Annotated in this window: 40 protein-coding genes and 4 tRNA genes (1 of these 44 running past the window's edge); 35 read left to right on the forward strand and 9 right to left on the reverse strand. The window is 62.2% G+C overall.

The annotated features are described in order from the left end of the window. Positions 1 to 1,110, reverse strand: the 5' end (the start) of a protein-coding gene (locus tag F6X62_RS10960; protein ID WP_153773495.1) for an acyl-CoA dehydrogenase. The gene continues 1,338 nt to the left of window position 1, outside the view; only the first 1,110 of its 2,448 coding nucleotides appear in the window; it begins with the start codon at positions 1,108 to 1,110; its stop codon lies off the left edge, out of view. Between the two features lie 184 nt (positions 1,111 to 1,294). Here F6X62_RS10960 and F6X62_RS10965 point away from each other — a divergent pair, with 184 nt between their 5' ends. The 3 genes from F6X62_RS10965 (at position 1,295) to F6X62_RS10975 (ending at position 3,774) form a co-directional block, all read left to right on the forward strand. Beyond that, positions 1,295 to 1,918, forward strand: coding sequence for a glutathione S-transferase (locus tag F6X62_RS10965; protein ID WP_112897747.1), 624 nt, complete (start codon positions 1,295 to 1,297; stop codon positions 1,916 to 1,918). 147 nt (positions 1,919 to 2,065) lie between these two features. Continuing rightward, positions 2,066 to 2,998: an ABC transporter ATP-binding protein gene (locus tag F6X62_RS10970; RefSeq protein ID WP_153773496.1), complete on the forward strand. Its 933-nt coding sequence runs from the start codon at positions 2,066 to 2,068 to the stop codon at positions 2,996 to 2,998. After that, complete coding sequence (locus F6X62_RS10975) at positions 2,995 to 3,774, forward strand: ABC transporter permease (RefSeq protein ID WP_054893055.1); 780 nt, start codon at positions 2,995 to 2,997, stop codon at positions 3,772 to 3,774. The genes F6X62_RS10970 and F6X62_RS10975 overlap by 4 nt, the downstream gene beginning before the upstream one ends. Here F6X62_RS10975 and F6X62_RS10980 read toward each other — a convergent pair. After that, positions 3,658 to 4,284: a DUF2062 domain-containing protein gene (locus F6X62_RS10980; protein WP_151924181.1), complete on the reverse strand. Its 627-nt coding sequence runs from the start codon at positions 4,282 to 4,284 to the stop codon at positions 3,658 to 3,660. The two genes, F6X62_RS10975 and F6X62_RS10980, sit on opposite strands and share 117 nt — an antisense overlap. A 142-nt stretch (positions 4,285 to 4,426) precedes the next feature. Between F6X62_RS10980 and F6X62_RS10985 the strand changes: the two genes are divergently transcribed. The 8 genes from F6X62_RS10985 (at position 4,427) to murB (ending at position 11,289) form a co-directional block, all read left to right on the forward strand. Next, positions 4,427 to 6,649, forward strand: a complete 2,223-nt coding sequence (locus F6X62_RS10985; RefSeq protein WP_153773497.1) for a DNA internalization-related competence protein ComEC/Rec2 — start codon at positions 4,427 to 4,429, stop codon at positions 6,647 to 6,649. A 110-nt stretch (positions 6,650 to 6,759) separates the two neighbouring features. Next, positions 6,760 to 7,395, forward strand: a complete 636-nt coding sequence (locus F6X62_RS10990; RefSeq protein WP_054893125.1) for a MotA/TolQ/ExbB proton channel family protein — start codon at positions 6,760 to 6,762, stop codon at positions 7,393 to 7,395. After that, positions 7,392 to 7,826, forward strand: coding sequence for a biopolymer transporter ExbD (locus F6X62_RS10995; RefSeq protein WP_054893058.1), 435 nt, complete (start codon positions 7,392 to 7,394; stop codon positions 7,824 to 7,826). Before F6X62_RS10990 ends, F6X62_RS10995 begins: the two co-directional genes overlap by 4 nt. Next, on the forward strand, positions 7,826 to 8,821 hold the full coding sequence (lpxK, locus tag F6X62_RS11000; RefSeq protein ID WP_153773498.1) for a tetraacyldisaccharide 4'-kinase: 996 nt from the start codon (positions 7,826 to 7,828) through the stop codon (positions 8,819 to 8,821). The genes F6X62_RS10995 and lpxK overlap by 1 nt, the downstream gene beginning before the upstream one ends. Positions 8,822 to 8,862: 41 nt before the next feature. Beyond that, entirely contained in the window at positions 8,863 to 9,048 is a 186-nt protein-coding gene (locus F6X62_RS11005; protein ID WP_054893060.1) for a Trm112 family protein, read from the forward strand. Next, entirely contained in the window at positions 9,045 to 9,809 is a 765-nt protein-coding gene (gene kdsB, locus F6X62_RS11010; RefSeq protein ID WP_153773499.1) for a 3-deoxy-manno-octulosonate cytidylyltransferase, read from the forward strand. Before F6X62_RS11005 ends, kdsB begins: the two co-directional genes overlap by 4 nt. Further along, the gene (locus tag F6X62_RS11015) at positions 9,809 to 10,273 is read left to right on the forward strand and encodes a low molecular weight protein-tyrosine-phosphatase (RefSeq protein WP_153773500.1); all 465 of its coding nucleotides are present in this window, start codon (positions 9,809 to 9,811) and stop codon (positions 10,271 to 10,273) included. Before kdsB ends, F6X62_RS11015 begins: the two co-directional genes overlap by 1 nt. Then, positions 10,270 to 11,289 (forward strand): UDP-N-acetylmuramate dehydrogenase, encoded by a 1,020-nt coding sequence (gene murB, locus F6X62_RS11020; protein ID WP_153773501.1) that lies wholly within the window; start codon positions 10,270 to 10,272, stop codon positions 11,287 to 11,289. Before F6X62_RS11015 ends, murB begins: the two co-directional genes overlap by 4 nt. 100 nt (positions 11,290 to 11,389) lie before the next feature. On the opposite strand, the gene rne is transcribed toward murB, so the two are convergent. Beyond that, positions 11,390 to 14,620 (reverse strand): ribonuclease E, encoded by a 3,231-nt coding sequence (gene rne, locus F6X62_RS11025; protein ID WP_153773502.1) that lies wholly within the window; start codon positions 14,618 to 14,620, stop codon positions 11,390 to 11,392. Positions 14,621 to 15,361: 741 nt separating this feature from the next. Between rne and rluC the strand changes: the two genes are divergently transcribed. From rluC to F6X62_RS11040, 3 genes are read left to right on the forward strand one after another with little or no spacing between them, the layout of a single operon-like run. Continuing rightward, complete coding sequence (gene rluC, locus F6X62_RS11030) at positions 15,362 to 16,318, forward strand: 23S rRNA pseudouridine(955/2504/2580) synthase RluC (RefSeq protein ID WP_063543827.1); 957 nt, start codon at positions 15,362 to 15,364, stop codon at positions 16,316 to 16,318. Positions 16,319 to 16,324: 6 nt separating this feature from the next. Beyond that, on the forward strand, positions 16,325 to 17,005 hold the full coding sequence (locus F6X62_RS11035) for an HAD family hydrolase (protein WP_153773503.1): 681 nt from the start codon (positions 16,325 to 16,327) through the stop codon (positions 17,003 to 17,005). A gap of 2 nt (positions 17,006 to 17,007) precedes the next feature. Continuing rightward, positions 17,008 to 18,003: a S49 family peptidase gene (locus F6X62_RS11040; RefSeq protein ID WP_054893067.1), complete on the forward strand. Its 996-nt coding sequence runs from the start codon at positions 17,008 to 17,010 to the stop codon at positions 18,001 to 18,003. Positions 18,004 to 18,036: 33 nt separating this feature from the next. Here the strand turns inward: F6X62_RS11040 and F6X62_RS11045 are convergent, their stop codons facing one another. Further along, entirely contained in the window at positions 18,037 to 18,615 is a 579-nt protein-coding gene (locus tag F6X62_RS11045) for a nucleoside triphosphate pyrophosphatase (RefSeq protein ID WP_153773504.1), read from the reverse strand. 95 nt (positions 18,616 to 18,710) lie between these two features. On the opposite strand from F6X62_RS11045, the gene F6X62_RS11050 reads away from it, so the two are divergent. The 16 genes from F6X62_RS11050 (at position 18,711) to F6X62_RS11125 (ending at position 32,128) form a co-directional block, all read left to right on the forward strand. Continuing rightward, positions 18,711 to 19,238, forward strand: a complete 528-nt coding sequence (locus F6X62_RS11050; RefSeq protein WP_081255215.1) for a YceD family protein — start codon at positions 18,711 to 18,713, stop codon at positions 19,236 to 19,238. A gap of 13 nt (positions 19,239 to 19,251) precedes the next feature. Further along, positions 19,252 to 19,434, forward strand: coding sequence for a 50S ribosomal protein L32 (rpmF, locus tag F6X62_RS11055; protein ID WP_008096416.1), 183 nt, complete (start codon positions 19,252 to 19,254; stop codon positions 19,432 to 19,434). 3 nt (positions 19,435 to 19,437) lie between these two features. Further along, positions 19,438 to 20,448 carry a phosphate acyltransferase PlsX gene (plsX, locus tag F6X62_RS11060; RefSeq protein WP_081255216.1) on the forward strand — a complete coding sequence of 337 codons (1,011 nt, stop codon included), beginning with the start codon at positions 19,438 to 19,440 and terminating at the stop codon, positions 20,446 to 20,448. A 127-nt stretch (positions 20,449 to 20,575) separates the two neighbouring features. Further along, positions 20,576 to 21,514 carry an ACP S-malonyltransferase gene (fabD, locus tag F6X62_RS11065; RefSeq protein WP_112897752.1) on the forward strand — a complete coding sequence of 313 codons (939 nt, stop codon included), beginning with the start codon at positions 20,576 to 20,578 and terminating at the stop codon, positions 21,512 to 21,514. 17 nt (positions 21,515 to 21,531) lie between these two features. Beyond that, positions 21,532 to 22,272, forward strand: a complete 741-nt coding sequence (gene fabG, locus F6X62_RS11070; protein WP_054925392.1) for a 3-oxoacyl-ACP reductase FabG — start codon at positions 21,532 to 21,534, stop codon at positions 22,270 to 22,272. A 204-nt stretch (positions 22,273 to 22,476) separates the two neighbouring features. Continuing rightward, positions 22,477 to 22,713 (forward strand): acyl carrier protein, encoded by a 237-nt coding sequence (gene acpP, locus F6X62_RS11075; RefSeq protein WP_054893073.1) that lies wholly within the window; start codon positions 22,477 to 22,479, stop codon positions 22,711 to 22,713. A 175-nt stretch (positions 22,714 to 22,888) separates the two neighbouring features. Continuing rightward, positions 22,889 to 24,133, forward strand: a complete 1,245-nt coding sequence (gene fabF / locus F6X62_RS11080; RefSeq protein WP_054893074.1) for a beta-ketoacyl-ACP synthase II — start codon at positions 22,889 to 22,891, stop codon at positions 24,131 to 24,133. Beyond that, positions 24,133 to 24,954 (forward strand): aminodeoxychorismate lyase, encoded by an 822-nt coding sequence (gene pabC, locus F6X62_RS11085; RefSeq protein WP_153773505.1) that lies wholly within the window; start codon positions 24,133 to 24,135, stop codon positions 24,952 to 24,954. Before fabF ends, pabC begins: the two co-directional genes overlap by 1 nt. 3 nt (positions 24,955 to 24,957) lie before the next feature. Continuing rightward, positions 24,958 to 26,142: an endolytic transglycosylase MltG gene (gene mltG / locus F6X62_RS11090; protein ID WP_065861194.1), complete on the forward strand. Its 1,185-nt coding sequence runs from the start codon at positions 24,958 to 24,960 to the stop codon at positions 26,140 to 26,142. Between the two features lie 9 nt (positions 26,143 to 26,151). Continuing rightward, entirely contained in the window at positions 26,152 to 26,784 is a 633-nt protein-coding gene (gene tmk / locus F6X62_RS11095; protein ID WP_153773506.1) for a dTMP kinase, read from the forward strand. Next, positions 26,777 to 27,763 (forward strand): DNA polymerase III subunit delta', encoded by a 987-nt coding sequence (locus tag F6X62_RS11100; RefSeq protein WP_065861192.1) that lies wholly within the window; start codon positions 26,777 to 26,779, stop codon positions 27,761 to 27,763. The genes tmk and F6X62_RS11100 overlap by 8 nt, the downstream gene beginning before the upstream one ends. Before the next feature lie 36 nt (positions 27,764 to 27,799). Then, the gene (locus F6X62_RS11105) at positions 27,800 to 28,582 is read left to right on the forward strand and encodes a TatD family hydrolase (RefSeq protein WP_063543837.1); all 783 of its coding nucleotides are present in this window, start codon (positions 27,800 to 27,802) and stop codon (positions 28,580 to 28,582) included. A 568-nt stretch (positions 28,583 to 29,150) separates the two neighbouring features. Beyond that, positions 29,151 to 29,786: a TetR/AcrR family transcriptional regulator gene (locus F6X62_RS11110; protein ID WP_065861191.1), complete on the forward strand. Its 636-nt coding sequence runs from the start codon at positions 29,151 to 29,153 to the stop codon at positions 29,784 to 29,786. Positions 29,787 to 29,917: 131 nt separating this feature from the next. Continuing rightward, positions 29,918 to 30,886, forward strand: a complete 969-nt coding sequence (locus F6X62_RS11115; protein ID WP_153773507.1) for a GTP 3',8-cyclase MoaA — start codon at positions 29,918 to 29,920, stop codon at positions 30,884 to 30,886. Positions 30,887 to 30,951: 65 nt separating this feature from the next. Then, positions 30,952 to 31,557 carry a DUF4823 domain-containing protein gene (locus tag F6X62_RS11120; protein ID WP_054893082.1) on the forward strand — a complete coding sequence of 202 codons (606 nt, stop codon included), beginning with the start codon at positions 30,952 to 30,954 and terminating at the stop codon, positions 31,555 to 31,557. A 10-nt stretch (positions 31,558 to 31,567) separates the two neighbouring features. Continuing rightward, positions 31,568 to 32,128: a DUF1285 domain-containing protein gene (locus F6X62_RS11125; RefSeq protein WP_063543841.1), complete on the forward strand. Its 561-nt coding sequence runs from the start codon at positions 31,568 to 31,570 to the stop codon at positions 32,126 to 32,128. Positions 32,129 to 32,208: 80 nt separating this feature from the next. Here the strand turns inward: F6X62_RS11125 and F6X62_RS11130 are convergent. The 3 genes from F6X62_RS11130 to F6X62_RS11140 all read right to left on the reverse strand — a co-directional run bounded on the left by F6X62_RS11130 (position 32,209) and on the right by F6X62_RS11140 (position 33,832). Continuing rightward, positions 32,209 to 32,284 (reverse strand) — tRNA-Asn (locus F6X62_RS11130). Between the two features lie 62 nt (positions 32,285 to 32,346). Next, positions 32,347 to 33,543 (reverse strand): amino acid aminotransferase, encoded by a 1,197-nt coding sequence (locus tag F6X62_RS11135; protein WP_153773508.1) that lies wholly within the window; start codon positions 33,541 to 33,543, stop codon positions 32,347 to 32,349. A 127-nt stretch (positions 33,544 to 33,670) separates the two neighbouring features. Beyond that, the gene (locus F6X62_RS11140) at positions 33,671 to 33,832 is read right to left on the reverse strand and encodes a hypothetical protein (RefSeq protein WP_153773509.1); all 162 of its coding nucleotides are present in this window, start codon (positions 33,830 to 33,832) and stop codon (positions 33,671 to 33,673) included. On the opposite strand from F6X62_RS11140, the gene uvrB reads away from it, so the two are divergent. Next, a complete protein-coding gene (gene uvrB, locus F6X62_RS11145) occupies positions 33,831 to 35,846 on the forward strand; it encodes an excinuclease ABC subunit UvrB (protein ID WP_054893085.1) in 2,016 nt (671 codons plus the stop codon). The genes F6X62_RS11140 and uvrB overlap by 2 nt on opposite strands. A 37-nt stretch (positions 35,847 to 35,883) precedes the next feature. Here the strand turns inward: uvrB and F6X62_RS11150 are convergent, their stop codons facing one another. Next, positions 35,884 to 37,374, reverse strand: coding sequence for an MDR family MFS transporter (locus F6X62_RS11150; RefSeq protein ID WP_176717847.1), 1,491 nt, complete (start codon positions 37,372 to 37,374; stop codon positions 35,884 to 35,886). A gap of 49 nt (positions 37,375 to 37,423) precedes the next feature. After that, positions 37,424 to 38,497 carry an HlyD family secretion protein gene (locus F6X62_RS11155; RefSeq protein WP_153773510.1) on the reverse strand — a complete coding sequence of 358 codons (1,074 nt, stop codon included), beginning with the start codon at positions 38,495 to 38,497 and terminating at the stop codon, positions 37,424 to 37,426. Between the two features lie 143 nt (positions 38,498 to 38,640). On the opposite strand from F6X62_RS11155, the gene gltX reads away from it, so the two are divergent. The 4 genes from gltX to F6X62_RS11175 all read left to right on the forward strand — a co-directional run bounded on the left by gltX (position 38,641) and on the right by F6X62_RS11175 (position 40,709). Further along, positions 38,641 to 40,122, forward strand: coding sequence for a glutamate--tRNA ligase (gltX, locus tag F6X62_RS11160; protein ID WP_054893088.1), 1,482 nt, complete (start codon positions 38,641 to 38,643; stop codon positions 40,120 to 40,122). 235 nt (positions 40,123 to 40,357) lie between these two features. Further along, a tRNA-Ala gene (locus F6X62_RS11165) sits at positions 40,358 to 40,433 on the forward strand. A gap of 71 nt (positions 40,434 to 40,504) precedes the next feature. Then, positions 40,505 to 40,580, forward strand: a tRNA-Glu gene (locus F6X62_RS11170). Between the two features lie 53 nt (positions 40,581 to 40,633). Further along, positions 40,634 to 40,709: transfer RNA gene (locus F6X62_RS11175), tRNA-Ala, on the forward strand. Positions 40,710 to 40,711: the final 2 nt, after the last annotated feature.

Here is a 40,711-nt window from a genome sequence, read left to right on the forward strand (position 1 = left end):
CATCAGCATCATCCAGCCCTTGCCGAGCATGTCCTTGCCGCCGATGAGGAAGTCCAGGGGCACGAACACGTCCTTGCCGCTGTTCGGGCCATTCATGAAGGCTGCACCCAGCGGCAGGTGGCGCTTGCCGATCTCCACGCCCGGGGTGTCGGTGGGGATGAGTGCCAGGCTGATGCCCAGGGATTCCTGTTCGCCCAGCAGGTGATCGGGGTCGTAGGCCTTGAAGGCCAGGCCCAGCAGGGTAGCCACCGGGCCGAGGGTGATGTAGCGCTTCTCCCAGTTCAGGCGAAGGCCGATGACTTCCTCGCCGTTCCATTCCCCCTTGCAGACGATGCCGGTGTCAGGCATGGCGCCAGCGTCGGAGCCGGCCAATGGGCCGGTGAGGGCGAAGCAGGGGATTTCGTCGCCACGAGCCAGGCGCGGCAGGTAGTGGTTACGCTGTTCATCGGTGCCGTAATGCAGCAGCAGCTCGGCCGGGCCGAGCGAGTTGGGTACCATCACGGTCGAAGCCAGGTCGCCGCTGCGAGTGGCGAGTTTCATCGCCACCTGGGAGTGAGCGTAGGCGGAGAAGCCCTTGCCGCCGTATTCCTTGGGGATGATCAGGGCGAAGAAGCCGTGCTGCTTGATGTGTTCCCAGGCTGCGGGTGGCAGGTCGAGGTCCTGGCCGATCTGCCAGTCGCTGACCAGGGCGCAGAGTTCCTCGGTGGGGCCATCGATGAACGCCTGTTCTTCTGCGGTGAGCGTGGGGGCAGGGTAGTCGAGCAGGGTATTCCAGTCGGGCTGGCCGCTGAACAGCTGGCCGTCCCACCATACAGTGCCCGCGTCGATCGCTTCGCGCTCGGTCTGCGACATGGGTGGCAGGGTGCGCTGGAACCATTTGAACACGGGGCCGGTGAACACCTGGCGCCGCCACTGCGGCAATATCAGCAGGGCGGCCTTGGCGGCCAGCACCAGCCAGATCACGGTCAGCAGCCAGCCAGGTGCGTCGGCGAAGATGCCCATCAACAGCACATAGGCGGCGATCACCCCGAGGATCTGCAGCGGTGCCAGACGTCGATGGGTGAGATATGCGGCGCCGATCACCAGCACCACCAACCACAACAGCAGCATAGTTCTTCCTCCTTGGAAGCTTGGGCTCGAGCCATCCCGGATAGCTTAGACGCGATGCGCCGGATGGCTCGCTAAGAACAGTGACAGGGTGTGGCCACAGGAGTTTCAGAGCATTGTCCCCTGGTACAGGTGGCGTCACTGTGGAGTAGACTGTCCACCCTCTGCACTCACTAAGGACGTTGTCATGCTGAAGATCTGGGGTCGCAAGAACTCGAGCAATGTGCGCAAGGCGTTGTGGATTGCCCACGAGTTGGGGCTGGAGTTCGAGTCGATCGACGCCGGTGGGGCGTTCGGTGTGGTCAACGAGCCTCAGTACCGTGAGCGCAACCCCAATGGCCTGGTGCCGATGCTCGAGGATGGCGACTTCGTCCTCTGGGAGTCCAACACCATCGTGCGCTACCTGAGCGCTGAATATGGTGCCGAGCAGGGCTGGTACCTGGACGATCCGCGCCAGCGTGCCCTGGCGGACAAGTGGATGGACTGGACCACCTCTTCCTTTGCCGCGCCGTTCCGCCCGCTGTTCTGGGGCATGCTGCGTACCCCGGAGAATGAGCGTGACTGGACGGCGATCAACGCTGCGCGGGAAAAGTGCGGTGAGTTGCTGGCGATCGTCGACAAGACGCTGGCCACCCAACCCTACCTTTCCGGTGAGCAGATCGGCATGGGCGACATTCCGCTGGGCTGCTTTGCCTACGCCTGGTTCGAGATGCCCATCGAGCGTCCCGATCTCCCCAACCTGCAGGCCTGGTACGAGCGCCTGAAGGCGCGTCCGGCCTATCAGGCCGCAGTAATGACGGCGCTGACCTGAGCGGATACCCCGCCCGTTTCGATAGTCACTATCGATATACATGACTGTACTTGTGCGGTCAGGCCTTGCACCATGGCCGCACTACTCACTGCGCCAGTGACTTGACCTGGCGTGTCCTGAACCTTTTTCTTCGGTACGTGACCCGCTATGAGTTCTGCCCTGTCCATAAGACAGCTGACCAAGACCTACGGCAACGGCTTTCAGGCCCTCAAGGGCATCGACCTGGAGGTCGCCGAAGGTGACTTCTTTGCCTTGCTCGGCCCCAATGGCGCCGGTAAATCCACCACCATCGGCATTCTCTCGACCCTGGTGAACAAGACCAGCGGCACGGTGAATGTCTTCGGCCATGACCTGGACCGCCAGCCAGCCGCGCTAAAGCGCAGCATCGGCGTGGTGCCCCAGGAGTTCAACTTCAACCAGTTCGAGAAGACCTTCGACATCGTCGTCACCCAGGCCGGCTACTACGGCATCCCGCCGAAGCTGGCCAAGGAGCGTGCCGAGCAGTACCTCACCCAACTGGGGCTGTGGGACAAGCGCGACGTGCAGTCGCGGTCGCTGTCCGGCGGCATGAAGCGTCGTCTGATGATCGCCCGTGCGCTGATCCATGAGCCGCGCTTGCTGATCCTCGACGAGCCGACGGCTGGCGTGGACATCGAACTGCGTCGCTCGATGTGGAGTTTCCTCACCGAGCTGAACCAGAAAGGCATCACCATCATCCTCACCACCCACTATCTCGAGGAAGCCGAGCAGCTGTGCCGCAACATCGGCATCATCGACCACGGCACCATCGTCGAGAACACCAGCATGCGCCAGTTGCTGGGCAAGCTGCACGTCGAGACCTTCGTCCTCGACCTCAAGCAGGACCTGCCCGCGGCGCCGACGCTGCAAGGTTACCCGTGCCGGCTGATCACGCCGCACACGCTGGAAGTGCAGGTGGAAAAGGATATCGGCATCACTGCGTTGTTCGGCCAATTGGCGTTGCAGAACATCGAGGTGCAGAGCCTGCGTAACAAGACCAACCGACTCGAGGAGTTGTTCGTGGCCCTGGTGGAAAAGAATCTGTCGAAGGTGGCGGTATGAGTGTGGAACTGCGCACCAACTGGGTCGCCCTGAATACGATCGTCTATCGCGAGGTTCGACGCTTTCTGCGTATCTGGCCGCAGACCCTGCTGCCGCCGGCGATCACCATGGTGCTGTACTTCGTCATCTTCGGTAACCTGATCGGCCGTCAGATCGGCGACATGGGTGGCTTCACCTACATGGAGTACATCGTGCCGGGGCTGATCATGATGTCGGTGATCACCAACTCCTACGGCAACGTGGTGTCGAGCTTCTTCGGCAGCAAGTTCCAGCGTTCGATCGAAGAGTTGATGGTCTCGCCGGTCTCGCCGCACACCATTCTCGTCGGCTACGCCCTCGGTGGTGTGTTACGCGGCCTGGCGGTAGGCGTGATCGTGACCATCCTGTCGATGTTCTTCACCCACCTGCAGGTGCATCACTTGGGTGTGACCATCGTTGTGGTGCTGCTGACGGCGACGATCTTCTCGCTGCTGGGGTTCGTCAATGCCGTGTTCGCACGTAATTTCGACGATATCTCGATCATTCCGACCTTTGTTCTGACACCGCTGACCTACCTGGGTGGCGTGTTCTACTCCATCAACCTGCTGCCGCCGTTCTGGCAGACCGTGTCGCTGGCGAACCCGGTGCTGCACATGGTCAACTCGTTCCGCTACGGCATTCTAGGGGTGTCGGATATCAGCATTGGTACGGCGATCACCTTCATGCTGGTGGCTACCGCGGTGCTCTATACCCTGTGCGTCCGCCTGCTGGTCAGTGGTCGCGGCATGCGTGCATGACACCCTGCACTTGCGCCGGCGCCACTGCCGGCCGACCCACCAGCGCCAGTAGAGCAAGGTGGTGAAGTAGGCGGCAACGCCCAGTATCACGCCGCACACCACCGAGCCGAGCAGGAAAGGCTGCCAGACGGTGGACAGTTGGTCGGTGATCCATTCGAAGGTCAGTTCTTCCGGGAGCGTTCGCGGAGGAATCTGCATCAGCCACGCGCCGGTCATGTAGGTGACGAAGAACACCGGTGGCATGGTCAGCGGGTTGGTCAGCCAGACCAGGCTGACCGCGATGGGCAGGTTGCCGCGTACCGGTATCGCCAGGCTGGCGGCCAGCAGCATCTGCATGGGGATGGGGATGAGCGCTGCGAACAACCCTACGCCCATGGCCCGAGCGACCGAATGGCGATTCAGGTGCCAGAGGTTGGGGTCGTGCAGCAATCGGCCGAAAAAGCGTAAGGACTTGTGTTCCCGAATGCTGGTCGGATCCGGCATGTAGCGTTTGAAGAGGCGGCGCGGCATGTAGGCTCCCGGTGCTCGAATAGGGCGAGTATGCCTTGATTCCACGTCAGCCTCGTTCAGAGTTTGTGACAATTGTTGAGTGAGCTCGGCGGCCAAACAGGCCTAGCCTGACGGGGCGATTACGCTTGCGGAGCTTTACTTCATGCGCACAGGGATGTCTGCGCTGGCGCTCGGGTTGTTGAGCCTGGGTCTCTTGCCTGCCTTGCCGTCGGTCGGATGGCTGTTCCTTCTGTTCTTGTCGGCACTGATGTGCCTGTTCACTCGCGTCTGGCCGATAGGGTGGTTCCTGCTGGGGCTGAGCTGGGCCTGCTGGTCGGCGCAGCAGGCCCTTGATGATCGCCTGATCGCCGAGCTCGATGGGCGCACATTGTGGCTGGAGGGCAGGGTGACGGGGCTGGCGACGCAGTCCGGGCGCAGCGTGCGTTTCGAGCTGGACGAGGCACAGTCCCGGCGTGCGAGGTTACCCCGCCGGATGCAACTGAGCTGGTTCGACGGTCCCATGGTCCGGACTGGCGAGCGCTGGCGGCTCGCGGTCAACCTCAGACGCCCTCATGGGCTGCTCAATCCCCATGGTCCCGACCGTGAGGCAATGCTGCTGGCACGGCGCATTGGTGCCACAGGAACGGTCAAGGCCGGGGAGATGCTGGCCCCGGCGAGTGGGGGCTGGCGCGACAGGCTGCGCCAGCGCTTGCTGGCGGTGGACGCGCAGGGGCGGGAGGTGGTGCTGGCGGCGTTGGTGCTCGGTGACGGTTCTGGGCTGGCGCGGGAGGACTGGCAGGCCTTGCAGGCGACCGGCACCGTGCACCTGATGGTGATTTCGGGGCAGCACATTGGCTTGCTGGCGGGGCTGATCTACGGGCTGGTTGCCGGACTGGCCCGTCTGGGTGCCTGGCCAGGGAGGCTACCGTGGTTGCCCTGGGCGTGCGGCCTGGCGATGGCAGCAGCCTTGGCCTATGGCGCCCTGGCTGGCTTTCAGGTGCCGGTGCAGCGTGCATGCCTGATGCTGGCCACTGTCTTGGTCTGGCGTCTGCGCTTTCGTCATCTGGGGGCGTTCTTCCCCTTGTTGCTGGCTTTGGTCGGTGTATTGCTGTTCGAGCCCCTGGCCAGCCTGATGCCGGGCTTCTGGCTGTCTTTCGCGGCGGTGGCGGTGCTGATCTACTGCTTCAGCGCGCGTCTGGGTGGCTGGCGGCCCTGGCAGGCCTGGAGTCGTGCTCAATGGGTGATCGCCATCGGTTTGCTGCCCGCGATGCTGGCGCTGGGTCTGCCTGTCAGCCTCAGCGCGCCCTTGGTCAATCTCCTGGCAGTACCCTGGATCAGCCTGGCGGTGTTGCCATTGGCCCTGCTCGGAACGGCGACACTGCCGTTGGCAGGGCTGGGAGAATCGTTGCTGTGGCTGGCAGGTGGGTTGATCGACCTGATGTTTCGCGCGCTCGGCCTGCTGGCCGAATGGCATCCACCCTGGACGCCCCCGCCGCTTTCGCTGTGGGCGTGGACGCTGGTGTGTGCGGGCGCGTTGCTGCTCTTGCTGCCACGCGGCGTGCCGCTGCGAGGACTGGGGGCGGTGATGCTGCTGGCGCTGTGGGCGCCTCGCGAGCAGGTGCCGCACGCAGAGGTGGAAGTCTGGCAACTGGACGTTGGCCAAGGCTTGGCGGTGCTGTTGCGCACGCGGCATCACAGCCTGCTTTACGATGCCGGGCCGGCGATGGGCACCAGTGACCTTGGGCAGACCGTGGTGCTGCCGACCTTGCGCAGGCTGGGTGTCAACCAGCTCGATCTGATGCTGATCAGCCATGCACATGCCGACCACGCCGGCGGCGCTCTCGCCGTGCAGCGCGGCCTGCCGGTGGCGCGGGTGCTGGCTGGCGAGGCTCGGGAGTTGCCCGCAGTCTTGGGCGCACAGGTGTGCAGCAGTGGTGAGCGCTGGGAGTGGGATGGCGTGATGTTCTCGCTGTGGCACTGGCCCAGTGGCAAGAACAGCAACGACCGCTCCTGTGTGCTGCTGGTCGAGGCCCAAGGGGAGCGCTTGCTGCTGGCTGGTGACATGGAGGCCGGTGCCGAGCGTGCCTGGCTGGAGTCCGCCGATGCGGCGCGTATCGACTGGCTGCAGTCCCCGCATCATGGTAGCCGTAGTTCCTCCACCGAGCCTTTCATCCGCGCCATCGCGCCGCGTGGCGTGATGATTTCCCGTGGGCGACACAATGGTTTCGGTCACCCGCACCCGCAGGTGATCGAGCGCTATCGGCGGCATGGGCTGGCAGTGCATGACACGGCACTGCAAGGGGCGCTGCGCCTGCGACTGGGCAGGCACGGAGAGGTCGAGGGATTGCGTGCGCAGCGGCGCTTCTGGCGTGAGCCGCCTTCCTAGGCCGTGCACACCTGAAATATGCTGGTCATCCGCCAGCCCCTGACCTTCGGCAGATGAGCCCCATGTCTGCCTATGGTAGAGTGGCGGCCTTTTTCAGGGGGATGCTTACTGTGTGGGAATTGGTCAAGTCCGGCGGCTGGATGATGCTGCCGATCATTCTGAGCTCCGTCGCAGCCATGGCAATTGTCGTCGAGCGCCTGTGGACCCTGCGTGCCAGTCGCGTCACCCCGCCGCACCTGCTGGGCCAGGTATGGATGTGGATCAAGGACAAGCAACTGACCAGTGACAAGCTCAAGGCCTTGCGCGCCGACTCCCCCTTGGGCGAGATTCTCGCCGCGGGCCTGGCAAACTCTCGCCATGGCCGCGAGATCATGAAGGAATGCATCGAGGAGGCCGCCTCCCGGGTCATCCACGAGCTCGAGCGCTACATCAGCACGCTGGGCACCATCGCTGCAATGGCGCCGTTGCTCGGTCTGCTTGGCACCGTACTTGGCATGATCGACATCTTCAGTGCGTTCATGGGCTCGCAGATGACTGCCAACGCCGCGGTGCTCGCCGGGGGTATTTCCAAGGCGCTGGTGACCACCGCAGCGGGCCTGATGGTTGGTATCCCCGCCGTATTCTTCCACCGTTTCCTGCTGCGCCGCATCGATGAGCTGGTGGTTGGCATGGAGCAGGAGGCGATCAAGCTGGTCGAGGTGCTGCAGGGCGATCGCGAGGTCGAGGTGGCCGGAGGCAAGGCGTGAAGTTCCGGCGCAATCGACAACGCGAGAACGTCGACATCAACCTTGCATCGTTGATCGATGTGGTGTTCGTGCTCTTGCTGTTCTTTGTGGTCACCACCACGTTCACCCGCGAGACCCAACTGCGTGTCGAGTTGCCCGAGGCCGCCAGCGGCGCACCGGCCGCGCCGCAGGATGGCAAGCTGGTGGAGGTGACGATCAGCGCCGATGGCGTGTATTCGGTGAACAACCACCTGCTGCCCAAGAGCGACCTGGCCACCCTGACCGAGGCCCTTGAGCGGGAGTCCGGAGGGGACAACACATTGCCTTTGGCGATCAGCGCCGATGGCAAGACCCCGCACCAGGCGGTGATCACGGCGATGGATGCTGCCGGCAAGCTCGGCTTCAGCCACCTGCGCATGACCACCGTCGAGGCGGCTCCGGGGACGCCCTGATGGCTTTCACCGATCGTCTGCTCGCGGCCTGGTACCAGGGCCATCCCGCCCTGGGGCTGTTGCGCCCGTTCGAGGCCCTTTACCGGCGGGTGGTGACGCGCAAGCGTGCGCGCTTCCTCAGTGGCGAAAGCGCCAGCTATCGGGCTCCGGTGCCGGTCATCGTGGTGGGTAATATCACCGTCGGGGGCACCGGCAAGACGCCGATGATCCTCTGGCTGATCGAGCATTGCCGAAGCCTGGGGCTGAAGGTCGGCGTGGTCAGTCGTGGATATGGCGCCAAGCCGCCTCATTTCCCCTGGCGGGTCCAGGCCAGCCAGAGCGCTGTGCAGGCCGGAGACGAACCGTTGCTGATCGTGCAGCGCACCGACGTGCCGCTGATGATCGACCCTGACCGATCCCGTGCCGTGCAAGCGCTGTTGGCCAGCGAGCCCTTGGACCTGATTCTCTGTGATGACGGCATGCAGCATTACCGGCTGGCGCGCGACCTGGAGCTGGTGCTGATCGACGCGGCCCGTGGTCTCGGCAACGGCCGATGCCTGCCGGCCGGCCCGTTGCGTGAGCCGGTCGAGCGCCTGGATGACGTCGGTGCAGTGCTGCACAACGGTGCGACCGTCGATCCGCCGCGTGGATTTGCGTTCGGTCTGCGCCCGAGTGCGTTGGTCAATCTGCGGACCGGTGAGCGTCGTCCGCTCGAGCATTTTCCTGCCGGTCAGGCCCTTCATGCCGTGGCTGGCATTGGCAACCCGCAACGTTTCTTCAACACCTTGCAAGGGCTAAACTGGCAGCCCGTGCCGCATCCTTTCGCCGACCATGCGCAGTTCGATGCCCAGAGCCTGGCATTCGAGCCACCACTGCCATTGGTCATGACTGAAAAGGACGCGGTGAAATGCCGTGACTTTGCAGGTGACGACTGGTGGTACCTGGCCGTTGATGCCGAACCGTCTCCATCCTTCGTCGCCTGGTTCGATGCGCAGCTCGCTCGTCTGCTGCCTTGAATCACTTCCACTTTCCGGCCTCCGGCCTCAAGGACACCTCCATGGACACCAAACTGCTCGATATCCTGGCCTGCCCGATCACCAAAAGCCCACTCAAGCTCAGCGCCGACAAGACCGAGCTGATCAGCAAGGGCGCCGGCCTGGCCTATCCGATCCGCGACGGCATCCCGGTCATGCTGGAGAGCGAGGCGCGCACCCTGAGCGACGACGAGCGCCTGGACAAATGAGCCTGAATTTCACTGTGGTGATTCCTGCCAGGCTGCGCTCCACGCGCCTGCCAGGCAAGCCGTTGCTACCGATCGCCGGCAAGCCAATGATCCAGCATGTCTGGGAACAGGCCCTCAAGAGCGGTGCCTCACGTGTAGTCATTGCGACCGACGATGCCAGTATTCTCGAAGCATGCCAGGCCTTTGGCGCCGAAGTGCTGATGACGCGTGCCGACCATGAGTCGGGTACCGACCGTTTGGCCGAGGTGGTCGCGCATCTGGGGCTGCCGCCAGACGCCATCGTAGTCAACGTGCAGGGCGACGAACCGTTGATTCCGCCGGTGATCATCGACCAAGTGGCCGCCAATCTGGCGGCTCACCCCGAGGCGGGTATCGCAACCCTGGCCGAGCCGATCCATGAGCCGCAAAGCGTGTTCAACCCCAACGCGGTCAAGGTGGTCAGCGACAAGAATGGCCTTGCCCTGACCTTCAGTCGTGCGCCGCTGCCATGGGCGCGCGATGCCTTCGCCAAAGGCCGCGACCTGTTGCCGGAAGGGGTGCCGTATCGTCGTCATATCGGCATGTATGCCTACCGTGTCGGCTTCCTGCAGGATTTCGTCGGTTGGGGCCCGTGCTGGCTCGAGCAGACCGAGGCGCTGGAGCAGTTGCGGGCGCTTTGGCATGGCGTGCGTATCCATGTCGAGGATGCCATCGAAGCGCCGGCAGTGGGTGTCGATACCCCTGAAGACCTGGAGCGCGTACGGCGCTTGCTGGAGGCCTGATGCGCGTATTGTTCGTCTGCCTGGGCAATATCTGCCGTTCACCCACCGCCGAGGGTGTTCTGCGCCACCAATTGCAGGCTGCAGGGCTTGCAGAGCGCGTGCACGTGGCCTCAGCAGGGACCGGAAACTGGCACGTGGGCAAGGCGCCCGACAGCCGTACCTGCAAGGCTGCACTGGTACGGGGTTATGACTTGTCGCGCCAGCGCGCACAGCAGGTCAAGGCCGCTCACTTCGGTGAGTACGACCTGATCCTGGCCATGGACAAGAGCAATCTGGGTAACCTGCAGGCGCTACGCCCGCAGGATGCTCGCGGCGAGCTCGACCTGTTCCTGCGCAGGTATGGCGCGATGCTGGATGAGGTGCCGGACCCTTACTATGGCGGTGCCGAAGGTTTCGAGCAGGTGCTGGACCTGATCGAAGCGGCCTGTCGCGAGCTGGTCGTGGAAATCAAGGGGCGGTTATGACAGCGCAGTGGCAGGAGCGTGTATCGCTCAAGCCGTTCAACACCTTCGGTATCGACGTCAAGGCGCGCTACCTCGCTTTGGCCCATGACGACGATGAAATCCGCCAGGCTCTGGCAGTGGCTGCGCAACGGCAGTTGCCGGTGCTGGTGGTCGGCGGCGGCAGCAACCTGCTGCTGACCCGCGACGTCGATGCCTTGGTACTGCACATGGCCAGTCGTGGCCGACGCATCCTCAGTGACGATGGCGAGCGTGTCGTGATCGAGGCCGAGGCAGGCGAGCCGTGGCATCCGTTCGTGCAATGGAGCCTGGCGCAGGGCCTGTGCGGGCTGGAGAACCTCAGCCTGATCCCCGGCACGGTCGGGGCGGCACCGATGCAGAACGTCGGGGCGTACGGGGTCGAGATCAAGGATGTGTTCGCAGGCTTGACCGCTCTGGACCGTGAGACCGGCCAGTTGCGTGACTTCACGTTGAACGAGTGTGCGTTCGCCTATCGCGACAGTGTGTTCAAGCGCAACCCGGGCCGTTGGTTGATCCTGCGTGTGCGTTTTGTGCTGAGCCGTACATTGCGTGCGCACCTGGACTACGGGCCGGTTCGACAGCGCTTGCAAGAGCAGGGCGTGCAGGAGGTGACTGCACAGGCCATCAGCGATGCCATCTGCAGCATCCGTCGCGAAAAGCTTCCGGATCCGGCCGAGCTGGGCAATGCTGGCAGCTTCTTCAAGAACCCGGTGGTCTCGGTGCAGTTGGCTGAGGGTATTCGCGCACGTTATCCGAGTCTGGTCGCCTATCCTCAGTCTGAGGGGCAGGTCAAGCTGGCGGCAGGCTGGCTGATTGAGCAGGCGGGCTGGAAGGGCTACCGTGAGGGTGATGCTGGCGTGCATCGCTTGCAGTCGCTGGTGCTGGTCAATTACGGCCAGGCGAGTGGCGCACAGTTGCACGCCCTGGCGCAGCGAATCCAGGCGGATATCCTTGAACGGTTTGGCGTCGAGTTGGAGATGGAGCCGAATCTGTACTGATCGTCACTACCCGGCTGGCCCGGCTTTCCTGGGTTTTGAGCGATAAAGAAAAACCCCCGCCAGTTCGCACTGGCGGGGGTTTTTCATTCAGCTGCCGGAATCAACCGTGGTGAGGCTTGTGCTCATCCTCGGTGGTTTCCAGTGCCGGGGCAGCTTCGGCGGCAGCCTGGGCTGCGGCAGCAGCAGCGGCAGCGGCTTCAGCCTCACGCTTGCGGCGACGCACTTCACGCGGGTCGTTCGGCGCACGGCCGTTCGGCAGCATGATGGTGGCCGCTTCTTCGACAGCCGGCTCTTGGGCCGGAGCAGTTTCAGCTACGGCAGGGGCAGGCTCTTCGGCAGGGGTTGCTTCAGCGACGACCGGTGCTGCCTCGACAGCCACTGGCTCGACCACGACAGGCTCGATCACTTCGGCTTCGACAGCGGGTGCTTGCTCTACGGCAGTTTCAGCAACCGGTGCTTTCTCCGCTTCGCTCGCTTCCACGGCCGGTGCTTCGGTGGCTGGCGCTTCGACTGCAGGCGCAGGCTCGCTGGTGGCCACTTCGGCCTGTGGTTGTGCAGGCGCTTCGACGACAGGCTCGATGCCTGGTTCGACCACGGTCACAGGCGCATTGACCGGCTGCTCGACGACAGGCGCGATCGCGACTTCCTCAGCTTTGGCGACAACCTCGGCCGGCTCGGCGGGCTGAACCACTTCATGGTCGTCAGCCTCCACGACAGTGGCGGTGGCGCGCTCGGCCTGCTCGTTGGCCTGGGCCTCGGCGTCGGCACTGATATTGCTGCTGGCAACGGCAGCGGTGACCGCCAGGCCTGCGGCCAGTTCGGCACCCAGCTCAGTGGCCTTGTGCTGCTGTGGCTGCTGCTCTTCGCCGGCTTCATCATCGCCGTCGATCAGTTCACCATTGGCATTGCGCTGGCGCTCACGACGGTTGCTGCGGCGACGCTGGCCACGGGAGCGGCGGCGAGGGCGTTCGCCATCGGCACCCTCCTGCTCATCCTGCAGCAGTTCTTCGTTAGGCAGTTGCTCCTCGCTCGCCTCGGCAGCCTGTTCGGCGGCACGTGGCTGGCGCTCTTCGCGCGGCTGGCGTGGTTGGCGTTCTTCGCGTGGTGCGCGCTCTTCACGCTCCTCGCGTGGTGCGCGTTCCTCACGGGCCGGACGCTCTTCACGAGGTGCGCGTTCTTCGCGTGGGGCACGTTCTTCGCGTGGTGCGCGTTCCTCACGGGGTGCGCGCTCTTCGCGGGCTACGCGTTCCTCGCGAGGTGCGCGCTCTTCGCGTGGAGCACGCTCCTCGCGGGCCGCCGGGGCAGTATCCAGTGGCTCGCGCAATTCGCGGACGCGTTCTTCACGATTACCACGGCGGTCTTCGCGTGGTTGACGAGGTGCACGTTCTTCGCGTGGTGCACGTTCTTCACGAGGTGCGCGCTCCTCGCGTGGCTGGCGCTCTTCGCGTGGGGTGCGCTCACTGCGCTCTTCACGCGGTTTGCGGTCTTCATCGCGACGGCCATTGCGGTTGCGGCTCTGCTGACGGCCGTTGCGGCGTTCCTCGTTGCGCTGGCTGCGCTCGGTGGTCGGCTTCTCGGGGGTGGCGGCGGGAGCGACGACGGGTTCTTCCTTGCCGGCGAACAGGCTGACCAGCGACTTGACCAGGCCCTTGAACAGGCTTGGCTCTGGCGCGGCGACAGGCGCTGGAGCGGTTGCAGCAGGTTTTTCTTCGCTCGGGCTAGGCTCAGGGGCGTTGGTGCGAGCCGGAGCGGTCTTCACTGCAGCTTCCTGGCGAACCAGGGTGCGGGTAGCGGTTGGTTGCGGCGCTTCCTCGGCTTCGCTGGTGGCGATTTCGTAGCTCGACTGGTTGTTCAGCACGTCCGGATTGTCGTCGCGCAGGCGCTGGACTTCGAAGTGCGGGGTTTCCAGGTGGTCGTTCGGCAGGATGATGATGCGTGCACGGGTGCGCAGTTCGATCTTGGTGATCGAGTTGCGCTTCTCGTTGAGCAGGAAGGCGGCTACCGGGATCGGCACCTGTGCGCGTACCTCGGCGGTACGGTCTTTCAGTGCTTCTTCCTCGATCAGGCGCAGGATCGCCAGCGACAGGGACTCGACGTCACGGATGATGCCGGTGCCCGAGCAGCGCGGGCAGACGATGCCGCTGCTTTCGCCCAGCGACGGACGCAGGCGCTGGCGAGACATCTCCAGCAGGCCGAAGCGCGAGATGCGGCCGACCTGGACGCGGGCGCGGTCGGCTTCGAGGCATTCGCGAACGCGTTCCTCGACGGCGCGCTGGTTCTTGGCCGGGGTCATGTCGATGAAGTCGATGACGATCAGGCCGCCGATGTCACGCAGGCGCAGCTGGCGGGCGATTTCCTCAGCCGCTTCCAGGTTGGTCTGCAGGGCGGTTTCCTCGATGTCGCTGCCTTTGGTGGCGCGCGCCGAGTTGATGTCGATGGAGACCAGGGCTTCGGTCGGATCGATGACGATCGAACCGCCGGACGGCAGGTCGACCACACGCTGGAAGGCGGTCTCGATCTGGCTTTCGATCTGGAAGCGGTTGAACAGCGGGACGCTGTCTTCGTACAGCTTGACCTTGCTGGCGTACTGCGGCATCACCTGGCGGATGAAGGTCAGGGCTTCTTCCTGAGCATCGATGCTGTCGATCAGTACTTCACCGATGTCCTGGCGCAGGTAGTCGCGAATGGCGCGGATGATGACGTTGCTTTCCTGGTAGATCAGGAAGGGCGCGACGCGATCCTGGGAGGCTTCCTTGATGGCGGTCCAGAGTTGCAGCAGGTAGTCGAGGTCCCACTGCATCTCTTCGCTGCTGCGGCCCAGGCCGGCCGTGCGCACGATCAGGCCCATGTCGCCGGGAACGGTCAGGCCGTTGAGGGCTTCGCGCAGCTCGTTGCGCTCTTCGCCTTCGATGCGGCGGGAAATGCCGCCAGCGCGTGGGTTGTTCGGCATCAGGACCAGGTAGCGGCCGGCGAGGCTGATGAAGGTGGTCAGGGCTGCGCCCTTGTTGCCACGTTCTTCTTTCTCGACCTGGACGATGACTTCCTGGCCTTCGCTCAGCACTTCCTTGATGTTCACCCGACCTTCAGGCGACTTCTTGAAATACTCGCGGGAGATTTCCTTCAGCGGCAGGAAGCCGTGACGTTCGGAACCGAAGTCGACGAAGGCGGCTTCGAGGCTGGGTTCGATGCGGGTGATCTTGCCTTTGTAGATGTTGGCCTTTTTCTGCTCACGCGCGCCGGACTCGATATCCAGGTCGTAGAGGCGTTGGCCATCCACCAGGGCTACACGCAACTCTTCGGGTTGAGTCGCGTTAATCAGCATTCTTTTCATGTTGTACCGTCGGTTTCCGGGCTGCCGGAAACGGCGTTCGGCACACACGACTTCTCATGGTCGGTGCCAAGGTGCGCAAAGGGTGGCGTGCCACCCCCGTGTCCAACGACGTTCGGCACCAGCCGGTTGCCCAGCCTGCCGTTGTCGCGACGACGCGTCCTGTTTGCTGCGGTGCCTATCGCACTCAGTCAGGAGGAGGAATCAGCCGAGGGCCGTGGACGCCTCTGGGGCATCTGCAAACACCGGTTCCGCTCGCCGGGCCATTACAGTGGGCCGGTGGCCGGCCGTGCTGTACGGTCCGGGCTGTACATCTCCACCCTGCACGTATCCCTGATAATTCGGGTGCTGCCGCGCGCTGAATCCGCAACGGGTTGCATTTTTCGCCAGCGCAGATTCTGGGCTGGCGCCATTCATGTCCAAGGCAGGTATTTCCGAAGCATTCGCCAGGCGCTGCACGGAAGCGACGAGGCGGGGCAGGGGCATGCGAAAAAGAACAGGAGGGAGGTGAAACACCGCACTTGTCGTTTTTTTCGTTCTTCTCTGCTCGGCGCTGGTGGCGATTCCAGGCATTTCGGTAAACTGGCGAAAACCCCGTCGGACGGCCTCGCGTCCTCGAGAATTGCGTTGGTCAGGGCCGGTTCGAAACCGTGCGGTACTGACCTACCGCTTTTGGCGGCGTTCGCGACTATAGCAGTAATCATTAAGTGCTTCAATTCCATAAAAAATTGTTATGATCCAGCAATGACGACCAATAATCCCCCGACTTCCGGCGTTCAGCTGATCGAAGTCGCGCCGGAACTTGCCGGCCAACGCATCGACAACTTCCTCATCACGGCCCTCAAGGGCGTGCCCAAGACCCTGGTCTATCGCATCCTGCGCAAGGGTGAGGTACGGGTGAACAAGGGGCGCATCAAACCCGAATACAAGCTGCAGGCTGGTGACATCGTGCGCGTGCCGCCTGTCCGATTGCCCGAGCGCGACGAGCCGGCTCCCGTGGCGCAGGGGTTGTTACAGCGGCTGGAGGCGGCGATCGTCTACGAAGACAAGGCGCTGATCGTGATGAACAAGCCCGCCGGTATTGCCGTGCACGGTGGCAGTGGCCTGAGTTTCGGGGTGATCGAGGCGCTGCGCCAGTTGCGTCCGGATGCCAAGGAGCTCGAATTGGTGCACCGGCTGGACCGCGATACGTCGGGCCTGCTGATGATCGCCAAGAAGCGCAGCATGCTTCGTCACCTCCACGCAGCGCTGCGCGGTGATGGCGTCGACAAGCGCTACATGGCGTTGGTGCGTGGGCACTGGCCAACGTCGAAGAAGCAGGTCAATGCGCCCTTGCAGAAAAGCAACCTGCGCTCTGGCGAACGCATGGTCGAGGTAGACGAAGAGGGCAAGGAGGCGTTGACGCTGTTCCGCGTGCTGCGTCGCTTCGGTGAGTTCGCCACGATGGTCGAGGCGCGTCCGATTACCGGTCGCACCCACCAGATCCGTGTGCACACGCTCCATGCCGGGCACATGATCGCCGGTGACAGCAAGTACGGCGATGAAGACTTCACCCGCGAAATTCGTGATCTGGGGGGCAAGCGCCTTTTCCTCCACGCTTATGCGTTGACCGTGCCCCTGCCGGACGGTGGCGAATTGAAGCTCGAAGCGCCGGTGGACGAGATGTGGGCCAAGACCGTGGAGCGCCTGAGTGCGACCTGACCTGTCATGAGCAAACCCTACGAGCTGCTGATCTTCGATTGGGATGGCACCCTTGCCGACTCCATCGGGCGCATCGTCGAAGCGATGAATGCCGCTGCCGAGCGTGCCGGCGAGGCTCCCAGTGCCGACGCTGCGGTCAAGGGCATTATCGGCCTGGCCCTGAGCGAGGCGATCTCGGTGCTTTATCCGCATCTGGATGCCCGGCAGCTCGAGATTTTTCGCCAGCACTATGCAGATATCTACACGGCGCTGGATCAGCAGCCCTCACCGCTGTTCGAAGGGGTGGTGGAATCGCTGGAAGCCTTCCGTAGCGAGGGCTATCGTCTGGCGGTGGCCACCGGCAAGGCGCGTCGTGGGCTCGACCGGGTGCTCAAGGCCAATGGCTGGGAAGGGTATTTCGATATCACTCGGGCCGCTGATGAAACCCGCGGTAAACCCCATCCGTTGATGCTTGAGGAAATTCTCGCCCATTGCCGGGTCGAACCTGGCAGGGCGCTGATGGTCGGAGATTCGGCATTCGATCTGCAGATGGCCAGTAATGCAGGCATGCACTCGGTTGCGGTGGGGTATGGCGCGATGTCGCTGCAGGCGCTGAGCGAATTCGGGCCGCAGATGTGCGTCGAGCATTTTTCACAGTTGCGTGAGTGGCTGGCTGGTCCCGCGCAGCTTCAACTCCAAGGTAGGTGAGCATGGCTGACGAGTGGAAAGCCCCTGAGTCCGAGGGTGCAGCGCAGGACAAGGAGGAGCGCAAGAGCTGGAAGCTGCTCGAGAAGACGCTCCTGGCGGGTGTTCAGGAGCAGCGTCGTGCGCGGCGCTGGGGGATCTTCTTCAAGCTGCTGACCTTTCTCTACCTGTTCGGTCTCCTGTTCCTGTTCTCTCCGCTGATGGATATGGAGAGCACGGCTTCGCGCAGTGCCAATCATACCGCCTTGGTGGAAGTGCGCGGGGTGATCGCCGATCAGGAAGCTGCCAGTGCCGACAATATCATCAAGAGTCTGCGCGAGGCGTTCAAGGACGCCAAGACCAAGGCTGTGGTGATGCGCATCAACAGTCCGGGCGGCAGCCCAGTGCAGGCGGGTTACGTATATGACGAGATTCGTCGGCTGCGTGCTGAATATCCGGCAATCAAGCTGTATGCGGTAATCACTGATCTTGGTGCTTCGGGCGCCTACTACATCGCCAGTGCGGCGGACGAGATCTACGCTGACAAGGCCAGCCTGGTCGGATCCATTGGTGTAACTGCCGCCGGCTACGGCTTCGTCGGCGCCATGGAGAAGCTTGGGGTCGAGCGTCGTGCCTATACCTCTGGTGAGCACAAGGCCTTCCTTGACCCGTTCTCGCCGCAAAAACCTGAAGAGACAGCGTTCTGGCAGGGTGTGCTGGATACCACGCACAATCAGTTCATCGCCATGGTGAAGCAGGGGCGAGGTGAGCGTCTGAAGGACAAGGAGCATCCCGAGCTGTTCAGTGGTTTGATCTGGTCGGGCGAGCAGGCCAAGGCGCTAGGCTTGATCGATGGCCTGGGCAGTGCCAGCTATGTGGCGCGTGACATTGTCGGCGAGAAGGAGTTGGTGGACTTCACGGTGCAGGAATCGCCGTTCGATCGCTTCTCCAAGCGTATCGGTGCCAGCGTCGCCGAGCGTCTGGCCATGTACATGGGCTTCCAGGGGCCATCCCTGCGTTGATTCATGAGTGGGGCTGCCGGGCAGCCCCGTCTTTCAGGGTAGCTGCACACCTTCTGCGTGCAGCATGTCTACCAGGCGAATCAGCGGAAGCCCGATCAGGCTTGTCGCATCGCAGCCGTGGGTGCTCTGGAACAGTGTCACCCCCAATCCCTCCGCCTTGAAGCTCCCTGCGCAGTCCAGTGGTTGCTCTGCGCGCACGTAGCGCTCGACCCGTTCGCGGTCCAGTTCGCGCAGGGTTACGGTGAACGGTATGCAGTCGACCTGGCATTGCCCTGTGTTGCTGTTGAGCAGGGCGAGGCCGGTCAGGAAGGTGACTTGCTGGCCGCTGGCGGCCAGCAATTGCTCGCACGCGCGTTCGAAGGTGTGTGGCTTGCCAAGGATCTGCTCGCCCAGCACGGCGACCTGGTCCGAGCCGATGATCAGGTGTTGCGAATGGCTGTTCGCCAGGGCTTCGGCTTTTTGTCGGGCCAGGCGGCGAACCAGGTCGGTAGCCGGCTCCTCGGCAATGCGCCCTTCGTCTATATCGGGGCTTGCCCAGGTGAAAGGCAGGCGCAGGCGCTGGAGCAATTCGCGCCGGTAGGGGGAGCTTGAAGCAAGCAGCAGGGGAAGCATGGTAGACTCCTTCGCAATTGAACCGATTCTAACATGCGTGATGCCGCCTAATTTCCTTTGACAGGGGCGGGGGGCATCCCTAGAATGCTGCGCCTATGTTGAATGACCCGATTCCACCTCACGTTGACCCGCGCAAATTAGCCGATCGTGGCGTAACCCTCCAAGGTTCGCTGCAGCTCGCTGATTTGGAAAGACTCTGCGACCCGCTTTCCGATAATGTCGGTACGGTGCAGGCGAAGTTCGATTTTGAGCGAGACGAGCAGCACGTTGTGGTTATCCACAGCGATCTGAATGTCGAAGTCAAAATGGTTTGCCAGCGTTGTCTTGAGCTGGTCACCCTGCCGATCCACAGCGAATGTACTTATGCCGTGGTGAAGGAGGGTGCGAATACCCAGTCGTTGCCGAAAGGCTATGACGTGCTGGAACTGGGCGAAGATCCTTTGGATCTGCAGGCGCTGATCGAGGAGGAGCTTTTGCTCGCCCTCCCCATCGTGCCTGCTCATCATCCGGAAGAATGCCAGCAGCCGGCGGGCGCAGACGAGCCCGAATCGAGCAAGGACGAGGTATCGCGGTCCAACCCGTTCAGTGTCTTGGCGCAGTTAAAGCGTGACCCAAACGTTTAGGAGTTAATCAATTATGGCTGTTCAGCAGAACAAAAAATCCCGCTCTGCCCGTGACATGCGCCGTTCGCACGACGCCCTGTCGGAAAACGCGCTGTCCGTAGAGAAGAGCACCGGTGAAGTACACCTGCGCCACCACGTTTCGCCAGAAGGCGTATACCGTGGTCGCAAAGTGATCGACAAGGGCGCTGACGAGTAATCCTTGTCCGCTCAGATCATCGCGATCGACGCAATGGGCGGGGACTTCGGTCCCCGCAGCATTGTCCAGGCTAGCATTGCCTGCCTTTCGGCTACCCCCTCGCTGCACCTGACCCTCGTCGGTCAACCCTCTCTCCTTGAAGAACTTGTCAGTGGCCTTGCAGCTGCCGATCGTGCGCGCCTGCAAATTGTCGCGGCGAGCGAGGTGGTGGGCATGGACGAGCGGCCTTCGCAGGCGTTGCGCGGCAAGCCTGATTCGTCGATGCGCGTCGCCCTCGAGCTGGTGCGTGACGGCAAGGCGCAGGCCTGTGTGAGCGCCGGGAACACCGGGGCGCTGATGGCGCTGTCGCGATTTGTCCTCAAGACGCTGCCGGGCATCGATCGCCCCGCCATGGTGGCGGCGATTCCGACCCAGGCTGGCTATTGTCAGTTGCTCGACCTGGGGGCCAATGTCGATTGCAGTGCCGAGAACCTCTACCAGTTCGCCGTGATGGGGTCGGTGGCGGCTCAGGCGCTGGGGATCCAGCGACCGCGCGTGGCGTTGCTCAACGTCGGTACCGAGGATATCAAGGGCAACCAGCAGGTCAAACTGGCGGCCAGTCTGTTGCACAATGCCCGTGGGCTGAACTACATCGGTTTTGTCGAAGGCGATGGCCTGTATCGCGGCGAGGCCGATGTGGTGGTGTGCGACGGCTTCGTCGGCAATATCCTGCTCAAGTCCAGCGAAGGGCTGGCGAGCATGATCGGTGCGCGTATAGAGGCGCTGTTCAAGGGTGGGCTGTTTTCTCGTGCGGCCGGGGTGGTGGCGATGCCGTTGCTCAGGCGCCTGCAGGCTGACCTGGCACCGGCGCGACACAATGGCGCAAGTTTTCTCGGTTTGCAGGGGATCGTCATCAAGAGTCATGGTTCGGCAGGCGTACAGGGCCTGCAGAGCGCCATCCAGCGCGCGCTGATCGAGATCCAGGAAAACCTGCCGCAGCGGCTGCACGGTCGTCTCGAAGACCTGTTGCTTTAGGCATATTGGCGATGAAGTGGTTAAATGTGACCGCTTGGTCTGCGTTTCCATCCAAGTTTTCAGATTCCGCGCCTCGCCATTGGTGGGGCGCACCCTATCCGACGACAAGATCATAAGGGCTTGTTCAATGTCTGCATCCCTCGCATTCGTCTTTCCTGGTCAAGGCTCCCAGTCGCTGGGCATGCTCGCCGAGCTCGGCGCTGAAAAGCCGGTAATCGTCGAGACCTTCAAGGAAGCTTCCGAGGCTCTGGGCTACGACCTGTGGAAGCTGGTCCAGGAAGGTCCGGAAGAACAACTCAATCAAACCGACAAGACCCAGCCGGCGATCCTGACGGCCTCGATTGCCCTTTGGCGTCTGTGGCTGGAGGAGGGTGGTGCGCAACCCGCCCTGGTCTCTGGTCACAGCCTGGGTGAGTACAGTGCCCTGGTCGCTGCCGGTAGCCTGTCGCTCAAGGACGCCGTTCGCCTGGTCGAGCGCCGTGGCCAGCTGATGCAGGAAGCCGTGCCTGCAGGTCACGGTGCCATGGCTGCGATTCTCGGCCTGGATGATGCTGATGTGGTAGCCATCTGCGCCGAGGCTGCCGAGGATGAAGTGGTCAGTGCGGTCAACTTCAACTCCCCGGGCCAGGTCGTCATCGCCGGTAACAAGGCGGCGGTCGATCGTGCGATTGAGCTGTGCAAGGCCAAGGGCGCCAAGCGTGCGCTGCCACTGGCGGTCAGCGTGCCGTCGCATTGTGCGCTGATGAAGCCGGCTGCCGAGCGTTTCGCTGAAGCGGTCAACGCCATCGAGTGGAAGGCGCCGCAGATTCCGGTGGTGCAGAACGTCACCGCCGCCATCGCTGCCGATCTCGACGCACTCAAGCGCGACCTGTTGGCGCAGCTGTACCAGCCGGTACGTTGGGTAGAGTGTGTGCAGACCCTGGCGGCCAGTGGTGCGGTCAATCTGGTCGAGTGCGGCCCGGGCAAGGTCCTGGCTGGCCTGAACAAGCGTTGCGCCGATGGCGTTACCACCTACAACCTCAATACCCCTGACGCCGTCGCCGCCACCCGCGCGGCGCTGGCCTGATATCTGGAGAAACTTGCATGAGCCTGCAAGGTAAAGTTGCACTGGTCACCGGCGCCAGCCGTGGTATCGGCCAGGCCATCGCCCTGGAACTGGGCCGCCAGGGCGCTACCGTAATCGGTACCGCCACTTCCGCTTCGGGTGCCCAGCGTATCGCCGAGACCCTCAAGGAGCACGGTATCACCGGTACCGGTCTTGAGCTCAATGTCACCAGCGAAGAGTCCGTGAGTGCCGTGCTGGCAGCGATCACCGAGCAGTTCGGTGCTCCGGCGATCCTGGTCAACAATGCCGGCATCACCCGCGACAACCTGATGCTGCGCATGAAAGATGAAGAATGGTTCGATGTCATCGACACCAACCTCAACAGCCTCTACCGTCTGTCCAAGGGCGTGCTGCGCGGCATGACCAAGGCGCGCTGGGGTCGTATCATCAGTATCGGTTCGGTTGTCGGGGCCATGGGTAACGCCGGCCAGGCCAACTACGCCGCTGCCAAGGCGGGCCTCGAAGGTTTCAGTCGAGCCCTGGCGCGTGAAGTGGGCTCGCGCGGTATCACTGTAAACTCGGTCACCCCGGGCTTCATCGATACCGACATGACCCGCGAGCTGCCCGAAGCGCAGCGTGAAGCGCTGCAGACCCAGATTCCGCTGGGCCGCCTGGGTCAGGCCGAGGAGATCGCGAAAGTGGTTTCCTTCCTGGCATCCGACGGCGCAGCCTATGTCACAGGCGCTACCGTGCCGGTGAACGGCGGGATGTACATGTAACATCAGCAACTCAATGTGACGGATTGCTTAAAAAAACAGTCATACTGCAAGCCTAAAATCCGTTATAAAGCTGCAACCAGATTCCAGGTGGCAGGCCGGGTGTCTCTCGTGAAGGCGCGTTACGCTTGAAAAGCAGGCGTCTTCCTATAAACTTGGGCACCGGCCAGCTGCATGACATATGTCCATTAGGAGTGAAAACTAGGTATGAGCACCATCGAAGAACGCGTCAAGAAAATCGTCGCCGAGCAACTGGGCGTCAAGGAAGAGGAAGTCAAGAACGAATCTTCCTTCGTTGATGACCTGGGTGCCGATTCGCTTGACACCGTTGAGCTGGTGATGGCTCTGGAAGAGGAATTCGAGACCGAAATCCCTGACGAAGAAGCCGAGAAGATCACTACCGTTCAAGCTGCAATCGACTACGTCAACAGCCACAAGGCCTAAGACGTTCCAGTCGACGCTTCTTGTCGGGAAAAACCGCACTGCCTTTGCCGGCGTGCGGTTTTTTCTTTGCGAGCCATTGGCGTCATTCACCGGGCAATCGAGAGCCTGTTGCCATTTCATTCGGCCATGCTGAATGCAATCGCAAGAGACTCTGTTATTAGAAAAGGAGAGTGCTGTGTCGCGTAGACGCGTCGTGGTCACCGGTATGGGTATGCTGTCGCCACTGGGTACTGATGTACCAAGCACCTGGCAGGGCATTCTGGCTGGCCGCAGTGGCATCGGTCCGATCGAACACACGGACCTGAGTGCCTACTCCACCCGTTTTGGCGGCTCGGTGAAGGGCTTTGAGGTCGAGCAGTACCTGTCGGCCAAGGAAGCTCGCAAGCTTGACCTGTTCATCCAGTACGGCCTGGCGGCCGGTTTCCAGGCGGTGCGCAATGCTGGCCTGGAAGTGACCGACGCCAACCGCGAGCGTATCGGCGTGGCCATGGGGTCGGGCATCGGTGGCTTGACCAATATCGAAGACACCAGCCGAACCCTGCACGAGCAAGGGCCGCGCCGGATTTCGCCATTCTTCGTCCCCGGCTCGATCATCAACATGATCTCCGGCTTCCTGTCGATCCACCTTGGGCTGCAGGGCCCCAACTACGCTATCTCCACTGCGTGCACCACCGGTACCCACTGTATCGGCATGGCTGCGCGCAATATCGCCTATGGCGAGGCCGACGTGATGATCGCCGGCGGTGCGGAAATGGCGGCGTGCGGTTTGGGCATGGGCGGTTTCGGCGCATCGCGGGCGCTTTCGACTCGCAATGACGAGCCGTCCCGTGCCAGCCGTCCGTGGGACAAGGGGCGCGATGGCTTTGTGTTGTCCGATGGCGCCGGTGCCCTGGTGCTGGAGGAACTCGAACACGCCAAGGCTCGTGGCGCGACCATCTATGCCGAGCTGGTCGGTTTCGGCATGAGCGGCGACGCGTTCCACATGACATCGCCACCGGATACCGGCGACGGCGCTGCACGCTGCATGGTCAACGCCCTGCGTGATGCGGGTGTGAAGCCTGAAGAGGTCAGCTACATCAACGCCCACGGCACCTCGACTCCTGCTGGCGATATCGCCGAAGTGGCGGCCATCAAGCGTGTCTTCGGCGAGCACGCCTACAAGCTGGCCGTCAGCTCGACCAAGTCGATGACCGGCCATCTGCTGGGGGCTGCCGGTGCGGTAGAAGCGATCTTCAGTGTGTTGGCGATCAACAGCCAGATGGCGCCGCCGACCATCAACCTGGACGAGCCCGACGAAGGTTGCGATCTGGACTTCGTGCCGCACCAGGCGCGCAGCATGCCGATCGATGTCGTGCTCTCCAACTCCTTCGGCTTTGGCGGTACCAACGGTTCGCTGGTATTCCGCCGGTTCGCCGATTGATGCACAGCTGGATCGACGGCCAGCCGGCGACTGCAGTCAACCTGCAGAACCGCGGCCTGGCCTATGGCGATGGTCTGTTCGAGACTATCGCCGTGCGCGGCGGCAGGCCCAGCCTGCTGTCGCGACATCTCGAACGTCTCGCGCTGGGTTGCGAGCGGCTGGCGATCGATATCGATCTTGCGCTTGTTCGCGACGAGTTGCTGCGCTACGCCAGTCAGCTCGGTGAAGGCGTAGCCAAACTGATCGTCACTCGTGGTGATAGCCAGCGCGGCTATGCGCCCGCCCCTGGAGCCTTGGCCCGACGTATTCTCCAGGGTGGTCCAAGGCCAGCTTATCCTGCGGGCAACGCGGAGCAAGGCATCGGGCTGTTCGACTGCCAGACCCGTCTTGCGCAGCAACCGCTGCTGGCCGGGCTCAAGCACCTCAATCGCCTGGAGCAGGTAATGGCTCGCGCCGAATGGCAAGACTCTGCCTGTGCCGAGGGTCTGATGCGTGACGTGCAGGGGCACCTGATCGAAGGGGTCTACAGTAATCTGTTCCTGGTCCGCGACGGCGTGCTGCTGACTGCCGACCTGAGCCGCTGCGGCGTGGCAGGCGTCATGCGCGCTGCGCTGCTGGACGAAGCCCCGGCGCTGGGTATCGAAGTCCGGACCGGCGACCTTGTGCAAGCCGATCTGGAGGCGGCCGACGAGGTGTTCGTCTGCAACAGCGTGTATGGAATTTGGCCCGTGCGTACTGTCGCTGCGCTCAACCTCGACTGGCCGGCCGGGCCGCTCACCCGTAAACTGCAGGCCGTTGCCCGTACGTTACTGGATACCTGATTCGTGAGACGCAAAATCCTGCTGCTGCTGGAAATGGGCCTGATCCTTGCCGGCCTGGCCGTAGGCTGGTCGGCCTGGAAGGTTAACTCGGTCCTGGAGCAGCCGCTGCATGTCACCGAAGAGCGCCTGCTCGATGTGCCCAATGGCACCAACCCCAACCGCATGTTCTACCGCATGCAGAGCGAGGGGCTGCTCGACGATGCCTTCTGGTTGCGTCTTTACTGGCGTTTCAATATGGCTGGCACCGCACTGCATACGGGTGAGTACCGCCTGACGCCCGGAATGACCGTCGAAGCCCTGTTCGACGCCTGGCGCCGTGGCGATGTGGTGCAGTACAACCTCACCCTGGTCGAGGGGTGGACCTTCCGCCAGGTGCGCACGGCCGTGGCCAGGCATGAAAAGATCAAGCACACCCTCGACGGGCTCTCCGACACTGAAGTGATGGACAAGCTTGGGCATACCGGTGTTTTCCCTGAGGGGCGTTTCTTCCCGGACACCTATCGCTTCGTGCGCGGCATGACCGATGTCGAACTGTTGCAGCAAGCCTACATGCGCCTTGAGGAGGTGCTGGCCAAGGAGTGGGCGGATCGGATGACCGATTTGCCATACCGTGATCCCTACCAGGCGCTGATCATGGCCTCGCTGGTGGAGAAGGAAACCGGTATTCCTCAGGAGCGAGGGCAGATCGCAGGCGTATTTGTGCGCCGCCTTCGCTTGGGCATGATGCTGCAGACCGATCCTACGGTTATCTACGGCATGGGGGAGCGCTATAACGGCAAGATCACGCGTGCCGACCTGCGTGCACCGACACCCTACAACACATACACCATGACCGGCCTGCCGCCGACACCGATCGCCATGGTCGGACGCGAAGCGATTCACGCCGCGCTGAATCCGTCAGACGGTACCAGCCTGTATTTCGTCGCGCGTGGCGATGGCAGCCACGTCTTCTCCGATGACCTGGACGACCACAATACGGCTGTGCGCGAATATCAGCTCAAGCGCCGCGCCGACTACCGTTCCAGTCCGGCGCCACAAGCCCCGCAGGGCACGGCCGATCAGGCACCGGACGCCGAGCCGCCAACTGAAGCCGCGCCTCGGTCCGGCGAAGCCCTTGAAGGCGCGCCAACCCAGTCCGCCGAAGAGCCCGCGCCCGCACAAGCGCCGGCGCCCACCGAAAAACAGTAAGGAATGCCCGTGAGCGGTTTGTTCATCACTCTGGAAGGCCCCGAAGGCGCGGGCAAGAGCACCAATCGCGAGTACCTGGCCGCGCGCCTGCGTGAGCAGGGCGTGGATGTGGTCATGACCCGTGAGCCTGGTGGCACGCCGTTGGCCGAGCGTATCCGCGAGTTGCTCCTCGCTCCCAGCGACGAAACCATGGCGGTCGACACCGAGCTCCTGTTGATGTTCGCTGCGCGCGCCCAGCACTTGGCCGAGGTCATTCGCCCAGCACTGGCGCGGGGCGCCGTGGTGCTCTGCGACCGTTTCACCGACGCCACCTACGCCTATCAGGGCGGGGGACGTGGCCTGCCCGTGCAGCGTATCGCGGTGCTGGAAGACTTCGTTCAGGGCACGCTGCGCCCGGACCTGACCCTGGTCTTCGATCTGCCAGTAGAAGTCGGTCTTGCCCGTGCTGCCGCCCGCGGTCGCCTGGACCGCTTCGAGCAGGAGGGCCAGGCATTCTTCGAGTCGGTGCGTCAGGCTTATCTGCAGCGCGCAGGCCAAGCGCCGCAGCGCTACAGCCTGCTGGATGCCGGGCAGCCGCTTGAGGCGGTGCAGCGCGCCATCGACGCATTGCTGCCAGGTATCCTGGAGCGTTGCCGTGGCTGAGGCCTACCCCTGGCAGCAAGCGCTCTGGCAGCAGTTGGCCGGGCGCAGCCAGCATGCCCATGCCTACCTGTTGCACGGGCCGCAGGGTATCGGCAAGCGCGCCATGGCCGAACGCCTGATGGCTCGCCTGTTGTGCCAGCAGCCGCAAGGGGTGGATGCCTGCGGGCAATGCAAGTCGTGCCTGTTGCTCAAGGCTGGCAGCCACCCCGATAACTTCGTGCTGGAACCCGAAGAGGCCGACAAGCCCATCAAGGTCGACCAGGTGCGGGATCTGGTTTCGTTCGTGGTGCAGACTGCGCAGCTGGGCGGGCGCAAGGTGGTACTGATCGAGCCGGTCGAAGCGATGAACGTCAACGCCTCCAACGCTTTGCTCAAGAGTCTCGAAGAGCCTTCGGGCGATACCGTGCTGCTGCTGGTGAGCCATCAGCCCAGCCGTTTGTTGCCAACGATCAAGAGCCGTTGCCAGCAAGTCGCCTGTGCGCAGCCGACGCTTGCGCAGAGTCAGGCCTGGCTGGCGACGGCGCTACCGGAGCTCGATCAGGTCGAGCGTGACGAACTGCTGACCCTGGCGGCAGGGTCTCCACTGATGGCTGTCAACTTGCAGTCCCAGGGTGTGCGCGAGCAACGGGCACTGGTCACCGAGGGGGTGAAGAAGTTGATCAAGCAGCAGCAATCGCCCAGCCAGTTGGCCGAGGCCTGGAACAACGTGCCGCTGCTGTTGCTGTTCGACTGGTTCTGCGACTGGTCGCACCTGATCCTGCGCTACCAGTTGACCCAGGACGAAGACGGGCTAGGCTTGGCCGACATGCGCAAGGTCATACAATACCTTGCGCAGAAGAGCCGGCAGGGCAGGGTGCTCGAGGTCCAGGCCTGGATTCTCGAGCAGCGCCAGAAAGTGCAGGGCAAGGCCAACCTCAATCGCGTGCTGCTGCTCGAAGCCCTGTTGGCCCATTGGCTGCAGATGCTGGCCACGCGCTGATTCCCCATCGTTCATTTTCATGTGTGCTTTCATTCCATGCTCGTAGATTCCCATTGCCACCTCGACCGACTTGACCTGAGCGCCCATGCGGGCTCGCTCGACGCCGCCCTGCAGGCGGCCCGCGAGCGTGGGGTCGGGCATTTTCTGTGCATCGGCGTAAGCGCCGAGAACGCCGGGGCGGTAAAGGCCCTGAGCGAGCAGTACGCCGACGTCGACTGTTCGGTAGGCGTGCACCCGCTCGATCTGGCCCCGGGGGAGACGCCGGCGCTGGAATGGTTGTTGCGCGAGCTGGCTCACCCGCACGTGGTGGCCATTGGCGAAACCGGATTGGACTATCACTACGAGCCTGAGGCCGCCGAGTTGCAGCAGGCGTCTTTCCGCCTGCACCTGGAAGCGTCTCGGCAGACAGGCAAGCCGGTGATCGTTCACACCCGTGCGGCGCGGGCCGACACCCTGGCGCTGCTGCGCGAGGCCAGTCTGCCGCAGGCGGGCGTGTTGCACTGCTTTACAGAAGACTGGGACATGGCCAAGGCTGCACTCGATCTGGGGTACTACATCTCGCTCTCCGGAATCGTCACCTTCCGCAATGCCGAAGCCCTGCGCGAGGTCGCACGCCAGGTGCCTGTCGACCGGCTGCTGGTAGAGACCGACTCGCCATACCTGGCGCCCATCCCGTATCGCGGCAAGCCGAACCTGCCGCAGTACGTGCGTGAAGTCGCCGAGTACGTCGCATCGTTGCGAGGGGTGAGCTACGCGCAGTTGGCCGAGCAGACGACCGCCAACTTCAAGCGCCTGTTCCCCTTGGCACGCGTCGCCTGAAGCTAAAGCAAGGCGGGCAAAAAAAACCCGGATTCTGGGGGAGGAATCCGGGTTAAGACCATTAGGAGTAAAACAAAGGTACGCGGTCCCTGGGCACCTTTATCGGCGCGCCACTTGGGGGGATGCGCCGCGCCAACACTTCAAGTATTGGCGAGTATCCTCGCACTGCCAGCGTCAGTTGGTCGTTTTTTAAACAGATTTGGAATACACCTGACAACCAATGGGCCATCAGGGTATGGCAGCCAGCAGAAATCGGATGAGTTTGCTGCTATTACGTACCTATCTGTATAGATGTGCGGTGAAAAGTCTGGAGAGTGTGTAGATCGTGCGCGGCTTCCCGGCTGCGTACAGCGTTCGATGAGCCTGGCGAGTCTGGCGAGCCCTGCCGCGTCGGTTGTAGACGAGTGGCAGTCGGGCGCGGAGTATCTCACGCATCCCTGGGATTCAGACCAAGCAGACCCGGTTTGCACTCGAACTCATCATGAAACACAGATATGGTTGGATGATCCGTGCAATTTGCTGCAAGTTAGGCATAATAATCCGCTTCGATTGTCATCCAGTCCTTCTTATGCAGAAAGAACCTCGTAAGGTCCGTGAGTTTCGTCGCCGCGAGCAAGAAATCCTCGACACGGCGCTCAAGCTGTTTCTCGAACAGGGTGAAGACAGTGTCACCGTCGAGATGATCGCCGACGCGGTCGGTATCGGCAAAGGCACGATCTACAAGCACTTCAAGTCCAAGGCGGAGATCTACCTGCGCCTGATGCTCGACTACGAGCGTGATTTGAACGCGCTGTTGCATTCGGACGACGTCGATCGCGACAAGGAAGCCCTTTCGCGAGCCTACTTCGAGTTCCGCATGCGCGATCCCCAGCGCTACCGCTTGTTCGACCGTCTCGAGGAGAAGGTGGTCAAGGGTAATCAGGTGCCGGAGATGGTCGAGGAACTGCACCGTATTCGCGCCTCCAATTTCGAGCGCCTGACCCAGCTGATCAAGGGCCGTATCAGTGAAGGCAAGCTCGAGGATGTGCCGCCATACTTCCACTACTGCGCTGCCTGGGCGTTGGTGCATGGCGCCGTAGCGCTGTATCACTCGCCGTTCTGGAGCAACGTTCTCGAGGATCAGGAAGGTTTCTTCCAGTTCCTGATGGACATCGGCGTGCGCATGGGCAACAAGCGCAAGCGCGACCCGGAACCGGCCGCCTGAAGACCCCCTGCGGAGCGTTGTCCATGACGGGCAGGCTCCGCCAGTCACTTCTGCTTCGGCGACAGGGCTTGCAAAAACCTGATCTTTGAGTCAAGTTTTGCCGGCTCGCTTTTCTCATGCCGGAGTCACCCATGATCGTCGATCGTCAAGGCAGGCGTTTTCGCAACCTGCGCGTCAGCCTGACAGCTGCCTGCAACTATGCGTGCAGTTACTGTGTGCCCGATGGCAAGCGCCTGGTGGCGGCGCAGGATGAGCTGTCCGCCGATGCACTGGCGCGCGGGGTGGCTCTTCTGGTCGATGCCGCAGGTATCGAGCGTCTGCGCATCACCGGTGGCGAACCATTGATCAGCCCCCGCCTGGAGCCATTCCTGAAGATTGTCGGTGGCTTGGGGCTCAAGGATATCGCCTTGACCACCAACGGTCAGTTGCTCAGTCGCAAGCTTGCGATGTTGCGTGCAGCGGGTATCGACCGGCTCAATGTCTCGCTCGATACCCTCGACCCAACCGCATTTCGCAGCATCGCTCGGGGCGGCGACCTGGCCAGCGTGCTGAGGGGCATGGAGGAGGCGAGTGCGGCGGGTATGCGCATCAAGGTCAACATGGTGCCGATGCGCGGGCACAATCTCGATCAGGTAGTGCCGCTGCTCAATTACTGCCTGGCAAGAGGCTATGAACTGCGTTTCATCGAGTTGATGCGCATGGGTCACCTGGCACTTGATTCGAATGCATTCCTGCGTCAGTTCGTCAGTCTCGAGCAATTGCTGGCATTGATCGGCGATCATCATCACTTCCAGCAGGCGCCAGCGGCTTTGGATGCAACGGCCCTGCGCTACCAGATTCCTGGCCAAGGTTACTTTGGTGTGATTGCCAACGAGAGCGTGCCGTTTTGCCGGACCTGCTCGCGCTTGCGTCTGTCCTCTACTGGCTGGCTGCATGGCTGCCTGTCTTCGAGCAATCGCCACTTTATCGGCGATCTGCTCGACAAGCCGCGTCACCAGGCACTTCCAGTGATTCAGCGTCTGCTGGTCAAGGCTCTGGCGGACAAGCAGGAGCTGGCGTTCTCGGGGGGTGTGACAGTGATGAAGGTGATCGGCGGCTGAGCTGGCGCAAAAGCTGCATCTGGCGGCTATTCGCCGGTTTTTCGTCACCGGTCACTGGAGGAAAGATGCGTAGCCTGGTCTTGCTGCTGGCGCTGATGGCGTTGAGCGGCTGCATGAAAGTCAGCGACATGGGCGAAGGTGTTCGCTATCAGATGAGCGACGCCGGTCTGCTCGATCACAGCGATACCGCCCGAACCCTGTCGGTTCGGCTGCAGCCTGATTCGTTTATCTTCATTGGCCAGGGCGCTTTCGTGCCGCCTGGAAAAGGGCCGGTGCCGCAGCAGAATGCCGTTGCAGAAGAAGCATTCAAGAGCTTCGTCGAGTACTTCCCGCTGGTGCGTCGCGCCAGGGCGCCGTTGGGGTTGGAGGACGCGATAGCCGAGGCGCGTTCGGTCGGAGCCCATTACGTGCTCTATACCCGTTTCGCTCGCACCGATGACCGCATTGGTAATGGCGACGAATGGTACGACGAGCAGGCAGTGGATCGCCTCGGTTGGGATACCGGTGTGGTGCAGATGATGCTGATCGAAACCAGCACGCGCTATTTGATCGATACCGCACGCATCAAGAGCCGTGGCGGTTTGTTGACGTTCCACGACAACACGCCGCAGGATTTGCTCGCGGCACCCATGCGCGAGTACGCTCGTAGCCTCCTGGGAATGAGTCGGTAAGGAACGGGTGATGACAGGTACGGGCAAGGCCAACGATCTTCTGGCGCAGATACCCAAGGAGAAGGGGCTGCCTCCCGTGCATCTGTGGAATCCCGATTTCTGCGGCGACATCGACATGCGCATCGCCCGCGACGGCACCTGGTACTACCTGGGGACGCCGATCGGGCGCAAGCCGATGGTGCGCTTGTTCTCTACCATCATTCGTCGCGACGGTGATGACTATTTCCTGGTAACGCCTGTGGAAAAGGTGGGAATTCGTGTCGATGATGCGCCGTTCGTGGCGGTTAGCCTGGAAGTGGAGGGTAGTGGTGAGCAGCAGGTCCTGCGTTTCACCAGCAATGTCGAGGATCAGGTCGAGGCCGGTCCTGATCACCCCATTCGGGTAGAGACAGATCCGACAACGCATGAGCCATCGCCTTACCTGCTGATGCGCAGCAACCTCGAAGCGCTCATCCACCGCAATGTGTTCTACCAGATGGTGGAGCTTGCGGTGCCACGCGTGATCGATGGCGAGGAGTGGTTGGGGGTTTGGAGTGGCGGGGTGTTCTACCCCATCGGGCGCGACCACTGAGCGCATCTTGCGACGATCTTTCTGATCCCGGAAAAACACAAAACCTCCAGTGCTTGCGCATCTGGAGGTTTTTCAGTGTCTGGCTCCGCGACCTGGACTCGAACCAGGGACCCAATGATTAACAGTCATTTGCTCTACCGACTGAGCTATCGCGGAATCTGCGCGTATCTTACTGAATGCCAAGGGGAAGTCAAGCTGCCCCCTGGCAAATCAAGCAGTTACAGCACTTCGACGATGGCCTTGGTGACCACGTGGATGTTGCTCTGGTTCAGTGCCGCCACAGCGATGCGACCGGTGTCCAGCGCGTAGATGCCGAAGTCGTTCTTCAGGCGCGCGACCTGTTCCACAGTCAGGCCCGAGTAGGAGAACATGCCGACTTGGCGACCGACGAAGCTGAAGTCGCGGTTGGCACCGTACTCGGCCAGGAGCGAGACCATCTGTTTGCGCATGCCGTGGATGCGTTCACGCATTTCGCCCAGTTCGGCTTCCCACATCTGACGCAGTTCCGGGCTGTTGAGCACGGTGGCGACGATGGTTGCACCGTGAGTCGGCGGGTTGGAGTAGGTGGTGCGAATCACGCGCTTGACCTGCGACAGCACGCGCGTGCTCTCGTCTTTCGAAGCGGTGACGATCGACAGCGCGCCGACGCGCTCGCCATACAGCGAGAACGATTTGGAGAACGAGCTGGAGACAAAGAACTCCAGGCCCGAATCGGCGAACAGGCGTACGGCGAAGGCATCTTCGCCGATGCCTTCGCCGAAGCCCTGGTAGGCCATGTCGAGGAATGGCACGTGGCCTTTTGCCTTGACCACTTCCAGTACGTTCTTCCAGTCGTCGAGCGACAGATCGACACCGGTCGGGTTATGGCAGCAGGCGTGCAGGACGACGATCGAGCCCGAGGGCAGCGTGTTCAGGTCTTCGAGCATGCCGGCACGGTTGACGTCGTTGCTCGGTGCGTCGTAATAGCGGTAGCTCTGTACTGGGAAGCCTGCAGTCTCGAACAGGGCGCGATGGTTTTCCCAGCTCGGATCGCTGATGGCGACTACCGCGTTCGGCGAAAGGCGCTTGAGGAAGTCGGCACCGATCTTGAGGGCGCCGGTACCGCCGACAGCCTGCACGGTCACTACGCGGCCTTCAGCCAGCAGTGCAGATTCAGCGCCGAACAGCAGTTTTTGTACGGCCTGGTCGTAGGCAGCGATGCCGTCGATCGGCAGGTAGCCGCGGGAGGCATGTTGGGCGACACGCTGGGTTTCGGCTTCGATCACCGCGCGCAGCAGCGGGATGCGGCCTTCCTCATTGCAATAGACGCCAACGCCCAGATTGACCTTGTCGGTACGTGGGTCAGCGTTGAATGCTTCGTTGAGGCCCAGGATGGGGTCGCGGGGTGCCAGCTCGACAGCGGAAAACAGGCTCATTGTTACCTTGGCTCTGAATAGGAGAGTGATAGGAAATGCACCCTCCAGCCCAGTGCACTGAAGCGGTGCAAACGGGGAGTCAGTATAGTGATACCGATCGGTCACTGCGACACTCTGGCACAGGTTTTCAGGCGCTTTGCGCAAATATTTTTCGACCATTGGTCGAATTGCCTTGTCCACCGCAATGAGCGTTCACATCTGCGGCGGCAAAGGCCACCCCGCCGCGTCTTTTTGCGTATAGACTACTGGCTAAATTTACAGTTGCTGCGACATCCAAGAGGTCCGTCATGTCCGAGTTCCAGCTCGTCACCCGATTCCAGCCGGCCGGCGACCAGCCCGAAGCCATTCGCCTGATGGTCGAGGGTATCGAAGCGGGCCTGTCGCACCAGACCCTGCTCGGGGTGACCGGCTCCGGCAAGACCTTCAGCATCGCCAATGTCATTCAGCAGGTCCAGCGCCCGACCATGGTGCTGGCGCCGAACAAGACGCTGGCTGCCCAGCTGTATGGCGAGTTCAAGGCCTTCTTCCCGCACAACGCGGTGGAGTACTTCGTCTCCTACTACGACTACTACCAGCCGGAAGCCTACGTCCCGTCGTCGGACACCTTCATCGAGAAGGATGCCTCGATCAACGACCACATCGAGCAGATGCGCCTGTCGGCGACCAAGGCATTGCTGGAGCGGCGCGACGCGATCATCGTCACCACGGTGTCGTGTATCTATGGCCTGGGCAGCCCGGAAACCTACCTGAAGATGGTTCTGCACGTCGATCGCGGCGACAAGCTCGACCAGCGCGCACTGCTGCGCCGGCTGGCCGACCTGCAGTACACCCGCAACGAGATGGACTTCGCCCGTGCCACCTTCCGGGTGCGTGGTGATGTGATCGACATCTTTCCGGCCGAATCGGACCTTGAGGCCATCCGTATCGAGCTGTTCGACGACGAGGTGGAGAACATTGCCGCCTTCGACCCCTTGACCGGCGAAGTGATCCGCAAGCTGCCGCGTTTCACTTTCTACCCCAAGAGCCACTATGTGACCCCGCGCGAGACTCTGCTCGAGGCGGTGGACGGCATCAAGGAGGAGCTCGGCGAGCGGCTGGAGTACCTCAACAAGGCCAACAAGCTGGTAGAGGCCCAGCGTCTGGAGCAGCGTACGCGCTTCGACCTGGAGATGATTCTCGAGCTGGGTTATTGCAACGGTATCGAAAACTACTCGCGCTATCTGTCCGGTCGCCCGGCTGGCGCCCCGCCGCCGACGCTCTACGATTATCTTCCTGCCGACGCGTTGCTGGTGATCGATGAGTCACACGTCAGCGTTCCTCAGGTCGGCGCCATGTACAAGGGCGACCGTTCTCGCAAAGAGACACTGGTGGAGTATGGCTTCCGCCTGCCATCGGCGCTGGATAACCGGCCTATGCGCTTCGACGAGTGGGAGTCAGTCAGCCCGCAGACCATCTTCGTCTCGGCGACGCCTGGCCCTTACGAGGCAGAGCATGCCGGGCGTGTGGTCGAGCAGGTGGTGCGGCCAACCGGCCTTGTCGATCCTCAGGTAGAGGTGCGTCCAGCCCTCACTCAGGTGGATGACCTGCTGTCGGAAATCGGCAAGCGCGTGGCGGTGGGGGAACGGGTGCTGGCGACGACCCTGACCAAGCGCATGGCCGAGGATCTTACCGACTACCTCGCAGACCACGATGTGCGTGTGCGCTACCTGCACTCGGACATTGACACCGTGGAGCGGGTGGAGATCATCCGGGACCTGCGTCTGGGTACCTTTGATGTACTGGTGGGCATCAACCTGTTGCGTGAGGGGTTGGACATGCCGGAGGTGTCGCTGGTGGCCATTCTCGATGCCGACAAGGAAGGCTTCCTGCGTTCGGAGCGTTCGCTGATCCAGACCATTGGCCGCGCTGCGCGCAACCTCAACGGCAAGGCGATTCTCTATGCCGACCAGGTGACAGGCTCCATGCAGCGGGCGATCGACGAGACCGAGCGGCGTCGGGCCAAGCAGGTGGCGTTCAACGAGGCGAATGGCATCGTGCCCAAGGGGGTGGTCAAGGACATCACCGATATCCTGGAAGGCGCCACGGTGCCCGGTGCGCGCAGCAAGAAGCGCAAGGGCATGGCCAAGGCTGCGGAGGAGGCTGCGCGCTACGAGGCAGAGCTCGCCACTCCTGGCGAGATCACCAAGCGCATCAAAGTACTGGAAGAGAAGATGTTCCAGCTGGCGCGCGACCTGGAGTTCGAGGCCGCCGCCCAGTTGCGCGACGAGATCGGGCAACTGCGTGAGCGGCTGATCGCCAGCTGAGTGCGCTCGTCGGCGCAGAAATGGCCGGGTTACAGGGTCAGTGTGCCTCGCCGGCTTTCAGCCCCTGCGGCAGTTTGCGTGTCAGCAAGACCGCCACCATGCTGACCGCCAAACCGATCCCTACCAGATGGAAGGCATCGTTGTAGGCCATGATCAATGCCTGCTGGTGGGTGATTTCGCTCAAGCGCCCCAGTGCTGCGCTGTCACTGCCCAGTCGCTCGGCCAACTGAGCCAGCCGCTCCGCTACTTGCGGGTTGCTTGGCACCACTGATTCGCGCAGGTAGTCGAAATACACCTTGGTCCTTGCATCCAGCAAGGTGGCCAGCAAGGCAATACCAATGGCGCCGCCCAGGTTGCGCAGGATGTTGAACAGGCTCGAAGCCGAGCCCGCATCCTGGGGCTGAATGTAAGCCGTGGCGATCAGCGAGATGGTGACCATGATCATGGGCTGCCCGAGTGCGCGAATGATCTGGATATGGTTGAACTGTGGCCCTGCGAAGTCCGGGTTGAGCACTCCCGAGCCGAAGCTGGCAGCCCCGAACAGGCAAAAGCCCAGTGCACAGAGCAACTTGGGCGCAATCACCTTCATCAGTTGCGGTACCAGCGGAATCAGGAACAGCTGTGGAATTCCCATCCACATGATCACCTCGCCGATCTGCAGGGCGTTGTAGCCCTGGATCTGCGCAAGGTACAGCGGCAGCAGATAGATCGAACCATAAAGCCCAACGCCCATGCCCAGGCTGGCGATGCTCGACAGCCCGAAGTTGCGGTTGCCAAGGATGCGCAGGTTGATCAGGGGGTTGGCCCGCGAAAGCTGGAGGATGACGAAGGTGATCAGGCAGAGCAGGGCCACGGTACCCAGGCCGACAATAAGGCTCGACTCCAGCCAGTCCTTGCGATGGCCTTCTTCCAGAAAGACTTGCAGGCAGCCCAGGCCGACCCCCAGGGTGACGATGCCGGCGTAGTCGGTGCTTTTGAGCAGTTCCCAGTGCGCCTCTTTCTTCTCCAGCCCGTAGAGCAGCCCTGCGATCATCACCAGCCCCGGCGGGATGTTGATGTAGAAGATGTATTCCCACCCCCAGTTTTCGGTGAGCCAACCGCCCAGGGTCGGACCGATGGAGGGGGCGAAGGTCGCGGTCATGGCGAACATCGCCATGCCCTTGGCTCGATGGTGTTCGGGCAGCTTGATCAGGGTCAGGGTGAAGGCCAGCGGAATCAGTGCGCCGCCGGTAAAGCCCTGGAGAGCGCGAAACACGATCATGCTTTCCAGGTTCCAGGCCATCGAGCACAACAGCGAGGACGCCAGAAAACCAAGCGAGACCCACACCGCCAGGCGCCTCGCGGATAGTAACTGCACAAGCCAGGCGGTCAGCGGAATCATGATGATTTCCGCCACGAGATAGGAGGTCGAGATCCACGAGCCCTCTTCCAAGGTGGCAGACAATGCCCCCTGGATATCCTTGAGCGAGGAGTTGGTGATCTGAATGTCCAGCACGGCCATGAATGCACCGAGCATCACGCTCATCACCGCAATCCAGTCGCGCCGGCTAGGCTCCGCAGTCGGTCGCAGCAGTTGGTCACCGGCCATCGTGAGTTTCGCCGCGCTCTGCCTGATCGGCGCTGTTGCGCAGGTCGACGGTGGCGGTTACCGACATGCCTGGGCGAATGCGACCGTGCAAGGGGTTATTGGCTGCAAAGGTCAGCTTGACCGGAATGCGTTGCACCACCTTGGTGAAGTTGCCGGTGGCATTGTCTGGAGGCAGCAGGCTGAATTGCGCCCCGGATGCAGCGAACAGGCTGTCGACACGGCCTTCGATCGGGGTGTCGGGATAGCTGTCGAAGATCAGTTCGGCACGCAGGCCCCGATGCATGTTGCCGATCTGGGTTTCCTTGAAGTTGGCCTGCACCCAGATGTCTTCGTCCGGGACGATCGATAGCAGATAGGCGCCGGCCTGCACCACCTGGCCATTGCGTGCGCTGCGCTGGCCGATGGTGCCACTGATGGGGGCGTGGATTTCACAGCGGGTAAGGTTGAGTTCTGCCTGTGCCAGGTCTGCGCGGGCGTTGGCGATTTGCGCATCGAGGCGCTTGAGCTCGGCCGTCAACGCATCGATCTGCTGGCGCTGGCTCTGCAGGTCGGCCTGGGCTTTGTCGACTTGGGAGCGGGCGACGTGGTTTTCCGCAGACAGGGTGGTGACTCGTTCCTCCGAGACGAACCCGGGTTTGCGCAGGGCTTCGGCACGATTGAGGTCCAGGCGCGAGCGATCAAGGGTGGCCTGGTTGGCGGCCACCTGGGCTCGGCCGGCGGCGATCAAGCTGTCTTGCTGGGTCAGTCGGCTTTGCGCCTGGACGCGTTCGGCTTCACGCGTAGCCAGTGCCGCGCGGGCACGCTCGACCGCCAGCTGGAAGTCGGCGACCTCCAGGCGGACCAGCAGATCGCCTTGCGTGACGTGTTGATTGTCCTCTACCAGCACCTCGTCGACCCGCGCACCCAGCTGGCTGGAAATGCGAGTGATCTCACCCTGCACATAGGCATTGTCGGTGCTTTCGTAGAAACGCCCCTTGAAATACCAGTGGGCGAGAAAGGCGAGGGCGACCAGCACCACCAAGGTGAGAAAGATCAGCAGGCGGCGTTTGAGTTGAGCAGGCATAGGGACTATCGTTCCAGAAATGTAAGCAAATTTAACAGCTCGGCAATGCACCGTCACAAGTGACGATAGCGCCATTGCTGGAGCCCGATGCCCGCACCCTGCTAACATCCCGCCTTTGTTTCATCTTTCGTCCGAGACTGTCCATGACCACCGTTCGCACGCGTATCGCGCCATCGCCCACTGGCGACCCCCACGTCGGCACTGCCTACATCGCCCTGTTCAACTACTGCTTTGCCAAGCAGCACGGCGGCGAGTTCATCCTGCGCATCGAAGACACCGATCAGTTGCGTTCGACCCGCGAGTCGGAACAGCAGATTTTCGATGCCCTGCGCTGGCTCGGTATCGAATGGAATGAAGGTCCGGACGTTGGCGGCCCGCACGGCCCGTACCGCCAGAGCGAGCGCGGCGAGATCTACGCCAAGTACGCCAAGCAACTGGTCGATGCCGGCCATGCGTTCTATTGCTTCTGCACCGCCGAAGAGCTGGATCAGATGCGTGCCGAACAGATGGCCCGTGGCGAAACACCGCGCTATGACGGCCGCGCATTGAAAATGAGCGCCGAGGAAGTGCAGCGTCGACTGGCCGCTGGCGAGCCCCACGTGATTCGCATGAAAGTGCCGAGCGAAGGTATCTGTGTGGTGCCGGACATGCTGCGTGGCGATGTCGAGATTCCGTGGGACCGCATGGACATGCAGGTTCTGATGAAGAACGATGGCCTGCCGACGTACTTCCTCGCCAACGTGGTCGATGACCACCTGATGGGCATCACCCACGTCTTGCGAGGCGAGGAGTGGCTGCCGTCGGCGCCGAAGCTGATCAAGCTCTACGAGTATTTTGGCTGGGAGCAACCCAAGCTGTGCTACATGCCGCTGCTGCGTAACCCGGACAAATCCAAGCTGTCCAAGCGCAAGAATCCGACCTCGGTCACGTTCTACGAGCGTATGGGCTTCATGCCTGAAGCCATGCTCAACTACCTGGGGCGCATGGGCTGGTCGATGCCGGACGAGCGCGAGAAGTTCTCCCTGGCAGAAATGGTCGAGCATTTTGACCTGTCGCGTATTTCCCTTGGCGGGCCGATCTTCGACATCGAGAAGCTGTCCTGGCTCAATGGTCAGTGGCTGCGCGACCTGCCGGTCGAGGAGTTTGCGGCGCGCGTACAGAAGTGGGCGTTCAACAGCGACTACATGATGAAGATCGCACCGCATGTACAGGGTCGTGTCGAAACCTTCAGCCAGATCGCGCCACTGGGCGGGTTCTTCTTCGAGGGCGCCCTCAAGCTCGATGCCAAGCTGTTCGAGCACAAGAAACTGTCGCCCGATCAGGTGCGTCAGGTCATGCAGTTGATCTTGTGGAAGCTCGAAAGCCTGCGGCAGTGGGAAAAGGAGCGTATTACCGGCTGCATCCAGGCGGTGGTCGAGGCCCTGGAGCTGAAGCTGCGTGACGCCATGCCGCTGATGTTCGCCGCAATTTCGGGGCAGGCCAGCTCGGTGTCGGTGCTTGATGCCATGGAGATTCTCGGCCCCGACCTGACCCGCTACCGTCTGCGCCAGGCGCTGGAACTGCTGGGCGGCGTGTCGAAGAAAGAGAACAAGGAGTGGGAAAAGCTGCTGGCGAATATCGCCTGATTGGCTTATCTCACGCCCCTGTGGCAGTGGGCTTGCCCGCTGCCACAGGACCTGGCAATCGCCGGGAGCAGGGCAGGGCGGTAAGTGATTGTTATCTGTGAAAAAAATTTTTGATATTTTCACGAATTCGTTTGACAGTGCTGCAATCCGATCTTAATATGCGCCCCGTCCACAGCGATGAACGAAAATGAAGCACCAGGCACCCAGCCGGTGATTCAGTTCAAAGCGACATTGTGGGGCTATAGCTCAGCTGGGAGAGCGCCTGCATGGCATGCAGGAGGTCAGCGGTTCGATCCCGCTTAGCTCCACCAAATTCCGCTTCGTGATCAAGGTCGTGAAGCAAGACTGGTCCAGCAACCAAGTCTTGAAGGTAAGAAGGTTCGTCCCCTTCGTCTAGTGGCCTAGGACACCGCCCTTTCACGGCGGTAACAGGGGTTCGAGTCCCCTAGGGGACGCCAGTATTGCACAAGCGATATTTCATGATGTCGCTGGGCCGAGAGGCTAGAAATCCGGGGCTATAGCTCAGCTGGGAGAGCGCCTGCATGGCATGCAGGAGGTCAGCGGTTCGATCCCGCTTAGCTCCACCAAT

Source organism: Pseudomonas sp. MNR3A, assembly GCF_009650575.1.
Taxonomy (GTDB): domain Bacteria; phylum Pseudomonadota; class Gammaproteobacteria; order Pseudomonadales; family Pseudomonadaceae; genus Aquipseudomonas; species Aquipseudomonas machongensis.

Coding starts and splice junctions, on each gene's coding strand:
- F6X62_RS10965 (WP_112897747.1), top strand. CDS start 1,295: ATGCTGAAGATCTGGGGTCGCAAGAACTCGAGCAATGTGCGCAAGGCG.
- F6X62_RS10970 (WP_153773496.1), top strand. CDS start 2,066: ATGAGTTCTGCCCTGTCCATAAGACAGCTGACCAAGACCTACGGCAAC.
- F6X62_RS10975 (WP_054893055.1), top strand. CDS start 2,995: ATGAGTGTGGAACTGCGCACCAACTGGGTCGCCCTGAATACGATCGTC.
- F6X62_RS10980 (WP_151924181.1), bottom strand. CDS start 4,284: ATGCCGCGCCGCCTCTTCAAACGCTACATGCCGGATCCGACCAGCATT.
- F6X62_RS10985 (WP_153773497.1), top strand. CDS start 4,427: ATGCGCACAGGGATGTCTGCGCTGGCGCTCGGGTTGTTGAGCCTGGGT.
- lpxK (WP_153773498.1), top strand. CDS start 7,826: ATGGCTTTCACCGATCGTCTGCTCGCGGCCTGGTACCAGGGCCATCCC.
- F6X62_RS11005 (WP_054893060.1), top strand. CDS start 8,863: ATGGACACCAAACTGCTCGATATCCTGGCCTGCCCGATCACCAAAAGC.
- kdsB (WP_153773499.1), top strand. CDS start 9,045: ATGAGCCTGAATTTCACTGTGGTGATTCCTGCCAGGCTGCGCTCCACG.
- F6X62_RS11015 (WP_153773500.1), top strand. CDS start 9,809: ATGCGCGTATTGTTCGTCTGCCTGGGCAATATCTGCCGTTCACCCACC.
- murB (WP_153773501.1), top strand. CDS start 10,270: ATGACAGCGCAGTGGCAGGAGCGTGTATCGCTCAAGCCGTTCAACACC.
- rne (WP_153773502.1), bottom strand. CDS start 14,620: ATGAAAAGAATGCTGATTAACGCGACTCAACCCGAAGAGTTGCGTGTA.
- rluC (WP_063543827.1), top strand. CDS start 15,362: ATGACGACCAATAATCCCCCGACTTCCGGCGTTCAGCTGATCGAAGTC.
- F6X62_RS11035 (WP_153773503.1), top strand. CDS start 16,325: ATGAGCAAACCCTACGAGCTGCTGATCTTCGATTGGGATGGCACCCTT.
- F6X62_RS11040 (WP_054893067.1), top strand. CDS start 17,008: ATGGCTGACGAGTGGAAAGCCCCTGAGTCCGAGGGTGCAGCGCAGGAC.
- F6X62_RS11045 (WP_153773504.1), bottom strand. CDS start 18,615: ATGCTTCCCCTGCTGCTTGCTTCAAGCTCCCCCTACCGGCGCGAATTG.
- F6X62_RS11050 (WP_081255215.1), top strand. CDS start 18,711: ATGTTGAATGACCCGATTCCACCTCACGTTGACCCGCGCAAATTAGCC.
- rpmF (WP_008096416.1), top strand. CDS start 19,252: ATGGCTGTTCAGCAGAACAAAAAATCCCGCTCTGCCCGTGACATGCGC.
- fabD (WP_112897752.1), top strand. CDS start 20,576: ATGTCTGCATCCCTCGCATTCGTCTTTCCTGGTCAAGGCTCCCAGTCG.
- fabG (WP_054925392.1), top strand. CDS start 21,532: ATGAGCCTGCAAGGTAAAGTTGCACTGGTCACCGGCGCCAGCCGTGGT.
- acpP (WP_054893073.1), top strand. CDS start 22,477: ATGAGCACCATCGAAGAACGCGTCAAGAAAATCGTCGCCGAGCAACTG.
- pabC (WP_153773505.1), top strand. CDS start 24,133: ATGCACAGCTGGATCGACGGCCAGCCGGCGACTGCAGTCAACCTGCAG.
- F6X62_RS11105 (WP_063543837.1), top strand. CDS start 27,800: ATGCTCGTAGATTCCCATTGCCACCTCGACCGACTTGACCTGAGCGCC.
- F6X62_RS11110 (WP_065861191.1), top strand. CDS start 29,151: ATGCAGAAAGAACCTCGTAAGGTCCGTGAGTTTCGTCGCCGCGAGCAA.
- F6X62_RS11115 (WP_153773507.1), top strand. CDS start 29,918: ATGATCGTCGATCGTCAAGGCAGGCGTTTTCGCAACCTGCGCGTCAGC.
- F6X62_RS11120 (WP_054893082.1), top strand. CDS start 30,952: ATGCGTAGCCTGGTCTTGCTGCTGGCGCTGATGGCGTTGAGCGGCTGC.
- F6X62_RS11125 (WP_063543841.1), top strand. CDS start 31,568: ATGACAGGTACGGGCAAGGCCAACGATCTTCTGGCGCAGATACCCAAG.
- F6X62_RS11135 (WP_153773508.1), bottom strand. CDS start 33,543: ATGAGCCTGTTTTCCGCTGTCGAGCTGGCACCCCGCGACCCCATCCTG.
- uvrB (WP_054893085.1), top strand. CDS start 33,831: ATGTCCGAGTTCCAGCTCGTCACCCGATTCCAGCCGGCCGGCGACCAG.
- F6X62_RS11140 (WP_153773509.1), bottom strand. CDS start 33,832: ATGACGGACCTCTTGGATGTCGCAGCAACTGTAAATTTAGCCAGTAGT.
- F6X62_RS11155 (WP_153773510.1), bottom strand. CDS start 38,497: ATGCCTGCTCAACTCAAACGCCGCCTGCTGATCTTTCTCACCTTGGTG.
- gltX (WP_054893088.1), top strand. CDS start 38,641: ATGACCACCGTTCGCACGCGTATCGCGCCATCGCCCACTGGCGACCCC.